The following is a 57,671-nucleotide window of genomic DNA, read 5'->3' as shown; positions in this document are numbered from 1 at the left end:
ATAAATCTGGAACTCACGCTCTTCCACATACTTTGCGAACTCGTGCGTCAGAATGAGATCACCGTGGTTCTCGCTGGTTAACAACAAATGGTCTTGGTCATTTGTACCGAGAATGAGATAGGACAAAGGTGATGAACCATAGCTTGACCAGATGGCCTTCTGGATGTCTGAGTTTGGTTTCCCCGAAGTCCATTTGTATCTGCCTGCCCATCGGGAGTTCTTCCACCGCTTCGTATTGTCTAATTCGCACCATCTTAGGGATTGCATATTCTATTCGCAAACCTCGTACATAGCTTCGAACAGTACTCTCAGCGACCTCTATGTCCTTATGACGTTCCTTCAGCCAATCCATAACCTGGGCAGCGGATAGATCAGGATATTGGCGCAACCCGTTGACGATCTCTGGTTCAAACAACTCCAACTTCTTTGATCGTGTCTCAAGTCCCTCCATAAATGGTTTGTACTCATCTACCGTCATGTTCCAGAACTTGATCACCGTATTCCTGGATATATTCAGATTCCTTGCCACTTGCGACTTCTTTTAAACCTAACCTTTTTTGTTCCTGAATAACGAAGTACATAGGCCACCTTTCTTCTTTCTTCACACCGCTTCCCCCTGATGTTGGATTTACCAGTTCTATGATAGCTTAATAGGAAGGGTATGGCACATTCTGTTCATTCTTATTTAGCGAAATCTGTTTATTTTAGTTTAGCAGTTACAATTGGTTCTCCATCGACTCCCCACTAACTGGATAGCCCAATTCAGAACATGCCTTATCATACCTACCTATCAGAATTAAAAATTTTAGTTAATTAGCAGAAGGAGGGATTGAGCAATTATGGATAATTTGAATCCAAAGTCAATAATATGCTTGTCTATGAAATCAAAGAAAAGGCTATGCAAATCCGCTCGGAAGGCAACAGAACCAAGGAATTACATTCCATCAACACCGCCTAATACTCCAATCGCATGGTTTGAAAATGCACTTTTTTTCATTTATTTTGTAACAATTGTTCAAAAAAAAGAGTATGCTTGCCGATATAAATAGTACAAGGAACATTACCGTTTCTTGAATATCTCATCCGAGGGGAGGGAATTGAAATGGGAGCATTGGCATCGATTGGTGTTTCGATTTTTAGTGCAGTTTTTGGTTGGGCTTTTCCTAAAGTTATGAATCGCATTTTTGGCTAGTACGTCTAAACGCAATACCTTCACACCAAAGCCCCTGAATCTTGGCATTCTGCCTGGTTCATGGGCTTTCCTCTTACTCTACCTGTAAATCCCCTCCCCGAAAAAGCTGCCCCTTATCGTTACGGAACATCCTGTCCATTCCCGCTAGGAAGGAACAAAACCAAGCACCTCTCCTCTCATTTTCTCCAATTCGGATGGTTCCCTCACGCAATTTCTTTCATTTTCTTTCTAACAATTGTTCAAAAAGAGGGTATGCTTGCCGAAATAAATAGTACAAGGAATGGATCGGCTACACTTCGTTGGACAACAAAAATGAGAGCTTGTAGAATAAAGCAAGTGGTGCAACTCTACGAAAACGAAAAATCCCGAGCAGACATTGTGGAGGAATATGACCTCTCCGGAAGAGAATGAACTGATCGCCTTACGGAAAGAGAACCAGCGCCTCAAAATGGAGAACGACATTTTAAAGCAAGCCGCGCTGATCATGGGACGAAAGCAGCTATCATCCAGAACAATCGTGATAAATACTCGGTATCAGCAATGTGTGACGTCCTGCAAATCGCAAGAAGTACGTTCTACTACGAATACGAAGCCAAAGAAGAGACGAAAGAAGATGACGTAACCGAAGCTATTATGGACATTCGACGGTGAAAGGCGATTTGCATCAGATTCAGTGGTTTCACACCGACCGGGGAAGTGGGTTTACAAATCAAAAAGTGGATTTGAAGACTTTTGAAATCGACCGATCGCTCCGTATGAAAGGCTGTCCGTTTGACAACACCGTGGCAGAAGCCGCCTTTAAGGTCATGAAAACTGAATTTGTGAACCAGATGAACTTCCAGAGCCTTCGTCACCTGAAAGTGGAACGGTACGATTACGTGAACGGGTACAACAAGCATCGCATTCATGGAACATTGGGGTATATAACTCCTGTCCACTACTTTTTCTTTAAGCGCATTAAAGGGCGCAACACCCTTTGTACCCCCCGAGGGTAACTATGAAGTTCATCGCGTCGCACTACACCGAAAACGATGAATCCTATCACAAACAAAGCGATAGTAAACAATGTTACGATACATATCGTCACCAGGTAAGCTAACTTAACGGGTATAATGGTAACTAACTGCTCACCTAGCCTTTCTACAAAAAAACCAAAGCCACTAGTTAACACGACGGTCAACAGAAAACCAGACCAACGAGTACCAAACACCTCAAAAGGAACTATTTTTTTCATAACACGCAAATTAAGCCATGTAATGAAAAGAAAACTCACTGCTGTCCCGCCGATGATACCATAAATATTAAAAAAGGGAAAAAGACAAAAACTTGCCAACAATTTAATGATAATACCAAGTGTAACACTAATCATAGGTATATAGGGTTTTCCTAAACCAAGTAAAATAGAACTGGTTATCATCATCGTAATTTGAAATATCGTTCCAAACGTAGCCATGGCAATAATCCCAGAACCATCTGGCGTACTAAACAACAAACCGTTTATAGAATACGCACCAACTGTCAATGCAACGACAATCGGCATACCACTTAATAAAGAAATTCTCATCCCTAAAGAAATTTGTTGTTTTAAATGACGAATATCTTGCTTAGCAAATGCTCCGGAAATAACAGGAATCATAGACATACACAGTGCAGTAGCCAATATGGGCGGAATCCCAGCAATGGATTGGCTACGGTATGTTAAAATTGAGGATAACTGTTGAGCACTCCATAAATCAACCTGTAATGAAAGCAACTGTGTCGTAATAGAGACATCAATAAAATTAACAGCGGGAACAGCCAATGATGCAATTACGGTAGGTACAGACAACGCAAATATAGAACGAAATACATCACTTAGTGGAACCTTTCTATCACCTGTACAACGCGAATAAATCCCAATTTTACGATCGGATTGACGTAACTTACGAATATAATAAACCATTACCATAAATGCACCAATACTCCCAAAAACACCACCAAAAGACGCACCTGCCGCTATCCATTTTTGAGAAGCACCATTTTTCAATAATAATAAGGCAAGGCAAATAGCAAAGAATACCCTTACTATTTGCTCCACGATTTGGGATACGGCACTAGCTTGCATCATATTTTTCCCTTGCGTATAACCTCTCATCATAGCTAGCACAGGAAAAATAAAAGCGTTGCAAAATACAACCGCTCAGCTTCACGCACTTTATTTAAAGCATAGTACTCAGAAACCATCTTACTCAACGTACTTGGAACACCAGCCGTTGCGATTGCGAGAAACATTAAATATACCGACTGTGACGTCACAAACAACGAACGCCCCACAGAATCCAGCATATAATCAAGTGGTACACGCTGAAATAAGCCAAGCATACGCGTTACTAACGATGCCGCAAAGAAAATAAACGTACCTTTGACAAATGATTTCTTTCTCAATATAAACTTTCTCTCCTTATTTGACTAAAATGAAAAAGTACTGTTGAATCTTATCTTATTGGCATCACTTATGCTTTTTACCAATGTACCTCTCATTTCCGCTCAAGAAACAACCAAGAAAGTCGAAGAGGTTAGTAGCTTAGAACCTTATGTATGGCTGCGCCAGCAGAAATCCTGGACCATGCCCAGAAGTCTGCTGGGCATGGCGATTGCCTACAGCCTGAATCCGTGGGAGAAGCTGAGTGCTTTTCTGAAAAACGGCATACTTGAGATCGATAACAAGACACGCCCTAGCTTGCATCGAGAAGTTTAATAAGTCCGCCAAACTCCAACTCATCAAACTTTTTCGCTGCTGCATCACGACGTAAATTCCAAATGCACTGGTCTAACCCGCATTCAATCGGAACATCTAGTCGAATTCGAGCTAAATCTCTGCAAAGATGAAGCATTTCCACATTCGCTTCTATTTTACTTCTGACACTTCTCGGTAGATTATCTAAATTTTCAAGACAACCCTCGATTGATTTATACTCACGAATTAACCTCATTGCAATTTTTTCGCCAATTCCCTTTACACCTGGATAATTATCTGAAGGATCACCCATAAATGCTTTTAGATCAATGACTTGCAACGGTGTTAGTTGTTTCGTCGCTAAAAGCGTCTCCAAATCATACACCGTGTAATTTGATCTTCCCTTATTCATAATTACAACTTTTACCTGTTCAGTAATCAATTGAAGCATGTCATGATCTCCAGTTAAAATGAACACTTCCGAATTCTTCTGAAGTTGTTTTGATATCGTACCAATACAATCATCCGCTTCATATCCCGTCACACCAATGTTGGGAACGCCCATTTCTGCTACGACTTCTTTAACTAAATCGAATTGCGGCAGAAGCTCAGATGGGGCCTCAGAACGGTTTTGTTTGTACTGGCTATAGCTCTCGGTACGAAAGGTACTCCTTCCCATATCCCAACAACAAATGACATGCGTCGGCTTAAAATTATGGATCGCATCAAAAAAATATTGAATAAATCCATAGATAGCATTGGTAGGTAATCCGGTGCTAGTTTTACGAATATATCCAGCATAAGAAGTCGCATAAAACGCCCTGAAAAGCAGGGCCATTCCATCAATTAGCAGCACCTTTTTATTATCACTCAACATAATTCCTCACTTAAAAATTAGATTTTCTTATAAACAGCAGCATGCGCGGCGCGACCGATTCGGTCAGCGGCTTCGTCGCGTCCCTTTTTCCTATCTACTCAGGATAGACCTGCTATATACTGCTGACACTACCCTCCATTGTAGCATACATCGGCTTCCGCCAGCCCACACGCCCCAACCAAGCGATCCGCCCGCTGCGCTGCAAGCCATTCTCGTCGGCGCTGTCAGTCGTGCTTGGCCGCAGTCGTCCACGTATCGCGGTAATTGTCTTCGCGGAAGCCGACCGTGACCTTCTTCCCGTTCGTGACGACCGGACGCTTGATGAGTCGGCCGTTCGAGGCAAGCAGCTTGATCTGCTCCTCTCGGCTCATCTGAGGCAGCTTATCCTTCAGCTTCAGCTCCTTATAGACTTCCCCGCTCGTATTGAACCACCTTTTCAGCTCCAGGCCGCTGCGCTCGATCATCTCCTCCAGCTCCCGCACGCTTGGAGGCTGCTCCAAGATCGGCACCAGTTCCAGTTCGAGTCCCTGCTCCCTGAGCCATTGAGTCGCTTTACGGCAAGTGCCGCATTTGGCATAATGATAGACCGTTGCCTTCAACTGCTCCAACTCCTTTCTTGTCCGTTCCGCTTAGTGCAAGCCCGTGCTTGCCAACTTCCTTATCGGTTCTAGCCGCTCTTGTCATTTGCGGCCCGGCCCGATGGCAGGATGGCCGTCACTGCTGTCGCCCGTGCAGCAGACGCTCCCGCAGCGACAGCAGATCATCCGGCAGCGGAGCCGTGAAATGCATCGGCTCCCCTGTCATCGGGTGCTTAAAGCGCAGCTCGGCCGCATGAAGCGCATGCCGGGTCAACGGCTGCAGCGCTCCGGCGAGCCATAGCGAGGCCGCCTGCCCGCCGCCGTAAAACTTGTCCCCCAGCAGCGGGCATCCGATATGCTTCATATGGACGCGGATCTGATGCGTCCGCCCCGTCTCCAAGCGGCAGGATACGAGGGACGCTTCCTCGCCGTACGTCTCCAGCACCCGGTAATGGGTAATCGAATCATAGCCGTCCTCCGTAACGACACGCACATGAGGCTCCGTCTTATCCCGGTCAATCGGAGCCCGGATCGTGCCCTCCTGTGGCGAAGGAACGCCATAGACGAGCGCCTTATATCCTTTCCAGATGTCATCCGTCTGCATCTGATCCGCCAGCTGATGGTGAGCATGGCCATGCTTCGCGACGATGAGCAGGCCGGAGGTCTCCTGATCGAGCCGGTTCGCCGGCCGGAAGCGGGTTAGTTCCCCCTTGGCACGCCAGTAATGCACAACTCCGTTCGCAAGCGTCCCTCCCGGGTAGCCCTTCGTCGGATGGACGACGATCCCCGCCGGCTTGTTCAGCACCAGAATATCGTCGTCCTCGTACACGATATCAATCGGGATCGGCTCGGGCGGTATCGATTCGACCGCCTCCTCCTCGATCCGCACACGAACGACATCCCCCGCATGAAGACGCTCTCTCACACTAAGCGGCCTGCCGCTTCGCTCTGTCAGCCCGTTCACCGTAATGGCCGCTTCCCTCGTCTTCAGCCGGGTCAGCAGTCGGCGCGACAGATTCAGTCGCGAGCGCAGGACGGCCCGCAGTTGAATCCCTTCGTCGCCTTCCGACACGACATATTCGAGCTCCGCAGCAAGCTTCCATCCGTTAGAGTCCGTCATGACGGGATCTGCGGCGGAAGACTTCCGCGCTCCGCACATATTCTTCATCCGGTACCGAAGCGATCGCATTGGCCCGGCGGGCAGCGACGAAGAAGTAGTCCGAGAGCCGATTCACGTATTTCATCACTTGCGAATGCACGGTTTCTTCCCGGGCCAGCGTCACGAGGCGCCGTTCGGCGCGGCGACATATCGTCCGGCACACATGAAGCGCCGAGGCCGCCTCGCTGCCTCCCGGCAAAATGAACTTACGGATCGCTGCCGTATGCGCATTATGCTCGTCGATCCAGGCTTCCAGCCGTTCCACCTGCTCCGCATGCACCTTATAGACAGCCTCGACCTGCTTCTTCTCCGCATAGGCGATATCCGCTCCGCAATCGAACACCTCATGCTGGATCTCAATCAATTGGTTGCGGAGCTCCTCATAAGCATCTCCCTGGCAGCATGCCGCCGCCCAGCCTATGAACGAATTCAGTTCATCAAGCTCGCCGTAGGCATCGATTCGCAAATGATCCTTGGACACCCGACCGCCGATAAGCGATGTCGTTCCTTCGTCCCCTGTCCGTGTATAGATTCTCACATGTCTACCTCCTTGTTGACACCGCGCGGCGCAGCATTTCGTCCGTATTCCGGCACGGCAGGCTGACGTGAGCGCATCATCCCCTGAACCTCCTGGACGATACCTCCTCCGGTACCCCTGCCTCCAGCCGGAACCATTGATAGCTGCGGCGCGCCATCTCCCGATTGAGAGCCGCATGCTCGATAATATAGCTCCGTTCCTTCGGATCCGTGAACGGCGTGTAGGCCGGCGGATCGTTCGTAATCAGGAACAGCTTCCCCTGAAAAGCGAGCAAGGCATCCTGCAGCCGCTTGCGTGCGGCCGCGATCTCTTCTCTATATATAGCATCATTATCTTGATTAGCGACGTCCGGACGCTTCTTCCATAGCTGCGCATGGACGCCTGCGAGATAGGAGGTGGCGCTGTCCACGACCACAACCCTCCGTTCCGCCCGGAACAGATTGGACTCTTCGTTAATCCGATGCAGAATTCCCGGCAGCTCTTCCCCCGCCGACAGATGCTGCCACCGGCAACGGGAAGAATCGGGCATACCATCGGGAAGGCTTGTATGTGACGTCGTCAGGTACAGCCCTTCACGGCCGAATCCTACTGCATAGGACAACGCGAACGATGTCTTCCCGCTGCCATGGCCTCCGGTAATCCCGATAATCACACCGTCTCCCTCCATCCGTCTGCTTCATCTATCGGCCTTCATTTCGCTTCCTCCATCAGCTTCAAGATCTGGATGGAGCGCTCCTCATTCGGCGTGCGAACCGGAATCACGACGAACAAGCCCTTCTCTGTGATGCCGAGCTTGTTCAGAAGCGGAAGTCTTTCAGCCGGAAGCGCATATAGATGCTTTTCCTGATGTTCAATATAGCCCTTTTCCGCTTTTTCCAGTACCATACCTTCAAAATAGCCTTCTTCATATTTGTCCTTGTCGAAATAAGCATCCAACGGAATATGGCCACCCTGATTGCTCATCGACTTCACATCTTCCTCGGGCACGACATGCACGCCGTAATCGCCCGCCGCATATTCGACAAATAATTTCTGTACATTGTACATCGGCGACGCAAACACGTCCACTGTGAATTGCCCCTCCAATTTCTGACTCAATTCCGTCTTCAGCGCCTCGGTCCATTCGGATGGCACTGTTGTCGTCGACATCATGAATATGGATATGTCCGCTTTGGTCCCGCAGCCTCCCAGCACGAGCGCCAGTGCGAGCACCATCCCCATCCATCCCCATTTCCGCACGAAGAATTCTCCTTTCTCCAGCATGGTCTGTTCGTCTATTCCCCACTATATCACAAACCGTAGAAGCATAAAAAGAAGACCCCGCAGGGTCTTCGGTATGCTAGGTTCGCTCGCCGAGCGATTTCATGTACTCGTTAATCTTCAAATCCAGCATGCTACTGATTTCAATCATATTTTCAGCCGTGAAGGACTGCTCTTCTTGAAACATCTGCTCCATTTGCTTGCGCAAAATCCTTATCTCCTGTTCAAGAGCAAGCATCTTGGACGAAACGTTTCTTGTTTTGCCCGACCATTTGGGATGAGATTCGTCTTCTCTCAGTAAACTACGTGAATGCGTTGTCAATGTGTAGTTCGAACAAAACAAGTCCTTTCCTCCTTTCACAGCTGGATCCTCGAAGCGCCATCATCGCCCATCTGTTCCATTTGATGGAGCAATCACATGGTACATGTTATATTATACCAGATGAAGGAAGGGAAAACTAGTTCATTTTAGCTCAATTTGAATTTCTTTCACACTTCCTGCTTAATCTTGTCGAGGAAGCGCCCCATACGATCCAGCGCTTCATTCAACTGCGATACCGACGTCGCGTAGGAGCAGCGGATGAAGCCTTGGCCGCCCAAGCCGAATACGTCTCCCGGCACCGCCGCCACCTTCGCCTCGAACAGGAGCCGGTGCGCGAATTCCTCGGAAGTAAGCCCAGTCGATTGAATGGAAGGGAAGGCATAGAAGGCACCCTGCGGCCCGTGGCAGGCAAGCCCGATGTCGCGCAGCCCCTTGACGATAAGACGCCGCCTCTGGTTGTACGACTCGACCATATGCTGCTTCTCTTCCTGCCCGTGCTTCAATGCCTCCAGCGCAGCGATCTGGCCCATAACCGGGGCGCACATGACCGTATACTGATGGATTTTGAGCATGGCCGATATGAGGTCCTTGTGGCCGCATGCATAGCCCATGCGCCAGCCGGTCATTGCATACGCCTTCGAAAAGCCACTTACTAGAATCGTGCGCTCCTTCATCCCCGGCACGGACGAGAAGCTGACATGCTTCTGATCATAGGTCAGTTCGGCGTAGATTTCATCGGAAATGACAATGAGATCGTTCTCCTCCACTACTTTCGCGATCGGCAGCCAATCCTCATAGGTCATGATGCCGCCTGTCGGATTGCTCGGATAGCAGAGTATGAGAACCTTCGACTTCGGCGATATTTTCGCCTGCAGCCCTTCGGCGGTCAGCTTAAAGTCATCCTTCGCGAACGTCTCGATTCCGACCGGGACCCCGCCGCCGATCGACACGATCGGCGAATAGGAGATATAGCTAGGCTCGGGTACGAGAATCTCATCGCCCGGAACGACAAGCGTCCGCAGCGCCAGATCGATCGCTTCCGAGCCTCCAACCGTTACTATGATTTCATTGGCAGGATCATACGTAACTTTGAATGAATCATCCAAATATTTTGCAATTTCCTCCCGCAACTCCGGCATTCCCGCGTTGGACGTATATTTGGTGTGTCCCCGCTCCAACGAATAGACACAGGCTTCCCGCACATGCCAAGGCGTGCAGAAATCCGGCTCCCCCACCCCGAGAGTGATAATATCCTTGCTGGCTACCGCCATGTCGAAGAACCGGCGAATCCCGGAAGGCGGAATATCCCGAACCAGCGGGTTAATGTATTGCTGCATGGAACGATTCGTCCCCAGCTTCTCCTCTTCCCTAATCATGAACTGTCACCTCTCACGGGGAAACGACGAGACGATGATCGTCCTCGCGCTCTTCATAGATTATGCCGTCTTGCTTATACTTTTTGAGAATAAAATGTGTCTTGGTCGACAATACCGATTCGATCGGCGACAGCTTGTCTGAGACGAACGACGCCACCTCACGCAAACTTTTGCCTTGAACCTCGACTTGCAGATCATATGATCCCGACATCAGGTAGACCGCCTTGACCTGCGGGAACAGATAGATCCTTTCGGCGATTCCTTCAAATCCGCGGCCGCGCTCCGGCGTAATCTGAACTTCAATCAAAGCCGTGACCATCTCGTCATCGACCTTGCTCCAGTTCACGACTGTCGAATATTTCACAATCACATGCTTTCGCTCCATTTCCGCGATCGCCGATTCAACCTCTTCCACCTGAACCCCCAGCATCGTGGCGATGAGGTCCGGGGAACGGCGGGCGTCCTCTTTCAACAATTGGAGTATTTCAATATCCAGCGAGCTTAAATCTTTCATTCCCATTGCCTCCCTCGACGTGCCTGCAAATCAGCCGATATATTGTTGATATTTCAATATGATACACCTTTTTGCTGATCCACACCAGCACAAACATAGGTTAGGCGCGGTTGCCAGAACAAACAACAGCCACCCTTCCAAAAATGGAAAAGCGGCTGTATGGCGCTAGGACAGGTAATCGGGATAGCGGCTGCTTCCGGGCGCCTGCGGCTGGTATGGGTCTTGCTGTTGCTGCTGATGATGCTGCTGTTGTTGTTGTTGTTGCTGATGATGATGCTGCTGATATCCGCCATGCCCGGAATAGCCCGCGCCGTAGCCCTGCTGTGCTTGCAGCTTTTGCTGGACGAACTGGTTCGCCTTGTGCATGGCCTGCTCATGGTCGTGCAGTTGCTTGTTGACTTCATCCCGAAGGGCCGGGGAGGCGACGGAATACATATGTTGCTGCTGCATCAGGTTGAACAACTGGCCTTGCATCAGCATGGTGCTGTTCGTCAGATTGGTGAACATCTGGCGAACCGTAGGACAAGCCGCTTCCGTTACGCCGGTGGCATATTCTCTTGAAGTGCGCTTCAAGTCATTGAGAATCGTATGTAACAAATCTTTCTCGGGCATGAACCCGCTCATCGAAGTGCCATTCATGGTCATAAACCTCCTGTCGTTCGTCGTTATTGGGACTGGTTCTCCTGCTGGGCATGAGTCGGCGCGATCTGGGCATGCTGCTGCAGCGATTGCATCAGCAGGTTCATATGCTGCTGATGTACAGACACCATCTGGACGAGCGTCTGCTGGATTCCGGGATTGTTCGTGTTCGCCGCCGTCGCCGCGCACTGCTTCATCAACAAATCCTCATTGGAAATGGAATCTACGATATATTCCAGTTCTTTTGCAGATAGCGGCTTCATCGAAAGATGGCTTTGTTGTCCATATGGCATCGTTGGGTTCTGCTCCTTTCTACTGTGAAAATGTTGACAATCATTTGTATTATGACTCTCTGTTGAGAAAAATATGTAAATCGAATTCGTAGAGCATTGACGCGGATGAAGTGAGCGCTGGGTAAGCAGGAGAGAGCCACAGGCGGCGCTTCCGGCCAAGTCAAACTTGGAAGACGCCGCCAATCGCGGCGAGCAGCTTCATACCAGAGCGACTCGCTACTGCTTCGCTCCCTGCTTGACAAGCCGCTGCATGAACAAAGCGCCAAGAATGGGCGCGCTCCCGGTCACCGCCAGGAAGCTCACGATAGCCAACTGCCCGGAGCGCCAGCTAGCGAGCCCAATAAATGCCACGATGCCCAGCAGCCTTCCGGCCAGCAGACCGAATTCGCGAACGACGGTCAGCTCCACCCGCTGCTTGACCGACTCCTCGTCCCGTCCCATAATATCAAAAGTCGAGGAGGTCATCGGTATGATGAATAATGGGGAGAACAGAGAAGTGATACCGCCGAAGAGGATGAGCATTGCATAGTTCACTTGGATATACAAAGGGATAATGGCCGCTGCCATCGCCACGCTTCCTGCGATCATGCCTGCGGCGCGATAGGAAGTGCGGTACAGCCGGCCCGCCAGATAGAAGCTGACAAGCGCGATACCCGAAGTGATGAGCGTATAGTTCCCCAGCTTCAGCTCGTTGGTTGTCGTGATATAGACAAGCAGTCCGACCAGGAAATAGTATACGCCTTCGCGCACCCCCTGGGCGGCCAGCGCCGGAAGGGCGACACGCCATGGGCTTCGCCTCGGCTTCCAAGCCGTAAATGGAAGCGACCAGCGGTACGCTCCTTCCGGCGGCCGCCGGTGCAGCCAAAAGCTGAATATGCCTGCGCTGACGAACACGATCAGCGAGGCCGTGAAAATCACCGTATACCCCCGTTCTCCCCCTAATCCAGAAATGAGCAGCCCGGATACCCACGGGGCGATCATGGCGCACAAAGATCCGACAAAGCCCGTCCAGCCATTGAACAAATCGCGATTGGCCGCGTTCGTGATTTCAAAATAGATAACATTGTACGCCAACCAGAAAGCTCCGTTGGCGGCGCCGAGCACCAAGCCGAGCGGGAGTATGTACTGCACCGCTGCCTTATCGAGCCACAGAACCGCCGCGTAAAATAAGGCGGATAAGCCAATGCCCAGCCGAAGGCAATTCATTTTATTTCCTTCCTTCACCCATTTTCCGGCAACATAAAATATAATGGCCATAGCCGCCTGCTGTGTAAAAGTAAACCAGCCGATAAAGGTGAATTCCGATTTCATCTTCCATAAAAAAACATTGACGAACGTCCCAGACAGAGCGTTCGCCAACGAAAATAGGCCGAATACGACCAGGAGCAATAAAGACTGGCCGTCAAAACGCGCTTTCACGAAGGTGAACCCTCCCTGCTTTTAGAGCTGGTAGCCATATGGTTACAGCTGTTAACTTGCCCCAAAGCAGGCGTTTTATTTATTAAGCTTTTGCATTTCTTACATTTTCCATCATCGCTTCGCGATAAGGCGCCGCCAATATTTTGGACACCTGGAAGCAGGATGTGCACACATAGACGTTTAACTTGAACGGCGGCTGAAGCAATGGCGCCGCCAGTGCTTCCGGCCGGGCTGGCTCGAAGCTCGTTCCAGATATCGCCTCCGTGCCGGCAAGCAGCATATATTCACGGCAGTGCGGGCATTCCGGCACTTCCACTTGACTGTGCAGGATCTGGTCCACGCCTTCCTGGTAACGAAACGTATCCGTATCGCTATACAGCACGCTGACATCATCCCAACCGAAGTTGGACCAGCCCTTCTCCTCCGACTCTTCGCCATCTTCCCGCTCCCTGGACGCCGTCCCTTCGTCTACTTCCATTTCCAGTTCGACATTGAGCGTGCGGTAATTGTTCAGCTCATTCTGGCAATGCGGACATTCTTTCTCCGGGCCCAGTTCCTCGTCCCATACAATTTCCGTATCGCACCAAGGACAAATTATTTTGCCGGACTCGCTCATCGACTTCCGCTCCTTCTTACTCTAAATTTCCCCAATAAATACTTCATTCCGCAATCCCTCCCAGACGTTATGGAGATCAACCGCAGCGTCAGGCGGCATCACTTGATGCTAGCCCCTATAATATAGGATAGCGAAATGGAAATCATCATCGCCAATAGGCCAACCGCTCGGTTATCCTTTTGGATCTCTTCATCAAACCGAAAATAAGGCATTAAGAAGCAGAATAAAAAATAGGCGGCAAGCAACAGCATGTATCCGAGCGCTGCCCACAGCAAGGACGTATATAAGGAATCTCTGACCACGATTCCGAAGCGGAAAATATTGCATATCCCAAATATTTTACCGGACGTGGCCATTGCAACGCTGAGATTCCCCTTGCAGATTTCATTCCAGCACTTGTATCTCGTCACCAGCTCGAAAATGGACAACAGCAGCACTAAAGCCAGCACGGCTACGGAAAAATAGGCAATCATGGATACGTAGGGATTGCTTAGCCATTGTTCAATCAGCACTTCCATAATGCTCCCCCTTTGGTCTCAAGCTATTTTTACTTCAACTCAGCCACGGTCACTCCCGTTCCGCCCTCTCCGAAGTCGCCGAGACGGAAGCTTTTGACGTGCTTGTGCTTGCGTAAAAATTCCTGAATTCCAGAACGGAGGATGCCTGTCCCTTTGCCGTGAATAATATAGACCTGCCCCAAATTGCCAATCAGCGCCTCATCGAGGAAACGGTCGACTTCCATTAACGCTTCCTCTAGGTTAGCTCCTCGGAGATCGAGCTCCGACCGGATCGTGTCTCCCCGAGTCCGCTTCACATTCGTTCCCGACTGCACGGCCTTAGCGGCGGATTTCACTGAAGACAGCAGCTCCAGATCATCCAGCGGCACCTTCATCTTCATCATGCCAAGCTGAACGACCGCCTCCTCGCCGACGAACTCGACCACGCTGCCCTTTTGATTCAAGCTGTACACCCTGACGTCGTCTCCTGCCTCAATGCGGCGGGCCGGCTTCGCTTGCCGCTTCGGCTTCGCAGCCAGCTTGGCCTCGGGCGCGGCCTCATCCAATCGCTTCCGCGCTTCCGTTAGCATATGCTCCTTGACCTCGACTCCTTCCATCGCTAGCTGCCGCAGGTCGGCGATAATCTCCTGGGCTTGGCGACGGGCCTTGTCCACGATAGCACGGGCCTTCTCTTCCGCTTGCGCCTGCCGCTTCTCCCGATCCGCCTCCTGCTTCTCTAGCTCACGGGTCAGCTTCTGCTGCATCGCTTCCAGATCCATGCGCAGCTTCGACGCCGTCTCCCGCTCTGCTTCGGCCTTCAGCCGGTTGTCCTCCAACGACGCGATCATCGTCTCGACGCGCATATCCTCTTCCGTCACTTCTCCGCGCGCATGATCGATAATCGACTTCGGCAGACCAAGCCGCTCCGCAATCGCAAACGCATTGCTGCGGCCCGGAACGCCGATCAGCAACCGGTAGGTCGGGCGCAGCGTCTGGACATCGAATTCCATGCTGGCGTTGATCACGCCTTTGCGCTCATAGGCATATGCCTTCAGTTCGCTGTAGTGCGTCGTCGCAACCATCCGGCAGCCTAGCCGGTGAATATGCTCCAGAATGGCAATCGCCAAGGCGGACCCTTCGGCCGGGTCGGTACCCGCACCCACCTCGTCCAATAGGACGAGACTCTTTGGCGTCATTTGCTCCAAAATGCGAATAATATTGGTCAAATGGCTGGAGAACGTGCTTAAGCTCTGCTCAATGCTCTGTTCATCGCCAATATCGGCATAAATGGTGTCGAATACGCACATCTGGCTTCCATCCTCTGCCGGAATGAATAACCCCGACATCGCCATCAGGCTCAACAGCCCGATTGTTTTCAAGGTGACCGTCTTCCCGCCAGTGTTCGGACCTGTGACCAGGATCGACGTATAGGAATTCCCCAATTCCACATGGATCGGCACAACCTGATCGGCCGGAATCAGCGGATGGCAGGCCTGCCGCAGCTTCAGGAAACCGCGGTCATTCATACGCGGCAGGGAAGCCTTCATTTCCCGCGCGAGGCGTGCCTTGGCGAACATGAAGTCCAGCGTCTCCACGGCCCCTGTATCGTACTCCAGCACATCCGCAATTAAGCCGACCCGATCGGTCAGACGGGACAAAATCCGCTCGATCTCCCGCTCCTCCCGCAGCTTGGTCTCGCGCAGATGATTGTTCATCGCCACGATCGCCTCCGGCTCAATGAACAGTGTAGCTCCTGAACCGGATTGATCATGGACGATGCCGCTGTAATGGCTGCGGTATTCCTGCTTGACTGGAATAACGTACCGATCGTTGCGGATCGTAATCAGCTGCTCCTGCAGCATTTTGGCCGCGTTCGAGGTGCGTATCATCGCCTCCAGCTTCTCCCGGATGCGCGTCTCGCCAGTACGAAGCTCCCGCCGGATGGCCGCCAGCTCGAAGCTGGCCTGGTCGAGAATCTCGCCCTGCTCGTCGATGCATTGGCGGATGTCCTCCTCCAGCTGCTTCTGATCGCTGATCGTCTCCGCCAGATCCTGCAATAACGGGATCGCTTCTTCCTCATGAACGGCGGCAATATGGTGCTTCGTTCGCCGTGCCGCGAAGAGCAGCGCCGAAATATCCCACAGCTCGGTGGAACTGAGTATCGCTTGAATCCGTGCCCGCTTCAAAGCTCCCCGAATATCCTTGACCCCTGCGAGTGGAGGCCCACCCTTAAGACGCTCGACCGTCATCGCTTCGTCGGTCGCCTGCAGACGCCGCTTCACTTCCTCGAAGTCCGAGATCGGCCTCAGATGCAGCGCGGCCTGCTCTCCCAGGCCGGTCGCCGCATGATTGGCGAGGGAGGCTAGTATTTTATGGTAATCCAGCGTATTCAATATTTTTGAATCCACAACCCGTTCAACTCCTCTCGGTGTCCATTATTCGGTGTCCATTATTACGAAACTCATTTTTGATAGCTATGATGTCTGAACCTGCCACTCATGTTTATCGAGGAAAAGGTTACACTAATTGTTGCACAACCTACACCCTTTCAAACAAGTAAGGAGGAAAGTCCATGAATTTTCTTGGCCATGTCGTTCGATTTATCGTCGCGGCAATTGTATTGATGGTCACGGGCTGGATTGTGCCGGCGTTTTCCGTAGGCGGCTTCTGGAGTGCCCTGATCCTGGCCTTGGTGATCGCATTGTTCGGCTGGATTGTCGAAGGCATTTTCGGCAAAAAAGTCACGCCGTTCGGACGCGGAATTGTCGGCTTTCTGGCCAGCGCCTTGGTCATATATGTAGCCCAATTTTTCGTCGGCGGCGTATCGGTTAGCATTCTGGGCGCCATTCTGGCCGCACTGGTTATTGGGTTGATCGACTTGTTCATCCCGATTGCGTCTCCATTCGAAGCCGGTAAACAATCATAGCCCAGACTTCAAGCCTTTTTCAAGTCCATACTCTCCCCCTTATCAGACGACATGCCGGCATGGACAGCAATCCCTTGTCTTAATAGACTTGGCCATCCGCCAATGCATCCGTTACACTGGACTGATAAAGGGGATGAGCATGAGACGCAGGCGATGGCTGGGCCTGAAGCTAGACCCGAATCAGACCGAACAAATCATCACCCCCCGACAAGCCGGGTGCTTAAAGCTGATTGTCGATTAACGTACCCCGCTGCGCTAGGCAGACAGAGGCCGCCGTTCTGCCCTTCGGGGAGATGGCGGCTTTTTGCATGCAGCGCGCTCGCTTCGTTCAGAGACGAATGCACCGTGCCCAATTATAGCCAATGCGCCCAAGTGACTGCCTGTGCCATCACATCGGGTATCCACACCCCAGTCCATTTCATCCAGACGGATGCTCCCGCCCAATCGCGGATAGCGCCAGTCGGCCAAGCGCGGAGCATGACGTACAAGATGCACCAGACAAAAGCAAATTGCACCAACCCCAATAGGGCGCCTACCAGCCGATCCACGGCGCGCAGCGGCTTCGCTGCGGTCAGCTTCTGAATGACGAACCGGATGAGCCACAGCCCCGCCATCGCGAAGGTGAACAGCAAAATGAACGCGACAACCGCATGCACCGTCTCCATCAGGGCCGGAGAGAGGGACGATGTGGCCCCGCCAGTACCTGCGCCGCTCCCCGCATCGGGAGGGAACAGCCGCCGCCGCACCCATGGCACGAAATCTTCGTAATACCGCGAGGCGACAATGAATGACACGATGCATCCAATAAGGGACAGAAGCTGGGACTTTATTCCCCGCGATGCCCCCCATGCTACCGATGCCGCAGCGGCTGCCGCCAGTACATAATCCAGCCCGTTCCAGGCGGCAAAAGCATTCGCAATAGTGCCCCACAGTCTATGCAAAAATCCCAAGATGTCTATACCCATATTTCTTCCTTTACTTTTTAACATTCTTTTGAACATTCTCGTTCTCTATTCGTTAACGTCCTGATCGATCAATTCCAGCCATTCATTGAACTCGCTCTGGAGCTTCTGATATTCGTCCTTCAGTTGAAGGTAAGCCTCCTCCATCTCCTTGGCCTGCTGCCGCTCCATATTGCGCTCCACCTGCGACAGCCGGAATTGATGGGACAGCACCTCGAATTGCTCCTGTATCTGCTTCACAAGCTGCTCCTGGCCATCCTGCGCGGTCGCCTGCAGCCGGGCCGATTCGACTTCCGCTTCCTTCAGCCGCCGCTGCATTTCATCCCGTTCTTCGTTCCAGGCCTTGAACGCCAAGGACCAAGCTTGCTCCTGCTCCGTCCACTCGTCGGCCTGAGCCTGCCAAGCGGCTTCGTTCCGCTTCCATTCTTGCTCCCGAGCTTGGAATTGATCCACATGCTCCTGCCATTCCGTCTCCAGGCGGCTGCATTTCTCTTCCCACTTGGCGGTCTGCTCCCGTGCTTCCAGCAGCTCGCGTCGTCCCGCTTCGACCGCCGCGGCAGCCTCCTGCTGCGCCTCCTGCACGGTATCGGCAGCCGCCTTCCAATGGAGCGCCTCCGCTTCATGCTGCTCCCGCAAGGCGGCGATGGCCTGCTCCAACCGTTCGCGTTCGCGCTCTTCCGCCTGCTGATGCCTCTGCATCGCGTCGGACAGCGACTGCTGCAGCTCGGCCGCATTCGCATGGGCCTCGTCGCGAACCCGCATCAGACGCTCCATCTCCACCTGACGCGCAAGATCCAGCTTTTCCGCCCGGCTCAGGCGGCCCTCCAACTGCTGGATGCGATCCGCCGCTTGCGCCACCTTCACATCCGCCACCTCGCGCAGTGCCTGCTCCTCGGCCAATGCCTTCGTATGCTCCTCCGCAGCTTCAATCTGCAGATTGGTCATCACTTCCACCTCTTCGGCATGGCGGTTGTGTACCTTCTGCAGTTCCTCCGCATGAACCGCTTGAAGACGATTGAGCTTGTTCTGCCATTCGCCGCTGACCTGCTCCAGCTCTTCTTGATGCGCTTCAAGCCATTGCTCCTCCTCAGCCTCATGTGTGGCCTTCATGCGCTCGATCTCCGCTTGGAGCTGCTCCAGCTCTGCTGCCGCCTGTTCCTCGGCTTGCTTCAATTGGAGCTTATGCGCCGACTTCACGGTGGCCAATTGGCCTTCCCAAGCAGCGGTCTGTTCAGCAAGCTGTTCCTCCCACATCGCAACTGTCTCTTCGGCCAGCCGCTCAGCTGCCGCGATGTTCTCTTTCCATTCCGCCTCCTGAATAGCCAGCTTCTCACTCCAGATCCGCTCCTGTTCGGACAGCTTCTGCTTCATCAGCTGATCGTGCTTCGCGGCTGCTTGCTCCTTCTCCGCCACTGCCTGCTTCTTCTGTTCCGATAGCTGCTGATTGGACTCCTTCAGCTTGGCTGTCTCCACGCGCAGACCCGTGGTCTGCTTCTCGGTGTTCTCCTTCTCCGCCGTCAACGCCTGCTGGAGCTGCTTCATCTGCGCTCCCGTCTCCTTCTGAAGCTCCTCAAGCGCACGCGCCGATTGCGACTTGACCCGTTCCAGCTCCCGGGTCAGCTCCAGGCCGGCCTGTTCCTGCTCCAGCAGAGACTGGCCGATCCGCTCATGCTCATCCTGTATTTTCTGCACTTCTTCCGCAATATGCACGGCCGCCAGGACGGCGATGCGCGTCGTATCCAATCTGGAATTGACGTCCGAGAGGGTACGCATACGCTCGTCTACCATGGAGGCGATGTTTCTCATGTACTCCTTGCTCGTCGTTCCTACCAATTTATACTGCGTTCCATATATGTCAACCGTAACCCGATGCTTGTTGTCCGGAGTGGTCATTCCAGCGTCCTCCTTGCCTGTAAATCGCCTGGCCCCTGATACTGTCAAGTGCTGGCAATATCTATACTTCCATCCCTATTAGGTTCGGCATGACAAGCTTCATTTCCTTCTCGGACTCGACAGAATTGTCTTGTTTTCCTTGGGAAAAGAACATGGCGGCAGGCCAAAAACGCTATGGCCTCTTTGAGGGTAAAGCGTTTCTGCGAGATGATGATAGAAAAGCGGACTGCCGGTCCTCCATTAGACCAGAGGATGGCAATCCGCTTCCTTCATTTCGTACTATTTGCGGAGCTCCGCTTCGAATCCGACTTCCAGCGCGGAAATAACACGTGCGTGAATCTCCATAATCTCTTCGTCGGTGAATGTCCGCTCCGGATGCCGATAAGTGAGCGAGATCGCCACGCTCTTTCGGTCCGCCGCGATCCGATCCCCAGTATAAACATCGAATACCCGGACCGATTCCAGCCATTCTCCCGCCGCATGCTTTGCCGTCTGAACGAGCTCGCCGACAGCCATCCCGCGTTCGACGACAACCGCAATGTCGCGTTCGACCGCAGGGAAGCGAGGAAGCGTCTTGTAGGTGATATTGGTAGAAGCCGCTTCAATCCACGGCTTCAGATGAATTTCCGCGACATAGGTGTCGCCTAGATCTTTATCCCGCTGTACCTCCGGATGCAATTGGCCGATGATGCCGAGCCACTGCTCTTCCCCGTTCGTCTGAAGATACATGGTCGCCGATCGGCCTGGATGCAAGCCTTGCGGCCGGTTTGCTTCATAGCGGATCTGTCCTTCGAGGCCGAGATATGCCGCCAAGCTGTCGACAATTCCCTTCACATCAAAGAAATCTACCGCTTCCGCGGCGATGTTCCATTGCGGCGCCCGGCGCGCGCCCGCCAACAGCAGGCCAAGCACCGGCTCCTCCTGGGGAAGCTCCGACAGCGGTTCCTGCGGCGTCATGTACAAGCTGCCCAATTCAAAAATCTGAATGTTGTCCGATTTTCGGTTCCGATTGTACGCCGCGACATCGAGCATGCTCGGTAGCAGGCTTGTACGGAGCACGCTGCGTTCCTCGCTCATCGGCATGAGCAGCTTGACCGGAACGGCATTCGCTGCCAACGCAGGGAACCGCTTCGCTTCCTCCGGATGCGTGAACGAATAGGTCACGGTCTCATGCAGGCCGTTGTCCGTCAGCTGATGGCGGATGGCGCGTCGGATCCGCTGCGCCTTCGTCAGATGGCCCGGTGTCGTTACGCCTTCAATCGCCGTCGTCGGAATCCGGTTATAGCCATAGATGCGGGCAACCTCTTCAATCAGGTCGACATCGCGCGTAATATCGCCGCGCCGGCCCGGCACCGTCACATGGAATGCGTCGCCGGAATGTTCCGATTCGAGACCGAGCCGGTCGAGAATCGTCTTCACTTCGTGCGACTGGAGCGAGGTACCGAGCAGCCGGTTCGTCTTGTCCAGCGTAAGCGTGATAACAGGGCGCTCCTGCCGCTGCTTGCACTCTTCGACGATGCCTGCGGAGACCGTACCGTTCGCTAATTGGCGAATCAATTCGGCCGCACGGTTCAGGGCCGGAATGACCGCTTCCGGGTTCGCTTCCTTCTCGAAGCGAAGCGACGCTTCGGAGCGAAGTCCGAGCTGACGGGACGTTCTGCGCACGACGCTGCCCGCGAAATGGGCCGATTCCAGCAAGAGGTTGACCGTCCGCTCCGTTACCTCTGAATTTTCTCCGCCCATCACACCCGCCAGCCCGATCGGCTTCGATCCGTCCGTAATGAGGAGCATATGCGGCTCCAGCTTCCGCTCTTGCCCGTCTAGCGTCACGAAGGTCTCGCCTTCGCGTGCATAGCGGACTTCGATCATGCCTTCGTTCACCTGGTCGGCATCGAACGCATGCAGCGGCTGCCCGTATTCCAGCATGACGTAATTCGTCACATCAACGATATTGTTGATCGGGCGCACGCCCGCCGCCAACAGCCGGTTCTGCAGCCATAGCGGAGATGGCTGGATCGTCACATTGCGGATATAGCGGGCCGCATAACGGCTGCATCCGTCGGCTGCGCTGATGCTGACGCGAATCGCATCCGCTGCCGGTGCCGAAGCATCCTCTTCGACCTGCGTTTTCGGCAGGCGAAGCGGGCGCTCGAGCAGGGCGGACGTCTCATACGCCACGCCCAGCATGCTCAGGCAATCCGAGCGATTCGGCGTCAGATCCAGCTCCAGCACATAGTCGTTCAGACCGAGCACATCCATGATCGGCGTTCCGACTTCGGTGCTCTCCGGCAGGACGAGAATCCCTGCCTGCATTTCCTTCGGCAGCAGCTTGTCATTCATGCCCAGTTCCTTCGCCGAGCAGATCATGCCCTGCGACTCGACGCCGCGCAGCTTGGCCTTCTTGATCTTCATGCCGTCCGGCATAACCGTGCCGATAAGCGCGACAGGCACCTTCTGGCCGGTGTCCACATTACTGGCCCCGCACACAATCTGCAGCAACTCGCCCGTGCCGGCGTCCACCTGACATACGTTCAGCTTGTCGGCATCCGGGTGCTTCTCCCGCGACTTGACATCGCCGACGACGATGCCGTCCACTCCTTTGTTACGGTTCTCTATCACATCAATCTCGATGCCGGCTTGCGTCATGCGCGCCGCCAATTCCTCGGCAGTCACGCCGGTCACATCGATATATTCCGCCAACCATTGGTAGGATACGTTCATGGCCGTTCTCTTCCTTTCCTGTGAGAGATAGTTCCTCCGGCTACATGCGAGCAAATTGCTGCAAGAACCGCAGGTCGTTCGTATAGAAATGGCGGATATCATCCACCCCGTACTTAAGCATCGCAATCCGTTCGACGCCCATGCCGAACGCGAATCCGGTATACACCTCCGGATCGTAGCCGCCCATTTCCAGTACGCGCGGGTGAACCATCCCTGCCCCCAGAATCTCGATCCAGCCGGTCTGCTTGCAGATCCGGCAGCCGCTGCCGCCGCATTTCACGCAGGTGACATCGACCTCCGTGCTGGGCTCGGTGAACGGGAAGAAGCTCGGACGAAGCCGAATCTGCATATGTGCGCCGAACATTTCACGCATAAATTGCAGCAGCGTGCCCTTCAGATCGCTCATCCGGATATGTTGGTCAATCACAAGCCCCTCGATCTGATGGAACATGTATGAATGGGTCGCATCGTCATCATCGCGACGGTATACCCGACCCGGACAAATGATTTTGACCGGAACCTCGCCCTTCATCTTCTCCATCGTGCGCACCTGGACCGGCGACGTCTGCGTCCGCATCAGCAGTTCCTCCGTAATGTAGAAGGAATCCTGCATATCGCGAGCCGGATGCTCCTTCGGCAGGTTCAGCGCCTCGAAGTTGTAGTAATCATGCTCGACCTCCGGACCTTCCGCAACGGTATATCCCATGCCGATAAAGATGTCTTCCATCTCCTGGATGACCTTTTGCAGCGGGTGTGCCGCACCCTGCGCCAACGGGCGTCCCGGCAGCGTCACGTCAATCGTCTCCGCCTGAAGACGGCGTTCCGTCACTTCCCGCTGAAATGCCTCCTGCTTCTCTTCGATATCCTGTTCGATGGCTCCGCGCACTTCATTCGCTATCTGGCCGATCAACGGACGCTCTTCCGCGCTCAGACCGCCCATGCCGCGCAATATTTCGGTAAGCGCCCCTTTTTTGCCAAGAAATTTGACGCGCAGCTCGTTCAAGTTGTTCGCATCCTTCACGTGCTGCAGCTTCTCCAGCGCTTCGGCGCGCAACGCCTGTAAACGCTCCTTCATGGTGTCAACCTCCCTTTGGTTTTCCATTCAACCTCTTCAATATAAAAAAGCCTTCTCTGTCTCAAGGGACGAGAAGGCCGTGGTACCACCCTTATTAGACAACACACGCTCCGGCATGGCCAATGTCGCGTGCTGTCTCACTTGAATACGACGATAACGGGTCGTTCGCCGGGCGCCTCTACTGGCACAGGCGGCTGCCTGCCGTTCAAGGCCCTGCTCCGGAGCGAATTTCGGCAGTCCATGTCTTCAGACGCGCTCTCAATCGGCGGCGCATCCTCCCTGGGAAGCGGTGCTGCGTACTTATCTCCATCTCGGCAGTTGTAAGGATACAAGTTATTACGATAAGCAATACGTTGCATTTCATGTATTATAGTCAACGCGCCGCTGTTTTGCAAGGGGCAATGCGCACGGTGTTGTTCTTCTGTGATAATGTCATCCCCTCACTGTTCTGAGATCATGGATCGGCTACACTTCGTTGGACAATAAAAATAAGGGCCGGTGCTATTGTGAGGTACATTTCCGAAGCGCAAGTCGATAAGCAAGGAAGGAAAACAAAAGGCAGGCCCCACCCCAGTATAATCCAATACTCCACCACGTATGATTAGAGCTGAATAAAAATGGACCTAAATTGTGTAACGGACTCAGTATCTTTGTAATGTACTTTGTCTCAGGAGCAATATATAAAAAAACTTGACCCACTAATAAAATGAGTATCCATGGAATTGAAAAAACTAGAGAGCTATGCCGAACTACATTTGATACCACAAGTCCGATCATGGCAATGACAGCAGCAGCTAAACTTAACAGCAACATAACAAAAAAAATGTACATATATACATTATGAAGATAAAGGTCTCTCCCTAAACTAGGTATCGTGGGTTTTATTTGAGAAGACATCGTTGGGATGTGAAATGGACTTGTACATAGACAATAGATAAACGCTATTATTTGAAATAGCAAAGTAACTACAAACGTTACTATAGCTATAGACATCGTCTTACATACTATATATTTCTTCAACGATGTCCGCGATAGACAATATTGAAAATAGCCTGTTCTATAATCAATAAACAATGAATCTCCACAAATGAGCATCACGATGAGGGGGAATACAGTTGCCATGTAGCTATTTAAGTTCCAACCTATGCCTTTAACAAAACTAATAAATGGATTAGTTTTTCCGAGTATTAGCTCCATAGGATAGCCACTATGATTAGGTATACTTGCTTTTTGCATGGACACAATATGGATAAATACAGCCATAAAGGCAATGAAGGCAACAAGAAGTTGCCATCTGTAACAAGTTCTTTTCCACTCCATCTTAATAAAAGAGTTATACACTATTATCCCTCCATTTTTTTATGTATGTACACCTAAACTATAATTGCTTCCTAGTCGAAAGCAGGCATCCTATGAATAAACAAATAACGAGAACCCCTATATTGACAGATAAGTTCATCCAGTATGTAAAGTAGGTGGGTAAAATGTCAAGGGTTGAGGTATAGAGAAACGGTGACAAATACCTTGGTACCACGCCGTTAATGGCTAATACGGCGAGAACAATAAACGTGAGAATGATGATTGATATTTTTTTCGAATCATAATTCACTACGAAATGGAGCGTACTTATAAGAAGAGCCAGTGTCATACCGCCTGTTACAAAAAATAATAACAAGATAATCATCATTGTCTGTGCCGGGATTCCTGCCTCATACACACCAGAATAATACAGCATCGTATATCCAGTCCATTTCGCTTCGGTCTGAAAAATAAAACTAGAGATAAGGGCAGTGATTAAAAAAAGAAAAAGTTGATAAAAAACAATCACAAAAATCATCGATATGCTCTTGGCTAACCACCACTTGACTCTGGAACCGATTCTATTTATAAGGAGCGTATGAATCCCTTCCGGGCAAGCGTTAGTCTGAATAAGTAACACGATGGGCAGAAGGGTAAGGAGCCAATTTGTAAACGTTGCAGAGCGATAGGTTTGTTCTAATCCCCCAAAAATACACAACATACTATCGGCGACCGTAACTTCAACTTGCTCAATGATAGATATTTGGTCAAGTAAGAAGATTTGACAGAGTACATTTACGATCCCAAGTGCGGCGATTACAAGCTGACTTTTACGCGGGTAGAACAACAGGTAAAGTTTAAACGTAGCGTACATATTCTTCATTGTTTCAACCTCTATTCACCCATATTCATTGTTCTTATGCGAACCAAACATAGAGCGAACAGACCGGCTATGACAACAAGAAAATAGAAGGTTGAATATATAGGTGTAAAATTGTTAATAATTTCAACAGATGCTTGATTATGTTCCATAGGTAATACATAAAAATAGTAAGGCGCATGCAATGCAAGTATCGCTTGAGCAAGCGGAGTGTATATTAGTCCGGAATGATTATCAAAAATGGAACTGTGACTTTGTAAAATAAGCGCTACCACTCCGGCATAACCGGCTACAACATGTTTAAAAAGAAGAGAGAGCGCAAGCATGAACAATCCGAGTGAAACGAGTAATAATAAAATGAGGTTTGCCTGAATGAATAACAGTTGGGTAAGTTCCATCCAGCTAACAACCTCCTTACTATGTATCACTTGAAAATAGTAGGGGCCTTTCCACGGCAGACGAAATAATAGACCTGTCAAGACTACCAAAATAACAAAACTGAAAAAAAATAATAATGATGAACTTATAATATAAAAAAATTTATAAAGCACGTATTGCGTTCGATTAGATAATCTCGCCATTACTAAAGTAATATATTCCCCTTCAGTATCTTTAATGTAAAGGTCGCTTACCAAATAGCAGTAAGTAAACGGAATAATGAAAATGATAACAAAAGGGCTTGATAAGGTGGAAAATAAATAATCACCCAATAAAAGTTTCTTCCCAGAGGGGAGAAATTCGAACGTCAGCACATATCTGGAAATGATTGCAGATAAAAATAAAATGAACCAAACTATAAGCCATCTTATCCAACAAAATTGTATACGTATCAAGAAGTTTTGCTCCTTTTGAAAATCTTTAGAATTTTAATTTGGAAGTAGCTGTCCTTGTTCTAATCGATAAGTTACTTTACACAAGCTAGAAGTATCTTCCGTTCGATGGGAAACAATGATAAAACTGACGCCTGATTGGGTCATAGAATGAACGATTGAATGAAACCTTTTTACCCCTTCTGTATCTAGTCCATTCGTAGGTTCATCGAACAGGACTAAGACGGGATTTTCCATGATGGCTTGCGCAATTCCTAATCGTTGTCTCATTCCTAATGAATATTTCCGGACTGTTCTTTTTAAAAATGGATGTAAGCCGACTTGTTCCATTACTTTAATAATATCGTCGCGCTTCATTTCGTTTCTAATTGAAGCTAGTAATGATAGATTCTGAAAACCTGTAAATTGGGGGAGAAACAACGGATCTTCAATCAGTGCTCCCACACGATCAGGTAAATTACCTAACATGCCTGGAGATACGTTTTTCCCCTTTACTTGCACGGTTCCTTTGTCGGGATACATAAACCCCATAATTGTTTTAAGTAATGTTGTTTTGCCACTACCATTTACTCCAACAATGCCAATCACATCACCGGCATTCACTTGTAAATCAATATGTTTTAAGACTAGATGTTCACGAAATTTCTTTGTAACTCCAGATAAGCTTAAAACAACGTCGTTACCCATGGATAAAGCTCCCTTCTCTTGTTCCATTTCTTTAATGTAAGGATAAAAGTGCAACCCACATTTTATATGGGTTGCACCTTCCCTTAATTAGGTTTACAAAAATTATGGGGCCCAACTAAGGAGGGCTCGAGTTGTTCTATAGTTATCCCAAGCTGTTTTAAACCGCGCTTTAATATTGTCGCCTACCCTTGTGTTGGTATTATGCGTCATCACTTGACCATAGTCAGAGTGGTCTTTATCTTGATGCAACTCATAGTCACTTAAATCTGAATCGTTAGCAGCAAGCACAATCTTTGCATAAACATTATATTCATTGTTTAATACTTTTGTTTGTTGAGATGATCCTGTAGCCTCTCTCTCCACGGTATCCCAACTTCCTGTTCGCGGAAGGGTAATCGTGGAGGAGTGCCATGTCGCAGCTGATGCTACCCCAGAAATTAGCAAACAGAGTGCTAGCGTTCCTACCGTAATTATTTTCTTCATACAATATCATCCTTTCTAAAATTTGGTATATGCATTACCATAATAATCCAGATTATATTAACCTGTCAACTATTTATGAACATAAAATAGAATCAATATACTAGCACGGTACGAGAACTCCGTAGAGAGCCATCAGGGGCACGAGGAAAAGCGGACAGACCGAAGAGAAGGAACATATGCCGCAGCGGCGTAGCGTACCTTTGACGAGTAGCTCCTACTGTTTACGCTAGCTATAACATGGGCGGTACAAAAAAGTTCCCATAATTTTATTGTGATGTATCATATTAAAAATCGGCATCTATATATTACATATTATTTGTTCAATGTGATATACTTAATCAAGAAAAAGAAACCAAGTATAAATTCACTCTGAAGGAGGAATTCGACAATGGCATTGTCTGTTGCCATCAACGGCATGGGTCGCATCGGCCGTCTCGTGCTGCGCCGCGCTATGGATGACGCACATTCACCGTTCGCCATCCGGGCCGTGAACACGCTTTATTCCGCCGCCACCATCGCGCATCTGCTCAAGTACGACTCCATTCACGGAAAATGGAATGCGAACATCGTCGCCGAAGGCAATACACTCCTTATTAAGGATACGCCCATACAGGTAGTGGCAGAAGCCGATCCGTCCCGGCTGCCGTGGCAGTCGCTCGGCATTTATACCGTCATCGATGCAACCGGCAAATTCACCGATCGCCCGGGCGCTTCCAAGCATATCCATGCCGGCGCAGAGAAAGTCATTATCACCGCTCCTGGCAGAGAGCTCGACCTAACGATCGTGATGGGCGTCAACGAGTATATGTACGACGATAAAAGCCATCAGCTTCTCTCAGCCGCATCCTGCACGACGAACTGTCTCGCGCCACTACTTCATCTGCTGGATCGGTCATTTGGCATCCAATCCGGTTGGATGACAACGATTCATTCTTATACCAATGATCAGAAGCATCTCGATAATCCGCATAAAGATTTACGCCGCGCGCGGGCATGCACGCAGTCCATCGTCCCGACGACCACCGGCGCAGGCAAGGCGCTGGCCGGAATTCTGCCACATCTGGCGACCTTGGTGCATGGCATCTCGGTGCGGGTGCCGACGCCGGACATCTCGCTCGTCGACTTGACGGCCGAAGTGAAAACTTCTGTGACCGCAGGCGATGTCCGGCTCGCCTTCCTGCATGCGATCCGCGACGGACATGAGCGCTATCTCGAATGGTGTAATGAGCCGCTCGTCTCCACCGATTTCATTGGCAATGACAAATCCGCCGTCGTCGACGGCATGTCGCTTATCGCCCATGATCGCCACATTAAGCTGCTCGCCTGGTATGACAACGAGTGGGCTTATGCGGCCCGGGTCGTCGACTTGACCCGCCACGTGGTGCAGGAGGGAGTGAAAGGCTCATGCAAAACGGCAACTGCCCGGTAATGCTGGGCGCCATTCTGTGCGAACGCTGCGGAACCCTTTTGGAGGAAATCGATACCGAGAAAGTAATCGTGTATTATCATCGGTGCGACGACTGCGCCGTCTGTTCCGAAATCGATAAAATCGGGGGCGAATCAAAATGAAGCCGACTTGGATCAGTCACTTTCGGCATGGAGATGCCGGCATGAAAGCGCTGTTAGGCGGAAAAGGAGCCAATCTCGCGGAGATGACGCGCATCGGGTTGCCCGTGCCGCCGGGCTTTACCATTACGACGCAAGCGTGCCGATCCTATTATGCGATGAACCGGCTGCCGGACGGCCTGATGGACGATGTGCGCGCCGCTCTGCAGACCGTCGAGGTGATGCGCAGCCAGCGGTTCGGGGACGCCCATGATCCACTTCTGGTCTCCGTCCGCTCCGGTTCCGTACATTCCATGCCCGGCATGATGGATACGATTCTCAATCTGGGACTGAACGATGAGACGGTTCAAGGCCTCGCCTCCGCCACGGGCGACGAGCGTTTCGCTTATGATTGCTACCGCCGCCTCATTCAAATGTTCGGCCATGTCGTGTCCGGCATTGAAGCTGGTGAATTCGAGCGTATCCTCGCCGAAGTCAAGGCGCATTACGGCGCGCAGACGGATCAGGCGCTCCCCGCAGACGGCTTGCGGGAGGTTGTCCGGCGGTATAAGCAATATGGGGTGGAAGAAGCCGGCGCTCCGTTCCCGCAAGACGTCTATGTCCAGTTGCAGTCCACCGTCGAGGCGGTGTTCCTCAGCTGGAACAATCACCGCGCGCAAGTGTACCGCAAGCTGCATCAGCTCTCCGATGAAGAAGGCACGGCCGTCAACATCCAGTCTATGGTGTTCGGTAACCGTGGAGCGGATAGCGGCACGGGCGTGCTTTTCACCCGTCATCCGTCGACGGGCGAGAAGATCTTGTTCGGTGAGTATTTGAGCGATGCCCAGGGAGAGGACGTCGTGGCCGGTACCCGGACCCCGCAGCCTATCGCCAGGATGGCAGAGGAAATGCCGGAACTGTACCGGCAACTGACGGTGACCGCCGAGCAACTGGAGCGCCATTACCGCGACATGCAGGATATCGAGTTCACGGTGGAGCGCGGCAAGCTGTTCATTCTGCAGACGCGGGCCGGCAAGCGGACAGCGCAAGCGGCCGTCGCCATCGCGGTCGCGCTCGTGCACGAAGGGCTGATCATGGCGGAGGAAGCGTTGCTGCGGATGGACGTTGCGCAGTTGGAGCATCTGCTGCACCCGTCCATTGCGCCCGATGCCGCGATGGACACCGTAGCGGCCGGTCTGCCCGCGTCGCCAGGGGCCGCTTCCGGCCGCATCGTGCTCGATGCCGACGAGGCCGAGCGGATGGCCGCCGCCGGCGAGCGCATCATTCTCGTGCGACCGGAGACGACGCCAGAGGACATACACGGCGTGCTCGCAGCGGAAGGCGTACTGACGAGCCGGGGCGGTATGACGAGCCACGCGGCCGTCGTCGCCCGCAGCATGGGAAAGCCGTGCGTCTCCGGTTGCGAGGACGTAAGCTTCGACTTCGGCCGGAAGTGCATCGTGATTGGCGGGCGCACGTTCCGCGAAGGTGATCTGCTGTCGATCGACGGCGCGACGGGGCGCGTCATCGCCGGAGCCGTGCCGGTCATCGACGCGGAGATGTCGGATGAATTCCAGCAGCTGCTGGAATGGGCCGACCGTGAACGCGAGCTGGGCGTCTATGCGAACGCGGATACGCCCGCGGACGCTGCCACAGCGCGGGCGCTTGGGGCCGAAGGCATTGGGCTCTGCCGGACAGAGCACATGTTCATGTCCGCCGATCGGCTTCGCATCGTTCGGGAGATGATTCTGGCCGAATCAGAGGCGGAGCGCCGGAAGGCGCTCGCACAGCTGCTGCCGCTGCAGCAGGAGGACTTCGAGGGCATCTTCGAGGCGATGGACGGTTATTCGGTCACGATTCGGCTGCTGGATCCGCCGCTCCATGAGTTCCTGCCGAATCTGGAGGAACTCATCGTCCGGCAGACCGAGTGGAAAGCAACCGGAGCCGGAACAGAGCTTGAACGAAGAGAGCTGGAGCGCCTGATCGCCAAGGTGCGCGCGTTGCATGAGATAAATCCGATGCTCGGCCAGCGCGGCTGCCGGCTCGGAATTTTGTTCCCGGAGATTTACGAGATGCAGGCGGAGGCGCTGTTCCTCGCCGCCTCCCGCATGCTGCGCAAGGGCGTGCGCGTGCAGCCGGACATCATGGTGCCGCTGGTCGGCCACGCCGCCGAGCTGAAACTGCTGCGCGAGCTCATCGATCGCACGGCGGAGCGAGTCCTCGGTCCGGAGCACCGCAGCTGCGCGTACCGCATCGGCACGATGATCGAGGTGCCGCGCGCGGCGCTGACGGCGGACCAGATTGCGAAGCATGCCGATTTCTTCTCGTTCGGTACGAATGATCTGACCCAGATGACGTTCGGCTGCAGCCGCGACGACGCGGAGGGCAAATTCCTAGCCCACTACGTAGACCGCCGCGTGCTGACGGCGAACCCGTTCCAGGTGCTCGATACATCCGGTGTCGGCCAGTTGATTGAACTGGCCGTGCAGCGCGGTCTCGCCGCCAATCCGCAGCTCAAGACCGGCATCTGCGGCGAGCATGGCGGGGATCCGGACTCGATCCTGTTCTGCCATGCGACCGGGCTCGATTATGTAAGCTGCTCAACATACCGCCTCCCGCTCGCCCGCATGGCCTGCGCCCAGGCAAAGCTGCTGCTCGGGAGCCGGAACAAAGCTTCCCTGCACTCGATATCGGTGTAATTATTCCTATTGTTTATTTCCTTCCAGGATGTGATACAATAAGCCCATAGCGGCTTCATGCCGTCTATCTTTCATATTTCATATTCATGAAAGGGTTGGGTGAGGGGCTACGATGGAAAGCAGGTATTCGATTGGTCCACCAAGAAAGAGAGAGGCCATCGCATGCAAAGGAGAATGCTTCACCTAATCCAGCTGTCCGCCTGAATCGGAGCGATTGGCGGCAGGAGCTGTTAGCGGGAACCGTATCTTTTTTTGCGATTGTCTATATTATTATTGTTAATTCATCGATATTGGCGGATGCCGGAATTCCGCAGGAAGCCGGTATTATTGCTACCGTGCTCGCGTCCGCAATCGGCTGCTTCATTATGGGCTGGTGGGGCAAAGCGCCCCTGATCATCGCGCCGGGGATGGGAATCAACGCCATGTTCACGTATACGCTCGTTCAGGGCATGGGGTTGACGTGGCAGCAGGCGCTGGCCGTCACGATGATGTCCGGCATTTGCTTCATTGCCATTAGCCTGACTTCACTCGTCGAGAAGCTGAGAACGGCCATTCCCGCTTCATTACAGGAAGCGATCTCGGTCGGTATCGGTCTTATGCTGGTCCTTATCGGATTGCAGAAGGGCGGGGTCATCGTATCGGATCGCTCCGCTATCATTGCGGTGCAATCCTTCGCTGACCCGGGCGTCCTGGTCACGCTCTTGACCTTGGCGTTGACATGCATCCTGTACATGCGCAACGTTCCGGGTAATCTGCTGCTGGCGATTATCGGAGGGACGGTGCTCGCTTACTTGTTCGGAGCCGTGCCGCCGAGCTCGGCGGCCGCCGGGGGCGGAGGCTTTTCTTGGTCCACCTATGGGGATGTGTTCGGGCAGGTAACCGTGCAGGGCGTACCGGTCACGACCTTGATTGTTGCCGTATTCTCGCTGACGCTCGTCATCGTATTCGAGAACGTCGGGCTGATTAGCTCGCAGTTGAATATGAGCGGCAGACAGGAGCGCTTCCAACGCGTCGTTCAGGCCAATGCGGCTACCGTCTTCTTGAGCGGGATCCTTGGCACGAGTCCGACCGTCTCCACCGTGGAAGCGGCTGCCGGCATTTCTTCCGGAGGAAGAACAGGCTGGACCTCGATCGTAACGGGAATGCTGTTCCTGGTGACGTTCATTGCGATGCCTGTCATCACGGTCGTTCCGGATCAGGCTGTGGCGCCGATTTTAATTTTCATTGGCGGCTTGATGATGCCCGCCGTCCGAAATATTTCCTTCGAGCGGCAGGAGGAAGGCCTTCCCGCCTTCTTCACCATCGCGTTCATTCCGCTGATGCACAGCATCGTGGACGGGATCGCCATTGGCTTCATCAGCTATGCGCTGTTCCACCTCGCGGTTGGCAAAGGGCGCGAAGTAAAGCCCCTGTTCTATCTCATTTCCCTTCTATTCGTCATGCATTTTGTGCTGCAGACGATATAAGCGTGGCTGCCGCACAATTGCGAAGGCAGCCACGGAAGATGCCCGCCTCGAACGCATTAGCGTCGGAGCGGGTTTTTTAGCGCTTCGCTTGTACCGGCAGCGGAACAGCTTGGGGGAGCCTTCATGTTCAAGCCATATCAGGCGTGGGCTGATTCTCATCTCTGCCGATTGCTAATATGTCATAAGGATGGGAGCGGCATGCGTAGAACCTAGCCGACTTGTTCCCTGATAGACTGCGTCTACCCCAGCTCCATAAGCAAAAAATCAGGACCCGGTACGAATGCCGTGGCCTTTTAGAAGTGAATCCCATAAAATGTGGCATCTGATGATGAGGTCTGTGCCGGGTGAGCGGGGCCAGCATTCTCCGCCCCCATGCCGCAACTATAGGAGAGAGGTGATTCCCTTACATGAAGGCGTTGGTTACCGGTGTCTCCGGCTTTGTTGGAAGCTATATGGCGGAATATTTGCTAGATCAGGGCGTCGAAGTGATCGGAACAATTCGCAACCGGAGCCGGATGGAGCATATCCGCCATATCGAATCGAGGATTCATCTGGTCGAGTGCGAATTGCGCGATCCGTTCTCCGTCGAGACGTTGCTGACGCAGGAGAAGCCGCATTTGATTTTCCATCTGGCGGCGCAGAGCTTTGTACCGACCTCCTGGAATTCTCCCGTCGATACGATTACGAACAATGTGGCGGGACAGCTCAATATTTTCGAGGCGATCCGTCGTCACGATCTTGACTGCAAAATCCAGCTCGCCTGCTCCAGCGAGGAATACGGCCATGTCGAGCCTCACGAGACGCCGATTACCGAAGACAACCCGCTTCGCCCGTTAAGTCCATACGCTGTGAGCAAGGCAGCACAAGATTATCTGGGATACCAATACTTCAAAAGCTACGATCTGCATGTGATCCGCACCCGTACCTTCAATCATACGGGCCCTCGCCGGGGCGAGCAGTTCGTGACGTCCAACTTCGCCAAGCAGATTGCCGAGATCGAGCAGGGAATCCGGCCGCTCCGCGTCCATGTCGGCAACCTGACCGCGAAGCGGGACTTTACCGATGTGCGGGATGTCGTACGGGCCTATTGGCTTGCTCTGGAAAAAGGCGATCCCGGCGAATGTTACAACATCGCCTCCGGCTCCTGCGTTACGATTCGCGAAATGCTGAACCTGCTGCTCTCCTTCAGCAACGTCAATATCGACATCGTGCCGGATCCAAGCCGGATGCGGCCGTCGGATGTCGAAATTTTGCTGGGCGACAACACCAAATTCTCGCGGCAGACCGGCTGGAAGCCGGAGATCCCGCTGGAACGAACGCTGGAGGATTTGCTGAACTATTGGCGCGAGCGTGCAGGCAAGCAAGCATTGTAAGAAGGAGAGGCACCGAAAGCCGATCTTAGACCCGTCAAGTAGAAAAAAAGAAGTTAACATATGCAGCGATCGTTGTTCGGTATTCCACCGGGGAAAGGTCGCTGAGCTTTTTTGGAGATGGGGGGATGACGGCCGCAAGCCTATGCCCCATTCCAGGTACAGAACATATAAGTTATAACCTTGAATGGTACTGGCTTTTACCTGAAGTGGTAGTCTTTAATATATGACCTTCCCGTTGTGAAATGTTCAGTAAGTCCAGACAATATAGTTGTCGAGCTTTCCTGCAATTTAATTGCGATGATCTCGATACTACATCCATCGGGGTATCTGTTCACAAAGTTGCGTCTATTTTGAAAAACCGTGAGAAAAAGAAGATAACAAAAAATAGGTCAATCAGCTATTAGCTTCATATCAACAGAACCTGAAATAGTTACAATAAATTTACCATCTTCATCTTCTATCGGCACCAATTCGATTATATCCGATATATCAACGTTAAGCACTTCGCAAATTGCGGCAAGATTAGGTATACGATCTCCAGAAGCAAGTTTGCGAGCGGGAAGAGGAGAACGACAGGGGCCCTGCTACAGATGGGATCGACTCATTCGACCCAGCCAAAAAAAGCACCGACACAATGGGGTTCATTCCAATGGGTAATTTTATTACGATAAGTTACATGTTATATAATGTTTGTCCCGAAACCCAAAAAGGCCCCGGTCGCAGCAGCAACCAAGGCAAAGGTAGTAAAGGTTATGTAGAAAAAAATGGAGCGGGTGATGGGAATCGAACCCACGCTGCTGGCTTGGGAAGCCAGCGTTCTACCATTGAACTACACCCGCGAGAATTCAAAAAACACACCCAGATCCTGCAAAACTGACCGAGTGTGTCGAATCAACAATAGATGGTCGGGACGACACGATTTGAACATGCGACCCCCTGGTCCCAAACCAGGTGCTCTGCCAAGCTGAGCTACGTCCCGAAAAAAGGTACTTTTTACAAAGGTTATTATACTATATATTTGAGTATTATGCAAGCTGATTTACAAAAAATAAATAGTCAAATATTCTATATTTCTTCTCGCATATGCGCAGGGTTTTCCGCGATAACACGCTTAACGGCGGTTATCCAGCCGTACTCATCGTCCCCCTCTCCTCGTTTCCTAACTTTGTGCCTCGGCCAGCCATTGGGCCCTTCCACCGCCCTTTCATCACTTGCAACCCGACGGCTATCCCTCCGTTCATCCGTCCTGCTCCCTGTTGCGCCAGGTAAAGATCCCACATGGGATGCTCGGTGCCGCCTCCTACAGCGATGACCCTGACGGTTTTTATTGCGATTGCGGCGCTGCCGTTGATTCCCGCACGATAAGCTCCGAATGGAGACGGACGATCCGGTTCGTCAGCGACACGCCGTTCATCTGCTCGACAAGCATGTCCACCGCCGCCTTCCCGATCTGCTTGGCCGGCTGCCGCATCGTCGTCAAGCGCGGCCGCAGCTCGGAGGCAAGCCTCTGATCGTCGTAGCCCGCGATCGACATATGCTCCGGCACCCGAAGGCCCGCTTCGGTTAACGCATTGATAGCGCCCAGGGCCGTGAAATCATCCGCAGCGAACAGGGCCGTCGGCAGTTGTCCTTGTTCAAGCCATTTGCGAACCGCTTGGTAACCGGATTCAGACGAGAACTCGCCCGACTCCACCGCGTACGGCTCCAACCCCGATTCTGCCAGCGCCTGCCTGAATCCGCGCTCCCGCTCGACCGCGCTGAGGAAGAAGCCCGGCCCCTGGATATGAGCGATGGAGCGATGCCCCAGTTCAACGAGATGGCGGGTCGCTTCATAGCCTCCAGTATAATTGTCGACGGTAACACCGTGAACATCCGGCTGAATGGTCTGGGGATCGATGAGAACAAACGGAGTATTCCGGCTCCTAAGCTCCGTTAAGTAGGTCAATTCATTAATCGGCGACAGCAGAAGCAGTCCGTCCACCCGATTCTCCTCGATAAAATCCCACCCTACGCCTTCCTCTTGGGGATATTTAGCAACGGACAAAGCAAGATAATTTCCGTGATCCTTCAACAGCGAAGACACCGTCTTCACGATGCCATCCAAGAACGAATCCTGCAGTGTTGTTACTACCATGCCGATTACTCCGGTTTTGCCTTTCGCCAAGCTTCGTGCCGCCGCATTCGGGTGATAGTCCAGTTCTTTCATCGCCTGGAGAACCTTCTGGCGATTCTTTTCTCGAACAGTTCGGGCATTGTTCAAGACACGGGATACCGTTACGACAGACAAGCCAGCTTTTTTTGCCACATCAAAAATACTGACTTTCATAGCCTTCTCTCCTCATTGTCATAATAGAGCAAACACGAATCTTTCCCCGATTATTCCAACTCATAAATATAATACCATATGTCGGATAATTGAGATATCCAAAAGATATGTTCTACTCCGACTTATTTCAGAAAAAATTACAAGTAGCTGTTTTATAAAACCTGCAGCAATCCGCTATTCATTTAGATATACTATTAATTAGAGCGAGACTTGCGCCAATCGCCGCCTTGAAACGCAACTCAAGTTGCGGCGTATTAGGTATATATAAGATGGGTGCATTATTCACCCGCAAAGGAGATGGTAAGAAATGATCGTAGCAACGACCGAAAATATCCCCAACTATGAAGTAACCGAAGTGCTTGGCACAGCTTTTGGCGTTGTCGTGCGCGCGCGCGGCATCGGCGGAGACATTATGGCTTCCTTGAAAGGGCTGGTCGGCGGCGAAGTAAAGCAATACACGCAGATGATCGAGGACGCGCGGCGCCAAGCCATGGATCGGATGATCGAGAACGCGCACGCGATGGGCGGTGACGCCATCACGATGATGCGCTTCGACAGTGGCGACGTCGCGCAGAACATGAGCGAGATCGTAGCTTACGGTACGGTCGTCAAGCTAAGATCTGCTCAGAGGTAAGCAAGCGATGTGGTTAATGATAGGTATCGCGTTCGTCGTATACGGGCTCCCTTTGCTCGCCCTTATTATCCTAATCATCGTCGGCAAAACATATTATGACAAGCGCTACAAGCAAGTCGATCATCCTCGTGACGCGATCGGCATGAACGCCGATTTTGCCCCGACCAAGGAAATTTTTATCGATCCCCGCGACGGTCATAAATATCAGGTATACTACAATGCCAAAACGGGACAGAGGCAATATATCCGCATGGATTGATGAAGGCTAGCATGGCATTGCGGCATAAAAAAACAGCCCGCATCCCTTGACATGGGAGCGGGCCATCCTACTTGTTATTCTGGTTTCTTCTGGGAAAAGCTGACTTCCGGCGTCGTCATGCGATCGTAGAACTCGACGTATTTGTCACGCTCGTCCGAAGCAAGCAGCGCCATGGCTGAACGAGGATGTTCATCAAGCGTTCCCGTGACGAGATACGGAATCAGGTAACCCCACTCCCATTTTTCGCGCGTCTTCAGCATATATTTTTGGATAAAGCTAAGCACGGGACGTATATGGTATCTGCTGTTCTTCAGGTGCGTCAGCAGCAGCTCGGTCGGGCAGTTCCCTGCCCCGCGCCCCATGCCATAGACGGAGGCATCCAGAATCTCGACGCCCAACTCGGCTGCGACCAGCGAATTGGAGAAGGCAAGCTGCATATTGTTGTGCGTGTGCACGCCCAAGCGCTTGTGCGGCAGATGCTCCTTGAACTTGTGCACCAAGTAATGGATATCGTTATGATCGAGGCTGCCATAGGAATCGACGATATAGACGATCTCTACCGGGCTGTCCTTAATCATGGCGAAGGCTTCAATTAACTCGTTCTCCATTACGTTGGAGAGCGCCATAATATTAATCGTTGTCTCATAGCCCCGATCGTGGAAAAGCTGAATCAGATCGAGCGCTTTGTCAACGTCTTTGCTGTAGCAAGCGACACGGATCAGATCGAGCATGCTCTCGGAGCGAGGCAAAATTTCATGTTCGTCCACCCGCCCGATATCAACGAGCGCCGACAGTTTGGTTGTTCCTTTTTGCGGAATGATTTTACGCAGGAAATCGTCATCCAAAAAGCGCCAAGGGCCCGCTTCATCAGCGCCTTCAAGCCATTTCGGCGAATTTTTGTAGCCAATTTCCATATAATCGACGCCCGCTTCGTTCAATGAGGCATACAAGCTCTGCACGAACTCGGCACTGAAATCCCAGTTATTGACGAGTCCGCCATCGCGAATGGTGCAGTCGATAATTTTGCAATGATTCGTTTTCATCCCGCTATCTCCTTCTCAAAATAATTTTCTCTCTATTCTATAGAGAACGAGTCCGAAAGTAAAGGAACTCCGGCTTCTGTCTCTATACTGATTCTACTTTCTTACAGAATCTAAAATGAATACAGGTAATCAAAATCATTGCGCTTCAACCTCCCCTATGGTAATATGTTATCATCAATTGATAAAGATTATCATTACTATTTGATGTATAGAAAGAAGGTTGAACACGATGGGCCATCATGATCCCCGTCCTGCTCTATCAACCACCCCATTATGCGAACTCAAGCCTGGCCAGTCAGGCTGTATCTGTGATCTGTCCGAAGCCAATCCTGCCGTCTGCCGGCGCTTGATGGAGCTCGGAGTCGAGGAAGGCACGCATGTGCAGGTCATGCAATCCGGCCTTCTTGGCGGACCGCTCACGCTCGAAGCGAATGGCCAGTTGATCGGTATACGCCGCGCCTCGGCGCGGCGTATCGGGGTGAATGCGGTATGAGCGCACAGACAACCGCGCTGATCGGCAACCCGAACACCGGCAAGACTTCCCTGTTCAACGCCCTGACCCGCTCATACGAATACGTCGGCAACTGGACAGGCGTAACCGTGGAGAAAAAGGTGGGGCGGCTGCATCGTCAGGCAGGTTCCCTGATTGATCTGCCGGGTATCTACTCGCTTCATCCGATGTCAAGAGACGAGAGCGTCGCCGTGCAGTATCTGCTGGAAGAGCGACCGAACGCCATTGTCAATGTCGTCGACGCCTCCCAATTAGAGCGCAACCTCATGCTGACTGTGCAGCTGCTGGAGTATGGCGTACCTGTATATGTCGCCCTCAATATGACGGACGTGGCAGCCGGAAGAGGCGTTCATGTCGATCCGGCGAAGCTGTGCGCCGCACTCGACGTGCCGGTCATTCCGGTGAACGCCCGCAAGAAGCAGGGGATTGCCAGCATTTTGGAGCGCCTGCAGCCGCAGGCGGACGCGAGCATGTCCCCGCAGGACGCTGCTCGCCAAGACGCATCTGGCAGCAGCCCAGCATCACCGCTTGCGCATGCAGGCACACGGCGCAGCCCACTCGTATTGAATTACGGCGATGAGGTGGAACTGGCAATCGAACGCATTGCCGCGCTTCTTCCCGGTGATGACACCACTCTACTCCGCTGGACGGCGCTGCAATATATCGAGCAGAACGAGACGGTCCGCCAAGCCGTCCAAGCGCGGATAGGGACGGAGCACATCCGCCAGATCGGCCACATTATCGAAGAGGCCGAGCAGCGCTTGCGGGACAGCGGAGCGGCGCTTCATCTTCCGCAGCGGCTGCGCAGCATCCGGATGGAATTCATCCGTCAGATCATCGCTTCATCCGTCCATGCGGAGCCGCGGCAAGCGCGCACCATGACAGAGCGCCTCGATAACATCGTCACGAATCGGTGGCTCGGCATTCCAATATTTATTCTAATGATGTTTCTGACCTTCAAAGCCACCTTCGACTGGTTCGGCTCGCCGATGTCGGATGCGCTGGACGCATTCTTCTCCGGGCCGCTGACCGATGGCGTAGCGGCGCTGCTGGATGCGGCAGGAGCCTCCTCCTTCACACATGCGCTGATAGAGGATGGCATTATCGCCGGGGTCGGAGGCGTATTGGTGTTCGTGCCGCCAATATTTATGCTGTTCCTCTTCATCTCATTCATTGAAGATTCCGGTTATATGGCCAGGGTCACCGTCGTTATGGACCGGCTGATGGAAGCGGCCGGGCTGAACGGCAAGGCGTTCATCCCGTTCATCATTGGCTTCGGCTGCAATGTGCCAGGCATAATGGCGGCGCGCACCATCGAACAGCCGAAGGAGCGTCTGGTCACGATACTGCTCCTCCCACTCATGTCCTGCTCTGCTCGGTTAACGGTATTTGCGCTGTTCGCCGGCATATTCTTCCGGGAGAATCAGGCGCTCGTCGTGCTCAGCCTGTATCTGCTCAGCATTGTGCTGTCGCTGCTGCTGGCCAAGTTATTCACCAAGCGCTTCATGAAGGAGGAACACAGCATCTTCGTCGTCGAGCTGCCGCCTTACCGCATGCCGCAATGGCAGACACTGTTGCGCAGCACATGGGAGAAGGGCAAGGGCTTCGTCCGGAAAGCAGGCACGTTCATTCTGGGCGGCTCGGTCCTGATCTGGTTCCTCACTTACGCCGGCCCCGGCGGGCTGGGAGTAGAGATGGACGATAGCTTTTTGGCGCTGATCAGCGGCTTCCTCGCCCCACTGCTCGCACCGCTTGGATTCGGGACATGGCAGGCTGGAGCCGCACTGTTGGCTGGGTTCCTGGCCAAGGAAGTCGTCGTGTCTACGATGAACATCATCTATCATGCGCCAGATGAGGCGATACTACAGTCACAGATTGCCCAAGCCTTTACGCCGTTGTCCGCTTATTCGTTTTGCGTGTTCATGCTGCTGTACATCCCGTGTCTTGCGACGGTCGGCATTCTGCGCAAGGAGACGGCTTCGTGGCGATGGACATGGTTCTCAATCGGCTATTCACTCGTCCTCGCCTATGCGGCGGCGATGGTTGTAATAACAGTCGGACATTGGCTTGGCTATAGGTAATATAGGTAAGAAAGGATGATGGTGATGCCCTGGTTCGAGATTGCCCTCGTATCTGCTATTTTCGGCTACTCCGGCTGGATGCTGATCCGACATATCCGCAAAAGCAAGCAGGGCGCTTGCGCCGCATGCGCCCTGAACCGCTCCTGCCCATCCGGAAGCTGTGCTTCCGTACCGAAGCAGGAGCATAAGCTAACCGAATAGAACCGAAGAAGGAGCGTGCCACGGGCCGCTCCTTCTTCTATTCAAGCAGATTCGCTTCTCGCCGCGCTGGCCGGATTTCCATCCCCTATTCGCTGCTTGTTCACGTTCGCCTCACGCGCTTCGCCGACTTCGAATCGCCCCGATCGCTTCGATAAATCTCTGCTCTACGGCACCCAGATAAGCGTCTCCCCGGCGGATGTAGACGACAGAGACCTTGTTGAAGGGAGGCGGAATCAGAAATACGCGGAGCGAGCCCTCCGCCTCCTGATTCTTCACGACGGCCCGCGGCACGACGGTAATGCCGAGTCCAGCTGCAACCGTGCCGATAATCATCTCCAGCGTGCCGAACTCCATAACCTTCGCCGGCTGAATGCCTTCCTGCTGCAGCCATCGTTCGAGCTGCGCCCGGTATCCGCAGCCGCGCTGGAACACAAGTATCGGCAAATGCAGCAGCTCCCGGAACGGAAGCGGCATGCCGAGCTTGTCCTCCGAAGCGTACCGTCCGCAGACGAGCACCAGCTCCTCCTCGAGAACCGGAATCGTCTCTAGATTGGCTGCGCTCACCGGCCCGGAGACGAATGCGCCGTCCAAATGATAATCAAGCACCTCTTCGATCAGCTTCTCGGTCACACCCGTCACAAGCGAGAGTTCGACCTTCGGATGGTTGCGGTAGAACAGGCTGAGAATATCAGGCAGCCCAACGACCGTCTCGATCGAACCGATAAGGAGGGAGCCGCTTGGATCGTTGGGATCCTGGAACGCCTTCTTTATCTCCGCCATGAGCAAGGCTACACGCTCCGCATAATAGAGCAGCTTCCGTCCCTCCGCATTCAAGGTCATGCCCCGGCGGTGGCGGTGGAACAGCGGATATCCGATCTCCTGCTCCATCAGGCGGATGCGGGCGGTCACGTTGGACTGGACGTATCCCATCTCCTCAGCCGCCCGGCTTACGCTGCCATGCTCGACAACGGCCAAAAAAATATGTATATCGCTTACTTCCATCCCCGGCTTGTCCCTCCGTTCCCGTGGTGATTCAGGTAACATTAATAGTGATATCTTAAATCACTTTCAATTATTTTACAAGATAGCTAAGCAGCATTATGATGTAGGATAGCCGCTGCTTATTATTCAGATTGTGCATACAGGAGTGAGAAATATCATGGGCAAGTCCCGTTTTTGGCAAGGCGCTTTCTATTGTTTGTTTTCCGCAATCGCTTGGGGAGCGATGTTCCCTATCGCCGAGAGCGCGCTGCATCATATCGATCCGTTCTGGTTCTCCGGCATCCGCTATAGCGCTGTCGTCGTGCTACTGGTTCTGCTGCTCGCCTGGAAGGAAGGCAAGAAAGCCTTCCGGACCGAAGGCCACGGCATGAAGCTGTGGGGATTGGGAACACTCGCTTTTATGGTATATAATTTTGGCGTCTTCTGGGGCCAGCATCAATTGGGCAAATCCGGCGTGCTGCTCGCATCCATCATGGAATCGTTCATGCCGATGATCGCCGTGCTGCTCGTCTGGTCGCTGACCCGCAAGCGTCCGAATATCCGGACCTTGGGCTGTGTTGCCGTTGCCTTTATCGGTGTGCTCTTCGTCGTCACAAAGGGCGAGTTTACTGCCCTCGCGAACGGCGGCCTGCAACTGCTGCCCTTACTATCGGTATTCGCCGGCGTTATTGGATGGGTTGTCTTCTCCGTCGGCAGCGGCCAATTCTCCGGTTGGTCAGCGCTTCGATTCGCTACGCTGACCTGCATCTACGGGGGAGCGACGACGATGGCCGCCGTCCTCGGCCTGACGCTTGTCGGCATCCTCGATGTCCCGGAAGCATCCGAGGTCGTCCGGATCATTCCCGAAATGCTATTCATGATCGTCGTGGCGGGTCTGATCGCCCTGCTGAGTTGGATACAGGGCATTCAACACCTCAATTCGGTGAACGGCATGCTGTTCATTAACTTCGTGCCTGCGACGACATTCGTCATCTCGGTCATCCAGGGCTATACGGTCTCCGCAGCCGAGATTATCGGCTCACTCCTTATCGTCGGCGCGCTGATTGCCAACAATCTGATCATGCGGCGGGAAGCAGCCATCAGCCATACGTATAGACCGTGAGTGGAACAAATAAGATACAGTAACCAACAGTCCCGATCCAATTAACTACATTTTATGGTTGACAAACCATATATTTCGAGTATACAATGAGTTCATGATACTTATCCCAATACGATAGTATAGATTGTTAATAGTTGCAACGAGAAGGCAAGGATAAAAAAACTAGCAAATGTACAGCTTAGCTTTTCATCATAACAAGTGGCTAGTTTACATTTACTGTAGAATATTCAACCCGATAGCGATCCTTGTAAAGCCACCAATCGCACGTTCGTTTATGCCAACGGCAAATGAGTGTACACCGCCATGAACTGCAATGTTCAGAGAAGTCTTACTACGGCGCCCCGCTTCTAGTGACCCACAACATAGCATGTAACATCACTCGGTTATCCTTGGCCATATGGTCACCATCTTCTCATAGGATAAGTTTACCATATTCTTTGGTTTATTAATATATTTCATTTCTGAAAGGAGATTTTAAAAATGAAACTGAAAAAAGGTTTAGTGGCAACGGGTCTATCTATTGCATTACTAGCTTCTGCAGGGTCAGCACTAGCTGCTACAAAGTATGGCCCATCTTCACCAGTAGTCCCCAGATTAGGTGGTAATTAGTATTCAAATAGTCACCCTGCAAGTGGCTCAACGCAAGTAGTTGAAATGGGATCAATTGGTGGGAATAAAGATATTTACGGCACAATCAATGACACTTCTAAAAACAATATTTCCGATGAGACGGCATTACCGAAATACAACACTACAAATATTTATAGCGATGCATATAGGAATCAAAACATTATGCTTATGCTTGAAACATCTGCACTTAATCCTGTAGATACCCAGTGTACATTTAGTTGGACACCTTAAGTTTGCCGTCGAGCAAGGGAACCGGATACAAGTTCTCTTGCTCTTTACTAAATTTATTTATGTATTGGGGTGAGTTAAGGGTTGTTACAAATGGTACGGATGGAGCTGTTTAGGACGTTTTGTAGGTGGGCATTTATAGTTCCATTTATGATTATTATTGCTTTTTTTATTATAGGGATGGAATCTTATTTCAGTCCCCGACACCCTAACTTTTTTTCAGCGTATTTTTACGCTCATGGTGCTGGAGCAGATAGTTTTCTTGCAGGAGTATTCCCGTTAGCTGTAACCTTATTGGTTGGTCATTCATTGGCGTGGGATCGTAAGACTGGATTTTACAATTATGGACTGATTAGAACCAATTATCGCCGTTTTATTGGGGGTAAATTTATAGCCGCAGCTATTACTTCCTTTATTTTGGTATGCGTAACGGAATTGTTAGCCTTCGCTTATGCCGTGCTTAGATATCCAACCTATGATATTTCACATATTCAGATTGCTTATGCGCTACCTTTGTACAAGGAATTGCCGTTCGTCTATATTTTGCTAATTATTTTTAATACAGTACTAGCAGCTATCTGCTTCTCTTTCCTCTCGATTACATTATCTACCCTACTAACAAACATTTATCTTGTCGTTGCGCTTCCGTGGTTATTTGCTTTTTTACTGCAATTCTTCTTATATATTATTTCGGAAATCAAGTATGCTCCTCTCGATTTGCTTGGGATATACATGATAAGAACCGCTTATCATTATAGTATCTTTGAAATTGCTATTGTTTGGGGGGGAACAGCGTTATTCCTCGTCATCATTACATTCAGTATCTATGCTGCTGTTAAATTCAAAGTGAGGGAATCGCAAAATGCCATATGAAAGCAAAGGAATTTTAATAAAAACGGTCTCAAAAAAACTCGGTCGTAAACAGATTTTACAGCATGTTCACTTGGAAGTACAGCCTGGTGAAACCGTTGGCATTACGGGGGAGAATGGCAGCGGAAAATTTATCTATGCGGATCAGGGTGAGGTTTATGTAAACGACGGATTGTAATATGAAGTGCGACAGCTAAAAAAATGGCCCAGGGAAGATTCGTGTACAATGGGAGTTACCACACACACACCATTACACAAGGAGAATCTCATTATGGGTTATAAACATCTTAGCATAACGGAACGATCTAAACTAGAACTGCTTGTACAAATGAAATGCTCTTTACGCGAAATTGCCAAAAAACTTGGCCGCCATCCTTCCACGATTGGTCGAGAAATCAATTGAGGCCGCGTGAGTTGATAGTTTCGCTTTTAGTCCTTTTTGGGCAATAGATTATATCCATTTGATTTATGTTTCTTAGGTTGTACATTTTTATTAATATATTTCATATCTGAAAGGAGATTTTAAAAATGAAACTGAAAAAAGGTTTAGTGGCAACGGGTCTATCTATTGCATTACTAACTTCTGCCGGGTCAGCACTAGCTGCTACAAAGTATGGCCCATCTTCACCAGTAGTTCCCAGATTAGGTGGTAATTGGTATTCAAATAGTCACCCTGCAAGTGGCTCAACGCAAGTAGTTGAAATGGGATCAATTGGTGGAGAAGATAAAGCTATTTTTGGTACTATCTGTGACTCTTCAAAAAATAACATTTCCCCTGAAACTGCATTACCTGAATACAATACTACAAATATTTATAGCAGTGCTTCTAAAGGTCAAACCATTATGCTAATGCTAGAAACTTCTTTATGGAATTATGTAGATACTCAATGTACGTTTAGTTGGACACCATAAGTTTATTGGTTTGCTGTCAAGCAAGGGAGTTTTTATAATAACCCCCTTGCTTGACTACTAAAATTGTTACTGGAGTGAGTTAAGGTTGTTAAAAATTGCACAGATGGAGTTATTTAGAATATTTTGTAAGTGGTATTCTATAATTCCATTTATAATTATCATTGCATGTTTTATTCAAGGACTAGAAACCTATTTTGATCCAATACACCCTAACTTTTTCTCAGCATACTTTTACGCTCATGGTGCTGGAGCAGAGGCTCTTCTTGCAGGAATATTCCCATTAGCTGTAACCTTATTGGTTGGTCATTCATTGGCATGGGATCGCAAGACCGGATTTTACAATTATGTCATGATTAGAACGAATTGTTGGAAATTTATTGGGAGTAAGCTTGTATCAGCAGCCATTAGTTCCTTTGTTTTAGTATGTGTGACAGAACTAATTGCCATGGCTTATGCAATGGTAAGATATCCAATCTATGATATTTCCCACAGTCAGATTGTTTATGCACTTGATCTCTACAAAGCAGACCCTTTTGTCTATGTTTTGCTAATTATTTTAAATACGATATTGGCAGCTATCTGCTTTTCTTTCCTCTCAATTACATTATCTACCCTACTAACAAACATTTATCTTGTCGTGGCGTTACCTTGGTTATTTGCTTTTATACTGCAATTTTTTTTGTATATTATTTCAAAAATTAGATATGCCCCTCTAGATCTACTTGGGATATATATGTTAAGAAACGATTATAGTATCTTTGAAATTGCTATGGTATGGGGAGGAATATCCCTATCACTCGTCATCATTACATTCAGTATCTATGCTGTTAAATTCAAAGTGAGGGAATCGCAAAATGCCATATGAAAGCAAAGGAATTTTAATAAAAACGGTCTCAAAAAAACTCGGTCGTAAACAGATTTTACAGCATGTTCACTTGGAAGTACAGCCTGGTGAAACGGTTGGCATAACGGGAGAGAATGGCAGTGGAAAAACAACGTTATTACGGATTATTGCCGGAATTATCTATGCGGATCAGGGTGAGGTTTATGTAAACAGAAAAAAAATACAGCCCGGATTTGTCGGTAATATTCCGACTTCGATTGGTATTTTAATTGAGCACCCGGCATTTTTGCCCCAGTTCACCGGTTTTGAGAATCTATATATGTTAGCTGGAATTAGAAATAAAATTAGTAAGCAGACGATTACAGACTGCATGCAACAAGTCGGTCTTGATCCGAACAACCGTAAATTAGTAAAATCATATTCTGTCGGAATGCGACAAAGACTCGGAATTGCCCAAGCCATCATGGAACAACCACAAGTGTTGCTACTCGATGAACCAACAAATGGGTTAGATGAAGCTGGCTTAACGATGTTTTATGAGCTTTGGAGTGAACAAGTGCAACGCAAGACGGCGATTATCCTCGTCTCTCATCAAAAAAGCGAGATTCAGCAATACTGTGACAAAGTATACCTTATTGAGCATGGCCATTTATCTTTGTCGCAGGAACATAGAACATCCAGTTGGACCATCGTATTGAAAAGTATGGAGGAACTGGAGCGTATGTATCAAGTTACCCCTACGTTGCAATTAACGGATCGAGTGCATGGAAATCCGGCCTGTATCATTAGTGGAACATGGGAGAACCGTGCTCAAGTAGACCATTACTTGAAGCAGAACAACATCGTAGCAGTAGAAGTGAACATACGCACATGATTACTTTTGAGGCTTATCAACTGATGATCCGGAGAAAATGGAGATGGGCATTTATTATATTTATTGTAGCCATATATGCTCTATTGCAGTTTTTATATTTGCCTGAGCCAGATATTGTATCCATATATTCATTTTTAATCCTGTTATTCAACCAGCATTTTTTTGCTATGGTGCTTGTTCCGATGTTGTTCTTAATCATCATTACGGACTTGTTATTACAAGATCAAAGGACGGGATATGTTCAATACACTTTTGTGCGCAATCGTTCCAGACTGAGCTGGTTCATGGCCAAAATCATCGTTCTTTTTTTATCCGCTTTTGTTTTTGTAACTACCAGTTTTGGCGTTGTGATTGGAATTGGAATGATGGCGAACTTGCCTTGGGGATTTGATGAATTTGTAATCCAACTCGAGACGCCTCCTGCTGTCAGTGCCATCAGTATGTTTGGGTTATACATCTTCACCTTGAGCGGTTTTGGCAGTTTGGTTATCTTTTTATCAATATTATGGAGCCATGTGGTTTGGGTCTGGGTTGTCGGTTCTACCCTTGCCTTAGCCTCCTATCTCATCTGGTTTAACATGAGCCAGGAATGGGTAGCTTGGCTACCAACAACGCAGATTATGTATTTTTTACATGTCCCTAATAATAAATTCGCTCCGATAGATGGATTTACTATGAAATGGTCTATTACCTATACGTTCATGCTTTTTGTAGGTTTCGGGCTCATTAATTTTTCGGTGGTGCGCAAAAAAATGTTAATACATTGATATAGGTAGGTTACTATGCTGCAACAATTAAAAATGTATGGTCACATCGCTGTTCGAGGACGAGATATTGTCTACATCATTGGGTTTTTCATACTGTTAGCCGTCTTAAAAGCATCCTTGCTCTACTATACAAAAACAACTTTCTCGCTGTCCCTGGGGATGTGGGAGTTTATATTTTTTTCATTTGGCGGTCTACATTGTTATGATTCTTATCTGCTAATGATAGGCTGGGTGCTTCCCTTTTTTCCACTCGTCTATGTTAGCTATAATTTATTTAGTAACCATCCGGTTTATGAAGTTTATATATATACACGCATGAATACACGCTGTAGCTGGTGGTTAGGTAAAACAGTGGCTCATATTTGTCTATCTCTTGGCTATAGTTTTATACTTGTCATGGTTCATTTTATCATTGGATTTCTATTTTTCTCTTTTTCGACAAAAATAGATTTACATGCACTTGGTTATCAGGAGACTACTTTCGTAACCATCTCGCCATATTCCCTTATCGCAGTAGGTATTGTGTTCATTGCAGGAATGGTGTCCTTTTCCCTATTCACGCAATTTGTTACTACGTTTTTTCAAAATCAATTCTCAATCTATATCATTTGGACGGTACTCGCCTTTGCTTTGTGTCATTTGTATCTACTCGGTGTAATTCCGCGAAGGTTATCCCCGATGATGTATGCTTCTTCCATTGATTTATTGGGCACTACCCCAGTTTCCCCTTATCTGCTTCTCGTCGAATTTGGATATAATCTGTTGGTCGCAGCGATCGGTATCTGCTTCGGTTATTGGGTACAACTGCGAAAATAGGCCACCTCACAGTTATCCATAGCTTTGATTTCCAACCCTGGCCACTGTACTTTTTGCGGGTTGTTGGACATCTCCTTACGGAGTCCCGAGCATTCACCAAGCTCGAGCATAAAAATGTTGTTGCGTATGTAATGCAACCAGATTCCCATGCTCGGCCTGACGCTCTCGTAGCCTTGTCTGCCTGTGCTCCAGAGGTGGAAGTCGCCCCGTCTCATCTTACGCTCCCGTGGGCGGCTGCTGGGAAAGCAGTTCAGCCGCCCCAACTCCAGATGACATCTCTTTGCGGGCTCTTGTTACTTTTTCTAGCGATTCTATCCCGTCATGGCGAACGGTAGACGCTTACGCCTCCGACAACACGTACTCGGCAATGGTGCGAACCATAACCCCGGTAGCGCCCTTCGGATCGACTCCGCGGCCGCTGCTCAGGAAGGCAGTACTCGCAATATCGAGGTGAATCCAAGGCAGGCCGTCCGCGAACGTGCCGATGAACAGTCCGCCCGTAATCGTGCCCGCACCGCCTGGAATGGCGTTGCGCACGTCGGCTACGTCGCTTTTAAGCATATCCCAATATTCCTGGTGGGACGGTAGCTGCCACACATATTCGTTCGTGTGCGCCGCCGCTTCCTGGAAGCGGGCGAAGAAGGCGTTGTCGTTCGTGACGACTCCCGTCGAGATGCTGCCGAGCGCCACACTTACGGCCCCTGTCAAGGTTGCCACATCGATAATCTTGTTGGCGCCGAGCTCCTTGGCATACGTCATGCCGTCCGCCAACACGAGGCGGCCTTCCGCATCCGTATTCAACACTTCAATCGTGCGTCCGCTGTAGGAAGTGAGGACATCCCCCGGCTTCAGCGCGTTGCCTGCCGGCATATTTTCGGCCGAAGCGACGACGCAGACCACGTTCACCTGCGGCTTCAGACGGCCGATAGCCGCCATCGCGCCCAACACGGCAGCGGCTCCTCCCATGTCGCAGATCATCTCATCCATATTGGTGGAGCGCTTCAGCGAGATGCCGCCGGTGTCGAACGTAATGCCCTTGCCGACAAGACCGCACACCTCCTTCCATCCCGGCTTGCCCTGGTATTTCAAGGCGATCATGCGCGGCGGATTGGACGAGCCTTTGCCGACGCCCAGCAGGGCACCCATGCCCTTCGCCTCGATCTCCTTCTCGTCCAGCACAAGCGCCTCGAAGCCGAACTGCTTCGCCAATTCCATCGCCGTCTCCGCGAGGCGGCTTGGGTACAGCACATTGCCAGGCAGATTCGTCAGATCGCGCGCAAAGGTCGTTCCGTAGGCATAGGCATGCCCGCGAACAACGCCTTCGTTCCATGCCTTCTCATCAAGGCCTTCTCCGACCAACACCAGTGCTTCAACGCAGTGAATTGGCTTAGCGTCTTTCCTGTACGTCACGCGCTGGTATGCTCCGAGCAAGAAGCCTTCCACCATGACATGCGCCATCGCAGCCGCCTCTTCGCCGGCTGACTTCTTCAGCTCGTCCGGCACGATTACCGCGATGCGCGACAGCTTCAGCTTGACCGCTTCGCGCGCGGCTTCCGCGAGCATCAGGCGCACCTGCTTCGTCGCAAGCGCCTCGTCCTTGCGGCCGACCGCAATGAGGACGGGAGCCTTCTCTTGGCCTGTTGCCGCGACATACGTCTTGCAGCAGCCTGCCTCGAACAGCCCGGCCTTCACCGCGGCCTGACAAGCCTCCGCTCCCGGGAACCCGGAAGCTTGCTCCAGCTCGGAGCGGGATCCAATGACGACAATGCCGTCCGCTTCAATGTCGGTTACAGCCTTCGCTTGCATCTGAACGGTAACCTTGTCCAGCCAAGCTACATTCGATAAGTTCACGTATGAATCATCCCTTTTGCTTATATTGAAGTTGCCATAGTATCAATACTACCATATTTTCCGTAATTCGGGCACGGCCATTTTGCTAGCGGAAATTTACCGATGCCGCGGCAGTGCTGACTCGGGCGATTACGATAGGATTAAAGGAAGCTTAATAACGAATTCCGTCCATTCTTTTACCTTGCTGTTTACATCAATAATCCCTCCATGATTTTTAATAATGCGGTAACTGACTGACAATCCCAAGCCGGTGCCCTCTGTCTTCGTCGTGAAGAAGGGGTCAAATAAATGCTCCAGCGTCTTCTGCTCCATGCCGATTCCGTTATCCCGTATTCGGATGGCGATATACCTGCCTTCCTTCTCCGTTGTGATGCGAATCCGGCCCTGGCGATCTTCCTGCATGTGTCCGATCGCTTCAATCGCATTGCGGACAATATTCAAAATGACCTGCTTAATCTGCTTCACGTCAATCGATACGCAATACGTGACGCCATGAAGAGCCTCTTCCAGCTCGATTTCGCAGCCTTGCATCAACGCTTCGCTTTCGGTAAGAAGTACGACTTCGCGAAGCAGGGGGGAGATGGGAACTTCTGAGGTCATTGGGGCGGATGGCTTGGATGAATTCAGAAATTCAATTATGATGTCATTCGCGCGGTCAATCTCCGCGAGAATGATTCGTGCATACTCTTCCTTGCCCAGATGTATCAAATGTGGGCGCAACAACTGGATGAATCCTCGAATCGACGTAAGCGGGTTCCGTATCTCGTGGGCAATGGCGGCCGCAAACTTGCCCAGGATCGCCAGCTTGTCGTTCTGATACGCCGTCTGCTCAATCCGCTTGAAATCCGATACATCCTTGATAATGAATAAAAAATCGCCGTCCAACTGCTCCCCGTAAGTAACGCTAATTAAGTAATGCCTGTCATTCCGGTCAGAGAATTCATGACAGCGCTTACGCACTAAAATGGTATCTTTGTACAATCGCACTATTTCTTTACGCTTGTCCTTTTGGAGCAGAGGATGGAACAGTAATTCCCGCAGACTGCAGCCGATGAGCGCCTTGCAGGGAATATCAAGCAGCTTGGCGGCCTCCACATTGATAAACGAAAGAACGCCGCTCCGATCGAACAACACAATGCCGCTATCCAATTGCTGAAGCACACTTTCATATTTATTGTGCGCCATCTGGGTGGAATACAATGCCTGTGCGGACCGAAACCAAGGTTCGCGAATCGGGTCTAATACCAATATGATTCCCTCCTTGCTTCCCTGTTCTGCCTTATTAGCCATAATCCATTCCATGAAATACAGAAACGAACGATGCATCATTTTCATGGCCGCACCCGTCTCTACATGGGACAGCACGGTAAACATAGCTTCCTCGTGGAGGCTCCATACCATCTCCGGATTCAGCGGAGCGGCACGGGCAGTCTCCCGTGCAAGGTTCAACTCCCTTATTCCACCGTACAGCATATAACGCCTGACTCCTTCGACATATCGAAGCTTCCATTCCGACCGTTCACACTCTGCCTGTACGCTTATCGAATTCATACGGGATTCACCTCATTTACAGCAACCTGTTCCGTTCAGCAAGATCAATTCCAACAGTTCCATCATAGTAAACTTTTGGCAAAAACGTCAACCCTAGATAATGTCGAAAATATACTAAAAAACTCGTATCCCATAAAAGTAACTTAAAGGATGGCGCGCCTACAGCCCCAAACGAAAAAAAGGCGACCCGGTCATGTATCGATGCCCGTCATCGCAGTTGTTCCTGCGACGGTCCCGTACGTCCGCGTGTCGCCTTTCCCTATGTTGAACTCATCCATTTGTCTGGCCCCTATTCTGTCTACGGCTTCGGGAGCTGCGCCTTGTGCCGACTCATCAGCGCGAGTCGCCGCTTCAGTTGCGATTCCCATTCCTTATCCTTCCACTGCTTGGCCAATGCCAGCAGATCGAGCGCATTGTCGATTTGGTTGCGGACCAGCTCGATCGGATCGTCCTTCTCATGATTAATGCAGTTCTCGAACAGTTGACTGTCGTCCGTAGCGACGTACTCCTTGAAGTTCACCTCCTCCATCCCATCGCTATGAGCATACTCCGCCAGAATTTCGTACTCATTTCCTACGAGAAAATGCACCTCGATACAGTGGCATACCGGACACAGCAACAGGGGAACATTTCGTATGCGAGTACGGTAATGCTGAAGCGTGCCCTTCGTTCCAATCATGCTTGCTCCACAACAGAAACTCATGTTCTCCCTCCTCGGTATGTATATAAGGCTTCTGCATTCGGCCATCTCTCCGTTGTCTTATTAGCTTATTCGATACGTAAGCGGTTAATTCCTTCAATGTCTCGTCTGCCCACGTCTAATCATACGCTCTGCCGGCATATAGATGTGACAATAACGATTTTCAAAGGGAGGTTTGTCGATGAAGCCTGACATGCTGTTCATTGGTTCGAAGCAGATTGACTATGTTCCAGTATGACGAAGCGAGCGGGCAGCTCTATATTCATTACGCAACCGGGTGAACGGATGCCTGTTGCTGTGTCTCCCCGCATTGGTATGAGCGGCTGCTCCATTCTGAGAATCGCTATGACGCTGTCGTCCAGTTGACGGTTCGCTCGCGCTCGGAATCAAGTGATCAAAGAGTTCACCTGATGGCGAAGAACTCGGACACTCTGTTCGCGTACTGGCATATCTCCCCGCGCAGACGGGCTGCTGCGGAACGGCATCCATTCCGCTTCATCCGGAATCATGCCGCTCAAGTCCGAGGCCGGCACTCTATTCGAGCAATTTTCCGTATATACGCTATATTCCAAGCATGAAGGAGTCCCCGCATGATCACAACGGTTCCGCTTGGCAAGCATCATACTTCTCCCGCTCGTACGGGGCAGATCGCTCTTCTTCTCCATGCCCATCTGCCTTATGTGCGTCATCCGGACCGCAGCGGCACGCTGGAAGAGCGGTGGTACTTCGAAGCCGTGTTGGAGACGTATCTTCCACTGCTGGATCGGTTCCGGCGGCTTGAGCGGGATCGCATCCCGTTCCGGTTGACGCTCTCGCTGTCCCCCATCCTGCTCGCCATGATGGACGATCGTCGGCTTCACGAGCGGTTCGAAGCGCATCTGGCTCAATCCATCCGCCTCGCTTCCTCCGAGCTCGAGCGGCTGGCGGCGGGAGCGCTGCGGCAAGTCGCCGCCATGTATCTAGAGCGCTGGCGGCGGTACCAAGCGCTGTACCGGGAGTGGGGTGGGCATCTCATCGACGGCTACCGCCATTATATGGAGCAAGGCCATCTGGAGTGCATCACCAGCGCCGCGACCCACGCCTTCCTGCCTTACGTGAAGCAGTAGAAGCTCGTTCGCGCCCAACTGGAGACCGGGCTGCAGGAGGCGGAGCGCCATCTCGGTCGGCGGCCGATGGGGCTGTGGCTGCCCGAATGCGCCTATTCGCCCGCCCTCGCGCCGCAACTGCAGGCCTGTGGTATCCGCTATGTCGCCGTCGCGTACAACACCTGGGCGAAGGCGAACCCGGTTCCGGCCTCCCTGCCGTACGCCCCTGTCATGACGACGGGAGGCATCGCGGCGTTCGCCGGGGATCCGAAGTCGTCACGCCAAGTGTGGAGCAGCCGCGAGGGCTATCCCGGAGATGCCGACTACCGGGAATATTACCGGGATATCGGCTTCGACCTCGGCTGGCATGACGAGGCGGAATGGAACGATATCCGCCCATATCTGCTGGAGGACGGCAGCCGGCTTACTACCGGGCTCAAATATTTCCGGATTACCGGACGCTGCTCGGCGGGGAGGCGAACGATAAGGAAGGGAGCGCCCTTGAGCAGCGTTTCGTTCGGATGAACGCTCCGGATCCGGCCGTGCAGGTGCTGATGCTCGCCTGGGAGTTCCCGCCGCTCGTCGTCGGCGGACTGTCGCACGCCGTTTACGACCTGTCGCGGCATCTCGTGCACGGGGATTGCGAGGTGCACGTCCTGACCCGCGATGTCCCCGGGTCTCCGGCGTACGAACGGATGGACGGCGTCCATGTCCACCGCGTGGCGATGCTGGCTCCGCTGACGCCTCCCGCCTTCATGGATTGGGTCTTCCAGATGAACGCCGCCCTGAGCGATGGCGCGGATGCCATTATCTAACACAAGAACAAGTTTCCCCGGCGGATAAGCCGCGAGGATCTTCTGGAGAAAGGCAAAAAAAGTTTCAGCCGTAGCGTGTTCGTCTTCTTGCCAAATGATTCGTTGCTTCCCGCGAAGAAACCAGGTTTTCTGAATCGCTTGATAATCCCGATTGTGCTTGGCTGTAAAGCCGACCTCGTGGGGCACCGAATAGGCGACGGTCTGCTTCAACTGATCTTGCTGTTCCTTGGTTAACCGAGTAGGAGCACCAGATCAATGCTTGAGCCGCAAGGCGGCCAATCCGCCGTTTTCGTACGCATGAATGTAACTGCTCACCGTCATTCGATTACGATTCAAAATTTCAACGATTGCCATCATGGGTGTGCTTTTCTAGTGCAATTAGATGGCTTGATATCCCACTTTGTCCGTTTCTTTATCTGTTTCTTATTCGATAAATGGTTCATTTTTGCTTGCCAAGGCTTGCTAAGAAATTTGATTCAACTCTTCTGCTCGCCATACTCGCTTGTGATTATCTCCTTACTATCCCAAAAAACCCGAGAGAGGGCACTTAAGTGTCCATCTCTCGGGTCACAGTTCACCCTCGATCTTCTTACCTCTGTTATGATAAACTATTTATTCAGTTTATCATACATTCTTTTCAGGAAAACGGCTGCTTCTGCTCTTGTTACTTGTTGCGTTGGATTTAGCTTATTTGTCTTGCTTGAAAGAATGCCTTCTGCGATCAGGGAAGAAATTGCCGCTTTTGCATTACTATTCAATTTTTTAGCATCTGTATAACCCTTCAAGGCGTTCGGTTGACCGGCTTTCAGCTTCATTCCATTTGCAATCATGGCTTTATACAACATCACCATAACATCTTGTCTTGTCATCGTTTTGTTCTTTTTGAAGCCAGAAGCCATTTTTTGCAAGAAGCTTTGCTTTGAATTGTTAAACAATCTTTGCACGAATATTGTCATTTGACCATGCGTTACTTTGGCAGTAGGAGAAAATTGACCTGCTGCTGTTCCCGCAATAATGCCTTCTGCATGTAAGAACTCAATCGATTCACGCGCCCAACTGTGTTTTTTCAGGTCAGTGAATGCCGGTTTGGTTTGCGTCCTTTGCGGCGTAGAACTTCTTTTTTGAACCGAGTCGCTCGGTGTTTTCACGTTTTGCTTGCTCGGCGGAGTAATGGATTTTTTATCATCGTTACTGCTTTTCTTTTCTACAGTTGTTCCACTTGCTTTTGTTTTACCACTAGTAGTGCCCTTTTTCGTTACAGTGCTTGGGCTTGGGCTTGAGCTTGAGCGAGAACTTCTGCTTGATCTTGAACGAGAACTTTTGCTTGAAATGCTGGATGATTGTGGCACATCAAATGTTGCTTTTGTCTCCGCAATTGCTGCTTGCCCAGAGCCTTTAACACCAGTTACCGTTACTTGATACTTACTTCCAGCTTGAAGTCCCTCTAGCTGTAATACAACCGTGCTTTGGGCTTGACCCGCAACATAACCATATTTTGCATTTTTCACTTTAACCTTTGTGTCTTTTTCAAATTTCCCGTTGCTATGCTTTTCCAATGTGTAGCTAGCTATAGTTTCAGCAGAGGCGACATCTAACTCACCATCGAACGTCAGTGTCAAGTCTTTTCCTTTCAACGCTGCCTTATTGCTAGCTAATCCTGTTGCTGGTGTATTTTTCGTTCCAGTGCCTGAGCTTAAGCTTGAACTACTGCTTGAACTGCTGGATGTCTGTGGC

General features: G+C 51.1%; 54 protein-coding genes, 2 tRNA genes and 5 pseudogenes (1 of these 61 running past the window's edge). 24 read left to right on the top strand and 37 right to left on the bottom strand.

Going from position 1 to position 57,671, the window contains the following annotated elements; all coding sequences use genetic code 11:
• The 3 genes from PPOP_RS23360 to PPOP_RS23350 form a co-directional block, all read right to left on the bottom strand.
• On the bottom strand, positions 1–27 hold the beginning of the coding sequence (locus PPOP_RS23360; protein ID WP_199898964.1) for a transposase. The gene continues 588 nt to the left of window position 1, outside the view; the window shows 27 of its 615 coding nt (coding positions 1–27); its start codon is at positions 25–27; its stop codon lies off the left edge, out of view.
• Between the two features lie 70 nt (positions 28–97).
• Positions 98–478 (bottom strand): hypothetical protein, encoded by a 381-nt coding sequence (locus PPOP_RS23355; RefSeq protein ID WP_006286191.1) that lies wholly within the window; start codon positions 476–478, stop codon positions 98–100.
• The gene (locus tag PPOP_RS23350; RefSeq protein ID WP_006286190.1) at positions 465–605 is read right to left on the bottom strand and encodes a hypothetical protein; all 141 of its coding nucleotides are present in this window, start codon (positions 603–605) and stop codon (positions 465–467) included. Before PPOP_RS23350 ends, PPOP_RS23355 begins: the two co-directional genes overlap by 14 nt.
• Before the next feature lie 899 nt (positions 606–1,504).
• On the opposite strand from PPOP_RS23350, the pseudogene PPOP_RS20500 reads away from it, so the two are divergent.
• Positions 1,505–2,187: pseudogene (locus tag PPOP_RS20500) on the top strand (IS3 family transposase).
• Here the strand turns inward: PPOP_RS20500 and PPOP_RS10040 are convergent.
• Positions 2,130–3,553, bottom strand: a pseudogene (locus PPOP_RS10040) (oligosaccharide flippase family protein). The pseudogenes PPOP_RS20500 and PPOP_RS10040 sit on opposite strands and share 58 nt — an antisense overlap.
• A 202-nt stretch (positions 3,554–3,755) precedes the next feature.
• Between PPOP_RS10040 and PPOP_RS25900 the strand changes: the two are divergent.
• Positions 3,756–3,896 (top strand): annotated as a pseudogene (locus tag PPOP_RS25900) (IS66 family transposase); the annotation flags it as partial.
• A 10-nt stretch (positions 3,897–3,906) separates the two neighbouring features.
• On the opposite strand, the gene PPOP_RS10035 reads toward PPOP_RS25900, so the two are convergent.
• The 15 genes from PPOP_RS10035 to PPOP_RS09965 all read right to left on the bottom strand — a co-directional run bounded on the left by PPOP_RS10035 (position 3,907) and on the right by PPOP_RS09965 (position 16,404).
• Complete coding sequence (locus tag PPOP_RS10035) at positions 3,907–4,785, bottom strand: 5'-3' exonuclease (RefSeq protein WP_006286185.1); 879 nt, start codon at positions 4,783–4,785, stop codon at positions 3,907–3,909.
• A gap of 224 nt (positions 4,786–5,009) precedes the next feature.
• Positions 5,010–5,393, bottom strand: a complete 384-nt coding sequence (locus PPOP_RS10030; RefSeq protein WP_042228307.1) for an arsenate reductase family protein — start codon at positions 5,391–5,393, stop codon at positions 5,010–5,012.
• A gap of 106 nt (positions 5,394–5,499) precedes the next feature.
• The gene (locus PPOP_RS10025) at positions 5,500–6,483 is read right to left on the bottom strand and encodes an RluA family pseudouridine synthase (protein WP_006286183.1); all 984 of its coding nucleotides are present in this window, start codon (positions 6,481–6,483) and stop codon (positions 5,500–5,502) included.
• Entirely contained in the window at positions 6,470–7,060 is a 591-nt protein-coding gene (locus PPOP_RS10020) for a cob(I)yrinic acid a,c-diamide adenosyltransferase (RefSeq protein WP_006286182.1), read from the bottom strand. Before PPOP_RS10020 ends, PPOP_RS10025 begins: the two co-directional genes overlap by 14 nt.
• Before the next feature lie 76 nt (positions 7,061–7,136).
• Positions 7,137–7,727, bottom strand: a complete 591-nt coding sequence (locus PPOP_RS10015) for a bifunctional adenosylcobinamide kinase/adenosylcobinamide-phosphate guanylyltransferase (protein ID WP_234399777.1) — start codon at positions 7,725–7,727, stop codon at positions 7,137–7,139.
• 23 nt (positions 7,728–7,750) lie between these two features.
• A complete protein-coding gene (locus PPOP_RS10010) occupies positions 7,751–8,299 on the bottom strand; it encodes a hypothetical protein (protein ID WP_006286180.1) in 549 nt (182 codons plus the stop codon).
• 100 nt (positions 8,300–8,399) lie between these two features.
• Positions 8,400–8,663 carry an aspartyl-phosphate phosphatase Spo0E family protein gene (locus PPOP_RS25895; protein WP_006286179.1) on the bottom strand — a complete coding sequence of 88 codons (264 nt, stop codon included), beginning with the start codon at positions 8,661–8,663 and terminating at the stop codon, positions 8,400–8,402.
• Positions 8,664–8,809: 146 nt separating this feature from the next.
• Positions 8,810–10,018: an aminotransferase class I/II-fold pyridoxal phosphate-dependent enzyme gene (locus PPOP_RS10000; protein ID WP_006286178.1), complete on the bottom strand. Its 1,209-nt coding sequence runs from the start codon at positions 10,016–10,018 to the stop codon at positions 8,810–8,812.
• Between the two features lie 13 nt (positions 10,019–10,031).
• Positions 10,032–10,532, bottom strand: a complete 501-nt coding sequence (locus PPOP_RS09995; protein WP_042228302.1) for an Lrp/AsnC family transcriptional regulator — start codon at positions 10,530–10,532, stop codon at positions 10,032–10,034.
• Positions 10,533–10,697: 165 nt separating this feature from the next.
• A complete protein-coding gene (locus PPOP_RS09990; RefSeq protein ID WP_006286176.1) occupies positions 10,698–11,171 on the bottom strand; it encodes a spore coat protein in 474 nt (157 codons plus the stop codon).
• Positions 11,172–11,197: 26 nt separating this feature from the next.
• Complete coding sequence (locus tag PPOP_RS09985) at positions 11,198–11,464, bottom strand: hypothetical protein (RefSeq protein ID WP_006286175.1); 267 nt, start codon at positions 11,462–11,464, stop codon at positions 11,198–11,200.
• Between the two features lie 216 nt (positions 11,465–11,680).
• Positions 11,681–12,883 (bottom strand): MFS transporter, encoded by a 1,203-nt coding sequence (locus PPOP_RS09980; protein WP_006286174.1) that lies wholly within the window; start codon positions 12,881–12,883, stop codon positions 11,681–11,683.
• An 82-nt stretch (positions 12,884–12,965) separates the two neighbouring features.
• On the bottom strand, positions 12,966–13,499 hold the full coding sequence (locus tag PPOP_RS09975) for a hypothetical protein (RefSeq protein WP_006286173.1): 534 nt from the start codon (positions 13,497–13,499) through the stop codon (positions 12,966–12,968).
• A 98-nt stretch (positions 13,500–13,597) separates the two neighbouring features.
• The gene (locus PPOP_RS09970) at positions 13,598–14,017 is read right to left on the bottom strand and encodes a DUF350 domain-containing protein (protein ID WP_006286172.1); all 420 of its coding nucleotides are present in this window, start codon (positions 14,015–14,017) and stop codon (positions 13,598–13,600) included.
• A 29-nt stretch (positions 14,018–14,046) separates the two neighbouring features.
• On the bottom strand, positions 14,047–16,404 hold the full coding sequence (locus PPOP_RS09965) for an endonuclease MutS2 (protein WP_006286171.1): 2,358 nt from the start codon (positions 16,402–16,404) through the stop codon (positions 14,047–14,049).
• A gap of 164 nt (positions 16,405–16,568) precedes the next feature.
• Here PPOP_RS09965 and PPOP_RS09960 point away from each other — a divergent pair, with 164 nt between their 5' ends.
• On the top strand, positions 16,569–16,922 hold the full coding sequence (locus tag PPOP_RS09960) for a phage holin family protein (protein WP_006286169.1): 354 nt from the start codon (positions 16,569–16,571) through the stop codon (positions 16,920–16,922).
• Positions 16,923–17,275: 353 nt separating this feature from the next.
• Here the strand turns inward: PPOP_RS09960 and PPOP_RS09955 are convergent, their stop codons facing one another.
• The 8 genes from PPOP_RS09955 to PPOP_RS09915 all read right to left on the bottom strand — a co-directional run bounded on the left by PPOP_RS09955 (position 17,276) and on the right by PPOP_RS09915 (position 27,752).
• A complete protein-coding gene (locus tag PPOP_RS09955; RefSeq protein ID WP_006286168.1) occupies positions 17,276–17,887 on the bottom strand; it encodes a CvpA family protein in 612 nt (203 codons plus the stop codon).
• Between the two features lie 45 nt (positions 17,888–17,932).
• On the bottom strand, positions 17,933–19,777 hold the full coding sequence (zapA, locus tag PPOP_RS09950; RefSeq protein ID WP_006286166.1) for a cell division protein ZapA: 1,845 nt from the start codon (positions 19,775–19,777) through the stop codon (positions 17,933–17,935).
• A 279-nt stretch (positions 19,778–20,056) separates the two neighbouring features.
• On the bottom strand, positions 20,057–22,498 hold the full coding sequence (gene pheT, locus PPOP_RS09945) for a phenylalanine--tRNA ligase subunit beta (RefSeq protein WP_006286165.1): 2,442 nt from the start codon (positions 22,496–22,498) through the stop codon (positions 20,057–20,059).
• 40 nt (positions 22,499–22,538) lie between these two features.
• Positions 22,539–23,573 (bottom strand): phenylalanine--tRNA ligase subunit alpha, encoded by a 1,035-nt coding sequence (gene pheS, locus PPOP_RS09940; protein WP_006286164.1) that lies wholly within the window; start codon positions 23,571–23,573, stop codon positions 22,539–22,541.
• Positions 23,574–24,951: 1,378 nt separating this feature from the next.
• Entirely contained in the window at positions 24,952–25,755 is an 804-nt protein-coding gene (locus tag PPOP_RS09930; RefSeq protein WP_042228297.1) for a hypothetical protein, read from the bottom strand.
• 11 nt (positions 25,756–25,766) lie between these two features.
• A complete protein-coding gene (locus PPOP_RS21910; RefSeq protein ID WP_006286162.1) occupies positions 25,767–26,150 on the bottom strand; it encodes a hypothetical protein in 384 nt (127 codons plus the stop codon).
• A 468-nt stretch (positions 26,151–26,618) separates the two neighbouring features.
• The gene (locus tag PPOP_RS09920; protein ID WP_006286161.1) at positions 26,619–27,269 is read right to left on the bottom strand and encodes an ABC transporter ATP-binding protein; all 651 of its coding nucleotides are present in this window, start codon (positions 27,267–27,269) and stop codon (positions 26,619–26,621) included.
• 102 nt (positions 27,270–27,371) lie between these two features.
• Positions 27,372–27,752, bottom strand: coding sequence for a hypothetical protein (locus PPOP_RS09915; RefSeq protein WP_042228294.1), 381 nt, complete (start codon positions 27,750–27,752; stop codon positions 27,372–27,374).
• Positions 27,753–28,140: 388 nt separating this feature from the next.
• On the opposite strand from PPOP_RS09915, the gene gap reads away from it, so the two are divergent.
• The 5 genes from gap (at position 28,141) to PPOP_RS09895 (ending at position 34,835) form a co-directional block, all read left to right on the top strand.
• Entirely contained in the window at positions 28,141–29,181 is a 1,041-nt protein-coding gene (gene gap, locus PPOP_RS09910; RefSeq protein ID WP_006286159.1) for a type I glyceraldehyde-3-phosphate dehydrogenase, read from the top strand.
• Positions 29,157–29,321, top strand: coding sequence for a GapA-binding peptide SR1P (locus PPOP_RS21905; protein WP_006286158.1), 165 nt, complete (start codon positions 29,157–29,159; stop codon positions 29,319–29,321). Before gap ends, PPOP_RS21905 begins: the two co-directional genes overlap by 25 nt.
• The gene (gene ppdK, locus PPOP_RS09905; RefSeq protein WP_042228292.1) at positions 29,318–31,996 is read left to right on the top strand and encodes a pyruvate, phosphate dikinase; all 2,679 of its coding nucleotides are present in this window, start codon (positions 29,318–29,320) and stop codon (positions 31,994–31,996) included. The genes PPOP_RS21905 and ppdK overlap by 4 nt, the downstream gene beginning before the upstream one ends.
• A gap of 131 nt (positions 31,997–32,127) precedes the next feature.
• Positions 32,128–33,462, top strand: a complete 1,335-nt coding sequence (locus PPOP_RS09900; protein ID WP_199898963.1) for an NCS2 family permease — start codon at positions 32,128–32,130, stop codon at positions 33,460–33,462.
• 407 nt (positions 33,463–33,869) lie between these two features.
• Complete coding sequence (locus PPOP_RS09895) at positions 33,870–34,835, top strand: GDP-mannose 4,6-dehydratase (protein WP_006286152.1); 966 nt, start codon at positions 33,870–33,872, stop codon at positions 34,833–34,835.
• 765 nt (positions 34,836–35,600) lie between these two features.
• Here the strand turns inward: PPOP_RS09895 and PPOP_RS09890 are convergent.
• The 3 genes from PPOP_RS09890 to PPOP_RS09880 all read right to left on the bottom strand — a co-directional run bounded on the left by PPOP_RS09890 (position 35,601) and on the right by PPOP_RS09880 (position 37,161).
• Positions 35,601–35,674: transfer RNA gene (locus PPOP_RS09890), tRNA-Gly, on the bottom strand.
• Positions 35,675–35,737: 63 nt separating this feature from the next.
• Positions 35,738–35,814: transfer RNA gene (locus tag PPOP_RS09885), tRNA-Pro, on the bottom strand.
• Between the two features lie 345 nt (positions 35,815–36,159).
• Positions 36,160–37,161 carry a LacI family DNA-binding transcriptional regulator gene (locus PPOP_RS09880; RefSeq protein ID WP_006286148.1) on the bottom strand — a complete coding sequence of 334 codons (1,002 nt, stop codon included), beginning with the start codon at positions 37,159–37,161 and terminating at the stop codon, positions 36,160–36,162.
• A gap of 307 nt (positions 37,162–37,468) precedes the next feature.
• Here PPOP_RS09880 and PPOP_RS09875 point away from each other — a divergent pair, with 307 nt between their 5' ends.
• The gene (locus PPOP_RS09875) at positions 37,469–37,795 is read left to right on the top strand and encodes a YbjQ family protein (RefSeq protein WP_006286147.1); all 327 of its coding nucleotides are present in this window, start codon (positions 37,469–37,471) and stop codon (positions 37,793–37,795) included.
• 7 nt (positions 37,796–37,802) lie between these two features.
• Entirely contained in the window at positions 37,803–38,054 is a 252-nt protein-coding gene (locus tag PPOP_RS09870; RefSeq protein WP_006286146.1) for a hypothetical protein, read from the top strand.
• Positions 38,055–38,128: 74 nt separating this feature from the next.
• On the opposite strand, the gene PPOP_RS09865 is transcribed toward PPOP_RS09870, so the two are convergent.
• A complete protein-coding gene (locus PPOP_RS09865; protein ID WP_006286145.1) occupies positions 38,129–39,097 on the bottom strand; it encodes an aldolase catalytic domain-containing protein in 969 nt (322 codons plus the stop codon).
• A gap of 229 nt (positions 39,098–39,326) precedes the next feature.
• Here PPOP_RS09865 and PPOP_RS09860 point away from each other — a divergent pair, with 229 nt between their 5' ends.
• From PPOP_RS09860 to PPOP_RS20490, 3 genes are read left to right on the top strand one after another with little or no spacing between them, the layout of a single operon-like run.
• Positions 39,327–39,590, top strand: coding sequence for a FeoA family protein (locus tag PPOP_RS09860; protein WP_006286144.1), 264 nt, complete (start codon positions 39,327–39,329; stop codon positions 39,588–39,590).
• Positions 39,587–41,689 (top strand): ferrous iron transport protein B, encoded by a 2,103-nt coding sequence (gene feoB, locus PPOP_RS09855; protein WP_006286143.1) that lies wholly within the window; start codon positions 39,587–39,589, stop codon positions 41,687–41,689. The genes PPOP_RS09860 and feoB overlap by 4 nt, the downstream gene beginning before the upstream one ends.
• A 24-nt stretch (positions 41,690–41,713) precedes the next feature.
• Entirely contained in the window at positions 41,714–41,890 is a 177-nt protein-coding gene (locus PPOP_RS20490) for a FeoB-associated Cys-rich membrane protein (protein WP_148277898.1), read from the top strand.
• Between the two features lie 111 nt (positions 41,891–42,001).
• Here PPOP_RS20490 and PPOP_RS09850 read toward each other — a convergent pair whose 3' ends face one another.
• Positions 42,002–42,892 (bottom strand): LysR family transcriptional regulator, encoded by an 891-nt coding sequence (locus PPOP_RS09850; protein ID WP_042228289.1) that lies wholly within the window; start codon positions 42,890–42,892, stop codon positions 42,002–42,004.
• Positions 42,893–43,049: 157 nt separating this feature from the next.
• Here PPOP_RS09850 and PPOP_RS09845 point away from each other — a divergent pair, with 157 nt between their 5' ends.
• From PPOP_RS09845 to PPOP_RS09815, 9 genes and pseudogenes are all read left to right on the top strand, one after another.
• Positions 43,050–43,994, top strand: coding sequence for a DMT family transporter (locus tag PPOP_RS09845; protein ID WP_042228288.1), 945 nt, complete (start codon positions 43,050–43,052; stop codon positions 43,992–43,994).
• A 951-nt stretch (positions 43,995–44,945) separates the two neighbouring features.
• Positions 44,946–45,725: a hypothetical protein gene (locus PPOP_RS09840; protein ID WP_042228286.1), complete on the top strand. Its 780-nt coding sequence runs from the start codon at positions 44,946–44,948 to the stop codon at positions 45,723–45,725.
• Positions 45,715–45,900, top strand: a complete 186-nt coding sequence (locus tag PPOP_RS09835) for a P-loop NTPase family protein (RefSeq protein ID WP_006286136.1) — start codon at positions 45,715–45,717, stop codon at positions 45,898–45,900. The genes PPOP_RS09840 and PPOP_RS09835 overlap by 11 nt, the downstream gene beginning before the upstream one ends.
• A 93-nt stretch (positions 45,901–45,993) precedes the next feature.
• Positions 45,994–46,119, top strand: a pseudogene (locus PPOP_RS25120) (helix-turn-helix domain-containing protein); the annotation flags it as partial.
• Positions 46,120–46,250: 131 nt separating this feature from the next.
• Positions 46,251–46,634: a hypothetical protein gene (locus PPOP_RS21895; RefSeq protein ID WP_006286134.1), complete on the top strand. Its 384-nt coding sequence runs from the start codon at positions 46,251–46,253 to the stop codon at positions 46,632–46,634.
• Positions 46,635–46,719: 85 nt separating this feature from the next.
• A complete protein-coding gene (locus PPOP_RS09830; RefSeq protein ID WP_006286133.1) occupies positions 46,720–47,499 on the top strand; it encodes an A22B family peptidase in 780 nt (259 codons plus the stop codon).
• Entirely contained in the window at positions 47,489–48,352 is an 864-nt protein-coding gene (locus PPOP_RS09825; protein ID WP_006286132.1) for an ABC transporter ATP-binding protein, read from the top strand. The genes PPOP_RS09830 and PPOP_RS09825 overlap by 11 nt, the downstream gene beginning before the upstream one ends.
• The gene (locus PPOP_RS09820) at positions 48,349–49,119 is read left to right on the top strand and encodes an ABC transporter permease (RefSeq protein WP_042228283.1); all 771 of its coding nucleotides are present in this window, start codon (positions 48,349–48,351) and stop codon (positions 49,117–49,119) included. The genes PPOP_RS09825 and PPOP_RS09820 overlap by 4 nt, the downstream gene beginning before the upstream one ends.
• A 15-nt stretch (positions 49,120–49,134) precedes the next feature.
• Positions 49,135–49,935 carry a hypothetical protein gene (locus PPOP_RS09815; protein ID WP_042228281.1) on the top strand — a complete coding sequence of 267 codons (801 nt, stop codon included), beginning with the start codon at positions 49,135–49,137 and terminating at the stop codon, positions 49,933–49,935.
• A gap of 339 nt (positions 49,936–50,274) precedes the next feature.
• Here the strand turns inward: PPOP_RS09815 and PPOP_RS09810 are convergent, their stop codons facing one another.
• From PPOP_RS09810 to PPOP_RS09800, 3 genes are all read right to left on the bottom strand, one after another.
• Positions 50,275–51,786: a leucyl aminopeptidase gene (locus tag PPOP_RS09810; RefSeq protein ID WP_006286131.1), complete on the bottom strand. Its 1,512-nt coding sequence runs from the start codon at positions 51,784–51,786 to the stop codon at positions 50,275–50,277.
• Positions 51,787–51,915: 129 nt separating this feature from the next.
• On the bottom strand, positions 51,916–53,076 hold the full coding sequence (locus PPOP_RS09805; RefSeq protein WP_422730636.1) for an ATP-binding protein: 1,161 nt from the start codon (positions 53,074–53,076) through the stop codon (positions 51,916–51,918).
• Between the two features lie 559 nt (positions 53,077–53,635).
• Entirely contained in the window at positions 53,636–54,040 is a 405-nt protein-coding gene (locus PPOP_RS09800) for a hypothetical protein (protein ID WP_006286129.1), read from the bottom strand.
• 587 nt (positions 54,041–54,627) lie between these two features.
• On the opposite strand from PPOP_RS09800, the pseudogene PPOP_RS20480 reads away from it, so the two are divergent.
• A pseudogene (locus PPOP_RS20480) lies at positions 54,628–55,647 on the top strand (hypothetical protein).
• Complete coding sequence (locus tag PPOP_RS24155; protein WP_006286126.1) at positions 55,644–55,937, top strand: glycogen/starch synthase; 294 nt, start codon at positions 55,644–55,646, stop codon at positions 55,935–55,937. Before PPOP_RS20480 ends, PPOP_RS24155 begins: the two are co-directional and overlap by 4 nt.
• A gap of 252 nt (positions 55,938–56,189) precedes the next feature.
• On the opposite strand, the gene PPOP_RS25890 is transcribed toward PPOP_RS24155, so the two are convergent.
• On the bottom strand, positions 56,190–56,291 hold the full coding sequence (locus PPOP_RS25890) for a helix-turn-helix domain-containing protein (RefSeq protein WP_422730635.1): 102 nt from the start codon (positions 56,289–56,291) through the stop codon (positions 56,190–56,192).
• A 254-nt stretch (positions 56,292–56,545) separates the two neighbouring features.
• A partial coding sequence (locus PPOP_RS09785; RefSeq protein ID WP_148277896.1) for an S-layer homology domain-containing protein occupies positions 56,546–57,671 on the bottom strand: 1,126 nt, incomplete at its 5' end.

Origin of the sequence: Paenibacillus popilliae ATCC 14706 (assembly GCF_000315235.1) — a bacterium.
Classification (GTDB): domain Bacteria; phylum Bacillota; class Bacilli; order Paenibacillales; family Paenibacillaceae; genus Paenibacillus_B; species Paenibacillus_B popilliae.
The sequence above is the reverse complement of the archived record's forward strand: the minus strand, read 5'-3'. Positions and strand labels throughout refer to the sequence as shown.

What these genes read in the sequence shown, in the direction of transcription:
- PPOP_RS23355 (WP_006286191.1), bottom strand. Translation starts at nt 478, where the DNA reads ATGACGGTAGATGAGTACAAACCATTTATGGAGGGACTTGAGACACGA.
- PPOP_RS10035 (WP_006286185.1), bottom strand. Translation starts at nt 4,785, where the DNA reads ATGTTGAGTGATAATAAAAAGGTGCTGCTAATTGATGGAATGGCCCTG.
- PPOP_RS10025 (WP_006286183.1), bottom strand. Translation starts at nt 6,483, where the DNA reads ATGACGGACTCTAACGGATGGAAGCTTGCTGCGGAGCTCGAATATGTC.
- PPOP_RS10015 (WP_234399777.1), bottom strand. Translation starts at nt 7,727, where the DNA reads ATGGAGGGAGACGGTGTGATTATCGGGATTACCGGAGGCCATGGCAGC.
- PPOP_RS10000 (WP_006286178.1), bottom strand. Translation starts at nt 10,018, where the DNA reads ATGATTAGGGAAGAGGAGAAGCTGGGGACGAATCGTTCCATGCAGCAA.
- PPOP_RS09995 (WP_042228302.1), bottom strand. Translation starts at nt 10,532, where the DNA reads ATGAAAGATTTAAGCTCGCTGGATATTGAAATACTCCAATTGTTGAAA.
- PPOP_RS09990 (WP_006286176.1), bottom strand. Translation starts at nt 11,171, where the DNA reads ATGAATGGCACTTCGATGAGCGGGTTCATGCCCGAGAAAGATTTGTTA.
- PPOP_RS09985 (WP_006286175.1), bottom strand. Translation starts at nt 11,464, where the DNA reads ATGCCATATGGACAACAAAGCCATCTTTCGATGAAGCCGCTATCTGCA.
- PPOP_RS09975 (WP_006286173.1), bottom strand. Translation starts at nt 13,499, where the DNA reads ATGAGCGAGTCCGGCAAAATAATTTGTCCTTGGTGCGATACGGAAATT.
- PPOP_RS09970 (WP_006286172.1), bottom strand. Translation starts at nt 14,017, where the DNA reads ATGGAAGTGCTGATTGAACAATGGCTAAGCAATCCCTACGTATCCATG.
- PPOP_RS09960 (WP_006286169.1), top strand. Translation starts at nt 16,569, where the DNA reads ATGAATTTTCTTGGCCATGTCGTTCGATTTATCGTCGCGGCAATTGTA.
- PPOP_RS09955 (WP_006286168.1), bottom strand. Translation starts at nt 17,887, where the DNA reads ATGGGTATAGACATCTTGGGATTTTTGCATAGACTGTGGGGCACTATT.
- zapA (WP_006286166.1), bottom strand. Translation starts at nt 19,777, where the DNA reads ATGACCACTCCGGACAACAAGCATCGGGTTACGGTTGACATATATGGA.
- pheT (WP_006286165.1), bottom strand. Translation starts at nt 22,498, where the DNA reads ATGAACGTATCCTACCAATGGTTGGCGGAATATATCGATGTGACCGGC.
- pheS (WP_006286164.1), bottom strand. Translation starts at nt 23,573, where the DNA reads ATGAAGGAGCGTTTACAGGCGTTGCGCGCCGAAGCGCTGGAGAAGCTG.
- PPOP_RS09930 (WP_042228297.1), bottom strand. Translation starts at nt 25,755, where the DNA reads ATGAAGAATATGTACGCTACGTTTAAACTTTACCTGTTGTTCTACCCG.
- PPOP_RS21910 (WP_006286162.1), bottom strand. Translation starts at nt 26,150, where the DNA reads ATGGAACTTACCCAACTGTTATTCATTCAGGCAAACCTCATTTTATTA.
- PPOP_RS09920 (WP_006286161.1), bottom strand. Translation starts at nt 27,269, where the DNA reads ATGGGTAACGACGTTGTTTTAAGCTTATCTGGAGTTACAAAGAAATTT.
- PPOP_RS09915 (WP_042228294.1), bottom strand. Translation starts at nt 27,752, where the DNA reads ATGAAGAAAATAATTACGGTAGGAACGCTAGCACTCTGTTTGCTAATT.
- gap (WP_006286159.1), top strand. Translation starts at nt 28,141, where the DNA reads ATGGCATTGTCTGTTGCCATCAACGGCATGGGTCGCATCGGCCGTCTC.
- PPOP_RS21905 (WP_006286158.1), top strand. Translation starts at nt 29,157, where the DNA reads ATGCAAAACGGCAACTGCCCGGTAATGCTGGGCGCCATTCTGTGCGAA.
- ppdK (WP_042228292.1), top strand. Translation starts at nt 29,318, where the DNA reads ATGAAGCCGACTTGGATCAGTCACTTTCGGCATGGAGATGCCGGCATG.
- PPOP_RS09895 (WP_006286152.1), top strand. Translation starts at nt 33,870, where the DNA reads ATGAAGGCGTTGGTTACCGGTGTCTCCGGCTTTGTTGGAAGCTATATG.
- PPOP_RS09880 (WP_006286148.1), bottom strand. Translation starts at nt 37,161, where the DNA reads ATGAAAGTCAGTATTTTTGATGTGGCAAAAAAAGCTGGCTTGTCTGTC.
- PPOP_RS09875 (WP_006286147.1), top strand. Translation starts at nt 37,469, where the DNA reads ATGATCGTAGCAACGACCGAAAATATCCCCAACTATGAAGTAACCGAA.
- PPOP_RS09870 (WP_006286146.1), top strand. Translation starts at nt 37,803, where the DNA reads ATGTGGTTAATGATAGGTATCGCGTTCGTCGTATACGGGCTCCCTTTG.
- PPOP_RS09865 (WP_006286145.1), bottom strand. Translation starts at nt 39,097, where the DNA reads ATGAAAACGAATCATTGCAAAATTATCGACTGCACCATTCGCGATGGC.
- PPOP_RS09860 (WP_006286144.1), top strand. Translation starts at nt 39,327, where the DNA reads ATGGGCCATCATGATCCCCGTCCTGCTCTATCAACCACCCCATTATGC.
- feoB (WP_006286143.1), top strand. Translation starts at nt 39,587, where the DNA reads ATGAGCGCACAGACAACCGCGCTGATCGGCAACCCGAACACCGGCAAG.
- PPOP_RS20490 (WP_148277898.1), top strand. Translation starts at nt 41,714, where the DNA reads ATGCCCTGGTTCGAGATTGCCCTCGTATCTGCTATTTTCGGCTACTCC.
- PPOP_RS09850 (WP_042228289.1), bottom strand. Translation starts at nt 42,892, where the DNA reads ATGGAAGTAAGCGATATACATATTTTTTTGGCCGTTGTCGAGCATGGC.
- PPOP_RS09845 (WP_042228288.1), top strand. Translation starts at nt 43,050, where the DNA reads ATGGGCAAGTCCCGTTTTTGGCAAGGCGCTTTCTATTGTTTGTTTTCC.
- PPOP_RS09840 (WP_042228286.1), top strand. Translation starts at nt 44,946, where the DNA reads ATGGTACGGATGGAGCTGTTTAGGACGTTTTGTAGGTGGGCATTTATA.
- PPOP_RS09835 (WP_006286136.1), top strand. Translation starts at nt 45,715, where the DNA reads ATGCCATATGAAAGCAAAGGAATTTTAATAAAAACGGTCTCAAAAAAA.
- PPOP_RS21895 (WP_006286134.1), top strand. Translation starts at nt 46,251, where the DNA reads ATGAAACTGAAAAAAGGTTTAGTGGCAACGGGTCTATCTATTGCATTA.
- PPOP_RS09825 (WP_006286132.1), top strand. Translation starts at nt 47,489, where the DNA reads ATGCCATATGAAAGCAAAGGAATTTTAATAAAAACGGTCTCAAAAAAA.
- PPOP_RS09820 (WP_042228283.1), top strand. Translation starts at nt 48,349, where the DNA reads ATGATTACTTTTGAGGCTTATCAACTGATGATCCGGAGAAAATGGAGA.
- PPOP_RS09815 (WP_042228281.1), top strand. Translation starts at nt 49,135, where the DNA reads ATGCTGCAACAATTAAAAATGTATGGTCACATCGCTGTTCGAGGACGA.
- PPOP_RS09805 (WP_422730636.1), bottom strand. Translation starts at nt 53,076, where the DNA reads ATGGCTAATAAGGCAGAACAGGGAAGCAAGGAGGGAATCATATTGGTA.
- PPOP_RS09800 (WP_006286129.1), bottom strand. Translation starts at nt 54,040, where the DNA reads ATGAGTTTCTGTTGTGGAGCAAGCATGATTGGAACGAAGGGCACGCTT.
- PPOP_RS24155 (WP_006286126.1), top strand. Translation starts at nt 55,644, where the DNA reads ATGAACGCTCCGGATCCGGCCGTGCAGGTGCTGATGCTCGCCTGGGAG.
- PPOP_RS25890 (WP_422730635.1), bottom strand. Translation starts at nt 56,291, where the DNA reads ATGGCAATCGTTGAAATTTTGAATCGTAATCGAATGACGGTGAGCAGT.